Annotated in this window: 45 protein-coding genes and 3 pseudogenes (2 of these 48 only partly in view); 18 read left to right on the forward strand and 30 right to left on the reverse strand. The window is 70.7% G+C overall.

Annotated features, from left to right (window positions below; genetic code table 11):
• The 19 genes and pseudogenes from eboE to ACZ5WE_RS21350 all read right to left on the reverse strand — a co-directional run.
• On the reverse strand, positions 1–662 hold the 5' portion of the coding sequence (eboE, locus tag ACZ5WE_RS21260; RefSeq protein WP_467691217.1) for a metabolite traffic protein EboE. The gene continues 508 nt to the left of window position 1, outside the view; the window shows 662 of its 1,170 coding nt (coding positions 1–662); its start codon is at positions 660–662; its stop codon lies off the left edge, out of view.
• A gap of 3 nt (positions 663–665) precedes the next feature.
• Positions 666–1,514: a TatD family hydrolase gene (locus ACZ5WE_RS21265; RefSeq protein ID WP_467691219.1), complete on the reverse strand. Its 849-nt coding sequence runs from the start codon at positions 1,512–1,514 to the stop codon at positions 666–668.
• Positions 1,514–2,200 carry an EboA domain-containing protein gene (locus ACZ5WE_RS21270; RefSeq protein WP_467691220.1) on the reverse strand — a complete coding sequence of 229 codons (687 nt, stop codon included), beginning with the start codon at positions 2,198–2,200 and terminating at the stop codon, positions 1,514–1,516. Before ACZ5WE_RS21270 ends, ACZ5WE_RS21265 begins: the two co-directional genes overlap by 1 nt.
• Positions 2,197–3,141, reverse strand: a complete 945-nt coding sequence (locus ACZ5WE_RS21275) for a sugar phosphate isomerase/epimerase family protein (RefSeq protein ID WP_467691385.1) — start codon at positions 3,139–3,141, stop codon at positions 2,197–2,199. Before ACZ5WE_RS21275 ends, ACZ5WE_RS21270 begins: the two co-directional genes overlap by 4 nt.
• A gap of 50 nt (positions 3,142–3,191) precedes the next feature.
• A pseudogene (locus tag ACZ5WE_RS21280) lies at positions 3,192–3,428 on the reverse strand (hypothetical protein); the annotation flags it as partial.
• A 1,002-nt stretch (positions 3,429–4,430) separates the two neighbouring features.
• Positions 4,431–4,913: pseudogene (locus ACZ5WE_RS21285) on the reverse strand (UbiA family prenyltransferase); the annotation flags it as partial.
• Positions 4,914–4,987: 74 nt separating this feature from the next.
• A complete protein-coding gene (locus tag ACZ5WE_RS21290; RefSeq protein WP_467691386.1) occupies positions 4,988–6,100 on the reverse strand; it encodes an inositol-3-phosphate synthase in 1,113 nt (370 codons plus the stop codon).
• 193 nt (positions 6,101–6,293) lie between these two features.
• Positions 6,294–7,655 carry a ThuA domain-containing protein gene (locus tag ACZ5WE_RS21295; protein ID WP_467691221.1) on the reverse strand — a complete coding sequence of 454 codons (1,362 nt, stop codon included), beginning with the start codon at positions 7,653–7,655 and terminating at the stop codon, positions 6,294–6,296.
• An 18-nt stretch (positions 7,656–7,673) separates the two neighbouring features.
• Positions 7,674–10,163 (reverse strand): PQQ-dependent sugar dehydrogenase, encoded by a 2,490-nt coding sequence (locus ACZ5WE_RS21300; protein WP_467691222.1) that lies wholly within the window; start codon positions 10,161–10,163, stop codon positions 7,674–7,676.
• A gap of 215 nt (positions 10,164–10,378) precedes the next feature.
• Positions 10,379–11,380 (reverse strand): sugar phosphate isomerase/epimerase family protein, encoded by a 1,002-nt coding sequence (locus ACZ5WE_RS21305; protein ID WP_467691223.1) that lies wholly within the window; start codon positions 11,378–11,380, stop codon positions 10,379–10,381.
• 12 nt (positions 11,381–11,392) lie between these two features.
• Positions 11,393–12,610, reverse strand: a complete 1,218-nt coding sequence (locus ACZ5WE_RS21310) for a Gfo/Idh/MocA family protein (protein WP_467691225.1) — start codon at positions 12,608–12,610, stop codon at positions 11,393–11,395.
• A gap of 48 nt (positions 12,611–12,658) precedes the next feature.
• Positions 12,659–13,708 (reverse strand): substrate-binding domain-containing protein, encoded by a 1,050-nt coding sequence (locus tag ACZ5WE_RS21315; RefSeq protein WP_467691226.1) that lies wholly within the window; start codon positions 13,706–13,708, stop codon positions 12,659–12,661.
• A 35-nt stretch (positions 13,709–13,743) separates the two neighbouring features.
• The gene (locus tag ACZ5WE_RS21320) at positions 13,744–14,763 is read right to left on the reverse strand and encodes an ABC transporter permease (RefSeq protein WP_467691228.1); all 1,020 of its coding nucleotides are present in this window, start codon (positions 14,761–14,763) and stop codon (positions 13,744–13,746) included.
• Positions 14,760–16,277, reverse strand: coding sequence for a sugar ABC transporter ATP-binding protein (locus ACZ5WE_RS21325; RefSeq protein ID WP_467691229.1), 1,518 nt, complete (start codon positions 16,275–16,277; stop codon positions 14,760–14,762). The genes ACZ5WE_RS21320 and ACZ5WE_RS21325 overlap by 4 nt, the downstream gene beginning before the upstream one ends.
• A gap of 145 nt (positions 16,278–16,422) precedes the next feature.
• Positions 16,423–17,604 (reverse strand): ROK family transcriptional regulator, encoded by a 1,182-nt coding sequence (locus ACZ5WE_RS21330; protein WP_467691231.1) that lies wholly within the window; start codon positions 17,602–17,604, stop codon positions 16,423–16,425.
• 217 nt (positions 17,605–17,821) lie between these two features.
• Positions 17,822–18,502 carry a GntR family transcriptional regulator gene (locus tag ACZ5WE_RS21335; RefSeq protein ID WP_467691233.1) on the reverse strand — a complete coding sequence of 227 codons (681 nt, stop codon included), beginning with the start codon at positions 18,500–18,502 and terminating at the stop codon, positions 17,822–17,824.
• A gap of 111 nt (positions 18,503–18,613) precedes the next feature.
• Positions 18,614–19,561, reverse strand: a complete 948-nt coding sequence (locus ACZ5WE_RS21340) for a beta-ketoacyl-ACP synthase III (RefSeq protein ID WP_467691235.1) — start codon at positions 19,559–19,561, stop codon at positions 18,614–18,616.
• A 122-nt stretch (positions 19,562–19,683) separates the two neighbouring features.
• Entirely contained in the window at positions 19,684–19,827 is a 144-nt protein-coding gene (locus ACZ5WE_RS21345) for an MFS transporter small subunit (RefSeq protein ID WP_363312384.1), read from the reverse strand.
• Complete coding sequence (locus ACZ5WE_RS21350; RefSeq protein ID WP_467691237.1) at positions 19,796–21,130, reverse strand: OFA family MFS transporter; 1,335 nt, start codon at positions 21,128–21,130, stop codon at positions 19,796–19,798. Before ACZ5WE_RS21350 ends, ACZ5WE_RS21345 begins: the two co-directional genes overlap by 32 nt.
• Positions 21,131–21,333: 203 nt before the next feature.
• On the opposite strand from ACZ5WE_RS21350, the gene ACZ5WE_RS21355 reads away from it, so the two are divergent.
• Genes ACZ5WE_RS21355 through fdhD form a run of 5 tightly spaced genes read left to right on the forward strand, consistent with a single transcriptional unit; the run spans position 21,334 to position 28,086 of the window.
• Positions 21,334–22,311 carry a 2-dehydropantoate 2-reductase gene (locus tag ACZ5WE_RS21355; protein WP_467691239.1) on the forward strand — a complete coding sequence of 326 codons (978 nt, stop codon included), beginning with the start codon at positions 21,334–21,336 and terminating at the stop codon, positions 22,309–22,311.
• Positions 22,312–22,359: 48 nt separating this feature from the next.
• Positions 22,360–24,282, forward strand: a complete 1,923-nt coding sequence (locus ACZ5WE_RS21360) for a molybdopterin oxidoreductase family protein (protein ID WP_467691241.1) — start codon at positions 22,360–22,362, stop codon at positions 24,280–24,282.
• Positions 24,283–24,290: 8 nt separating this feature from the next.
• The gene (locus ACZ5WE_RS21365; protein WP_467691243.1) at positions 24,291–26,375 is read left to right on the forward strand and encodes an NADH-ubiquinone oxidoreductase-F iron-sulfur binding region domain-containing protein; all 2,085 of its coding nucleotides are present in this window, start codon (positions 24,291–24,293) and stop codon (positions 26,373–26,375) included.
• Entirely contained in the window at positions 26,372–27,232 is an 861-nt protein-coding gene (locus ACZ5WE_RS21370) for a 2Fe-2S iron-sulfur cluster-binding protein (protein WP_467691244.1), read from the forward strand. Before ACZ5WE_RS21365 ends, ACZ5WE_RS21370 begins: the two co-directional genes overlap by 4 nt.
• Positions 27,233–27,237: 5 nt before the next feature.
• Positions 27,238–28,086: a formate dehydrogenase accessory sulfurtransferase FdhD gene (fdhD, locus tag ACZ5WE_RS21375; RefSeq protein ID WP_467691246.1), complete on the forward strand. Its 849-nt coding sequence runs from the start codon at positions 27,238–27,240 to the stop codon at positions 28,084–28,086.
• Between the two features lie 97 nt (positions 28,087–28,183).
• On the opposite strand, the gene ACZ5WE_RS21380 is transcribed toward fdhD, so the two are convergent.
• Entirely contained in the window at positions 28,184–28,630 is a 447-nt protein-coding gene (locus ACZ5WE_RS21380) for a MarR family winged helix-turn-helix transcriptional regulator (RefSeq protein WP_467691248.1), read from the reverse strand.
• Positions 28,631–28,723: 93 nt separating this feature from the next.
• On the opposite strand from ACZ5WE_RS21380, the gene ACZ5WE_RS21385 reads away from it, so the two are divergent.
• From ACZ5WE_RS21385 to ACZ5WE_RS21395, 3 genes are all read left to right on the forward strand, one after another.
• The gene (locus tag ACZ5WE_RS21385) at positions 28,724–29,659 is read left to right on the forward strand and encodes a quinone oxidoreductase family protein (protein WP_467691249.1); all 936 of its coding nucleotides are present in this window, start codon (positions 28,724–28,726) and stop codon (positions 29,657–29,659) included.
• A gap of 134 nt (positions 29,660–29,793) precedes the next feature.
• Entirely contained in the window at positions 29,794–31,692 is a 1,899-nt protein-coding gene (locus ACZ5WE_RS21390) for an exo-alpha-sialidase (RefSeq protein WP_467691250.1), read from the forward strand.
• A 10-nt stretch (positions 31,693–31,702) separates the two neighbouring features.
• Positions 31,703–32,959 carry a DUF4185 domain-containing protein gene (locus ACZ5WE_RS21395; RefSeq protein WP_467691251.1) on the forward strand — a complete coding sequence of 419 codons (1,257 nt, stop codon included), beginning with the start codon at positions 31,703–31,705 and terminating at the stop codon, positions 32,957–32,959.
• On the opposite strand, the gene ACZ5WE_RS21400 is transcribed toward ACZ5WE_RS21395, so the two are convergent.
• Positions 32,895–33,908 carry a bile acid:sodium symporter family protein gene (locus ACZ5WE_RS21400; protein WP_467691388.1) on the reverse strand — a complete coding sequence of 338 codons (1,014 nt, stop codon included), beginning with the start codon at positions 33,906–33,908 and terminating at the stop codon, positions 32,895–32,897. The two genes, ACZ5WE_RS21395 and ACZ5WE_RS21400, sit on opposite strands and share 65 nt — an antisense overlap.
• 143 nt (positions 33,909–34,051) lie before the next feature.
• Here ACZ5WE_RS21400 and ACZ5WE_RS21405 point away from each other — a divergent pair, with 143 nt between their 5' ends.
• On the forward strand, positions 34,052–34,927 hold the full coding sequence (locus ACZ5WE_RS21405; RefSeq protein WP_467691252.1) for a LysR substrate-binding domain-containing protein: 876 nt from the start codon (positions 34,052–34,054) through the stop codon (positions 34,925–34,927).
• Between the two features lie 25 nt (positions 34,928–34,952).
• Here the strand turns inward: ACZ5WE_RS21405 and ACZ5WE_RS21410 are convergent, their stop codons facing one another.
• Positions 34,953–35,963, reverse strand: coding sequence for an Lrp/AsnC family transcriptional regulator (locus ACZ5WE_RS21410; RefSeq protein WP_467691254.1), 1,011 nt, complete (start codon positions 35,961–35,963; stop codon positions 34,953–34,955).
• A 111-nt stretch (positions 35,964–36,074) separates the two neighbouring features.
• On the opposite strand from ACZ5WE_RS21410, the gene ACZ5WE_RS21415 reads away from it, so the two are divergent.
• From ACZ5WE_RS21415 to ACZ5WE_RS21440, 6 genes are all read left to right on the forward strand, one after another.
• Entirely contained in the window at positions 36,075–37,568 is a 1,494-nt protein-coding gene (locus ACZ5WE_RS21415) for an MFS transporter (RefSeq protein WP_467691256.1), read from the forward strand.
• A gap of 204 nt (positions 37,569–37,772) precedes the next feature.
• Positions 37,773–39,596 (forward strand): AMP-dependent synthetase/ligase, encoded by a 1,824-nt coding sequence (locus ACZ5WE_RS21420; RefSeq protein WP_467691258.1) that lies wholly within the window; start codon positions 37,773–37,775, stop codon positions 39,594–39,596.
• Positions 39,597–39,756: 160 nt separating this feature from the next.
• A complete protein-coding gene (locus ACZ5WE_RS21425) occupies positions 39,757–41,019 on the forward strand; it encodes an ABC transporter substrate-binding protein (protein ID WP_467691259.1) in 1,263 nt (420 codons plus the stop codon).
• A 15-nt stretch (positions 41,020–41,034) separates the two neighbouring features.
• Entirely contained in the window at positions 41,035–43,863 is a 2,829-nt protein-coding gene (locus tag ACZ5WE_RS21430) for an ABC transporter permease subunit (RefSeq protein WP_467691261.1), read from the forward strand.
• Positions 43,860–44,636 (forward strand): ABC transporter ATP-binding protein, encoded by a 777-nt coding sequence (locus ACZ5WE_RS21435; RefSeq protein ID WP_467691263.1) that lies wholly within the window; start codon positions 43,860–43,862, stop codon positions 44,634–44,636. The genes ACZ5WE_RS21430 and ACZ5WE_RS21435 overlap by 4 nt, the downstream gene beginning before the upstream one ends.
• Before the next feature lie 207 nt (positions 44,637–44,843).
• Positions 44,844–45,677: an aldo/keto reductase gene (locus tag ACZ5WE_RS21440; protein WP_467691265.1), complete on the forward strand. Its 834-nt coding sequence runs from the start codon at positions 44,844–44,846 to the stop codon at positions 45,675–45,677.
• A 43-nt stretch (positions 45,678–45,720) separates the two neighbouring features.
• On the opposite strand, the gene ACZ5WE_RS21445 is transcribed toward ACZ5WE_RS21440, so the two are convergent.
• The 6 genes from ACZ5WE_RS21445 to ACZ5WE_RS21470 form a co-directional block, all read right to left on the reverse strand.
• Positions 45,721–50,094 (reverse strand): SAV_2336 N-terminal domain-related protein, encoded by a 4,374-nt coding sequence (locus ACZ5WE_RS21445; RefSeq protein ID WP_467691267.1) that lies wholly within the window; start codon positions 50,092–50,094, stop codon positions 45,721–45,723.
• On the reverse strand, positions 50,084–51,130 hold the full coding sequence (locus tag ACZ5WE_RS21450; protein ID WP_467691269.1) for an AAA family ATPase: 1,047 nt from the start codon (positions 51,128–51,130) through the stop codon (positions 50,084–50,086). The genes ACZ5WE_RS21445 and ACZ5WE_RS21450 overlap by 11 nt, the downstream gene beginning before the upstream one ends.
• 71 nt (positions 51,131–51,201) lie before the next feature.
• Positions 51,202–52,926, reverse strand: coding sequence for a VMAP-C domain-containing protein (locus ACZ5WE_RS21455; protein WP_467691271.1), 1,725 nt, complete (start codon positions 52,924–52,926; stop codon positions 51,202–51,204).
• Between the two features lie 25 nt (positions 52,927–52,951).
• Positions 52,952–53,290 carry a CU044_2847 family protein gene (locus ACZ5WE_RS21460; RefSeq protein ID WP_467691273.1) on the reverse strand — a complete coding sequence of 113 codons (339 nt, stop codon included), beginning with the start codon at positions 53,288–53,290 and terminating at the stop codon, positions 52,952–52,954.
• Between the two features lie 140 nt (positions 53,291–53,430).
• Positions 53,431–54,330 carry a class I SAM-dependent methyltransferase gene (locus tag ACZ5WE_RS21465; RefSeq protein ID WP_467691275.1) on the reverse strand — a complete coding sequence of 300 codons (900 nt, stop codon included), beginning with the start codon at positions 54,328–54,330 and terminating at the stop codon, positions 53,431–53,433.
• A 154-nt stretch (positions 54,331–54,484) separates the two neighbouring features.
• Positions 54,485–55,078: a helix-turn-helix transcriptional regulator gene (locus tag ACZ5WE_RS21470; protein ID WP_467691390.1), complete on the reverse strand. Its 594-nt coding sequence runs from the start codon at positions 55,076–55,078 to the stop codon at positions 54,485–54,487.
• Here ACZ5WE_RS21470 and ACZ5WE_RS21475 point away from each other — a divergent pair.
• Positions 55,047–55,361: pseudogene (locus ACZ5WE_RS21475) on the forward strand (hypothetical protein); the annotation flags it as partial. The gene ACZ5WE_RS21470 and the pseudogene ACZ5WE_RS21475 sit on opposite strands and share 32 nt — an antisense overlap.
• A gap of 13 nt (positions 55,362–55,374) precedes the next feature.
• Here the strand turns inward: ACZ5WE_RS21475 and ACZ5WE_RS21480 are convergent.
• Both ACZ5WE_RS21480 and ACZ5WE_RS21485 read right to left on the reverse strand, forming a co-directional pair.
• On the reverse strand, positions 55,375–56,130 hold the full coding sequence (locus tag ACZ5WE_RS21480; protein ID WP_467691277.1) for a class I SAM-dependent methyltransferase: 756 nt from the start codon (positions 56,128–56,130) through the stop codon (positions 55,375–55,377).
• Positions 56,131–56,136: 6 nt separating this feature from the next.
• A complete protein-coding gene (locus tag ACZ5WE_RS21485) occupies positions 56,137–56,442 on the reverse strand; it encodes a 4a-hydroxytetrahydrobiopterin dehydratase (protein ID WP_467691279.1) in 306 nt (101 codons plus the stop codon).
• A 132-nt stretch (positions 56,443–56,574) separates the two neighbouring features.
• Between ACZ5WE_RS21485 and ACZ5WE_RS21490 the strand changes: the two genes are divergently transcribed.
• On the forward strand, positions 56,575–57,405 hold the full coding sequence (locus tag ACZ5WE_RS21490; RefSeq protein WP_467691281.1) for a helix-turn-helix domain-containing protein: 831 nt from the start codon (positions 56,575–56,577) through the stop codon (positions 57,403–57,405).
• Between the two features lie 3 nt (positions 57,406–57,408).
• Positions 57,409–57,671, forward strand: the 5' portion of a protein-coding gene (locus ACZ5WE_RS21495) for a winged helix-turn-helix transcriptional regulator (RefSeq protein ID WP_467691283.1). The gene runs 145 nt beyond the window's last position; 263 of the gene's 408 nt are visible here — the first part of the coding sequence; it begins with the start codon at positions 57,409–57,411; the stop codon falls past the right edge of the window.

Consider the following 57,671-nt stretch of genomic DNA (forward strand, 5'->3'; position numbering starts at 1 on the left):
AAGGAGGTGGCGAGGTGGCAGGTGTCGACGCAGACACCGATGCGGTCGTGGCCGATCGCGGTGAGGGGGGCGATGGCGTCACCCGTGGTCTCCACGGTGCAGCCCGGTTCCGGCTCGAGGCCGATGCGGATCGACTTGCCGGTCAAGTCCGCGAGGGCGTCGAGGCGTTGGGCGAGCGCGGTGAGGGCGGCGCGGGCGGCCTCGGCGTGAGTGGCGTCGAAGGGGGTGCGCCAGGCGAGCGGAAGGGTGGAGATGGTGCCTTCGGTGACGTCGTCCGGGAGGAGGGCGGCAAGCAGACGAGCCAGGTCGGTCGTGTGGGAGAGTCGCTCGGGGTCGGTCCAGTCCGGCTTGTAGACGCGGTACTTCACCTCTTCGGCGCCGAACCCTTCATACGGGAAGCCGTTGAGGGTGACGACTTCGAGGCCGCGCCGGTCGAGTTCGGTGCGCAGGCCGCGCAGGGCAGCGGGGTCGGTGACCAGGGCGTGCGCGGCGTCCTTGGCGAGCCACAGACCGATACCGAGGCGGTCCCTGCCGAGTCGTTTGCGCACGGGTTCGCAGTGGTCGCGGAGTTGCGCGAGGACGCCGTCGAGGGTCTCGGCGGGGTGGACGTTGGTGCAGTACGCGAGGTGGACGACACTGCCGTCGGGGTGCCTGAAGCGCATGGCTCACGCCCCGCCGCGAAGGATGGAGTTGCCCTCATGGGTGGCGTCGGTGTCCGTGACATCGAGCGAGAGGCGGCCACTGAGTCCATAGAAGGCGACTGGGTTGCGCCACAGCACCAGGTCGACGTCGTCCTCGCTGAACCCTGACTCGAGCATGGCGTCGGCGACCTTGCGGGTCTTGAGCGGATCGCTCTTGCCCCAGTCGGCGGCCGAGTTGACCAGGACCCTCTCGGGCCCGTGGTCGCGCAGGATGGCCACCATCCGGTCCTCGTCCATCTTGGTGTCGGGATAGACGGAGAAGCCGAGCCAGCAGCCGCTGTCCTTGGCCTCCTTGACCGTGGTCTCGTTGAGATGGTCGATGAGGACCCGGTCCAGGGACAGCGCGGATTCCCGGATGACATCGATGGTGCGGCGCAGTCCTGCGAGCTTGTCGCGGTGCGGGGTGTGGACGAGCGCGGGCAGCTCGTGGTCGGCGGCGAGCTGGAGCTGGGCGGTGAGCGCGGCGTCCTCGGCGGGGGTCATGGAGTCATAGCCGATTTCACCGACGGCGACGACGTTGTCCTTGACGAGATACCGGGGCAGGGCGTCCAGGACCGGGGTGCAGCGGGGGTCGTTCGCCTCTTTGGGGTTGAGGGCGATGGTGCAGTGGTGGGCGATTCCGTACTGGGCCGCGCGGAAGGGCTCCCAGCCGAGGAGGGAGTCGAAGTAGTCGAAGAACGAGGCGGGTGAGGTGCGGGGCTGGCCCAGCCAGAACGCGGGCTCGACGACGGCGCGGACGCCCGCGGCGTACATGGCCTGGTAGTCGTCGGTGGTGCGGGACGTCATGTGGATGTGGGGGTCGAAGATGCGCATCAGGACTCCTGCTCCTCGCCGGTGGAAGGGGTCTCGGGGGCCATGGGCACCACTGCGGCCGCGGGGGCCGTAGGGGCGGTGGTCAGGGCCAGGACGCGGTGCAGATCGCTGGGGACGGGGCGACCGGCCGCGGCGCGTTCGCCGGCGTAGGCGTCGAGCATCCGGGCGAGCTCGGCGTCGGCACGGGCACGGCGGTCCAGGTCGGCGACGGCTTCCACGGGGACGCCGGTGAACAGGCACTTGAGCACCGCGTGGCGCCAGTCGTGCGGGGCGAGGTGCCGGGCGGCGTACGGCCCTACGGCGGCGGCGACGATCCGGGTGTCGTTGGTGCGCAGGGCGTCCTCGACCAGGGGCAGCGCCTCCGGGCCCTGGACCAGGTGGGGCAGGGCCCGCAGGACAGCGCGGCGCTCGGCCGCGGTGCCTTGTTCGTAGACGCGGGTGAGGGTGGCGGGGTCCGCGTCGGCCGCGTGCAGGAGCAGTACGCGGGCGGTGTCGGCGTGGTCCTGGCCACAGCGTCGACCGGCTTCGGCGAAGCGCAACTCCCAGATGGGGAGCTCGCTTTGCTCCGGTCGCCCGCGGTGGGCGGTGGCCTCCGCGGTGGCCTGGTCCAGCCAGGCGCGGGCGGCCCCACCGAGGGCGGCTTCGAGGCGGGTGCGGAGGTCGGCGATGACGGGGGCTTCGGTCACGGGGTTCCTCCTCCGGCCGGGGTGGGGAGTGGGGCTGTGCGGGCCGCTTCCGTCGCCGCCTTGTTCAGGAACTTGATGGAGTGGGAGGCGAGTTGGGGTCCCGCGTGGGAGTGGCGGGGCAGTTCGACGACGGTGAGGCCTTGGTAGCCGGTGTCGGCCAGGGCTTCGAGTACGGGCGGGAAGTCGATCTCTCCGTCCCCGAAAGGGAGGTGTTCGTGTATGCCGCGGCACATGTCCTCGATCTGGACGTGCCGTAGCCAGGGGGCGGCGGCGCGTACGCAGTCGGCGGGAGACTGCGGTTCGAGGCACTGGCAGTGGCCGATGTCGAGGGTGAGGCCGAGGAGCGGGGGGTCGCCCAGTTCGTGACGGAGCCGGTGGAAGTCGGCGAGTGTGGAGAGGAGGTGGCCGGGTTCGGGTTCGATGGCCAGGGGGATGCCGGCGCCGAGCGAGGCGTCCAGTACGGGGCCGAGGGCTTCGGCCAGGCGCTGCCAGGCGGCGGCCTCGGGGGTTCCTGCGGGGGCGATACCGCTGAAGCAGTGCACGGCGTGGGCGCCCAGGTCGGTGGCGACCTGCACGGCCCGGATCAGCAGACGGACCCGGGCGGCGCGCGCGTCCGGGTCGGGGTCCAGGAGCGAGGGGCCGTGTTTGCGGCGCGGGTCGAGCACGTAGCGGGCGCCGGTCTCGATCGTCACCGTCAGGCCGCGGGCTTCCAGGCTGCGGGCCACGTGGCGGGTGCGGGCGGCGAGGTCGGGGGCGAGGGGGTCGAGGTGCATGTGGTCGAGGGTGAGTCCGACGCCCGCGTAGCCGAGGTCGGCGAGGAGGCCCAGGGCGTCGTCAAGTCGGAGGTCGGTCAGGCCGTTGGTGCCGTATCCGAAGCGGAAGGGGGACGAATCTCCCGCCCCGGCGGGACTCAGGCTCCGTGCTGTTGCCTGCGTCTGCATCTGCGCCTGCGCCTGCGCCTGCGGGGTGTTCGTCCCGTGTGCCGTCTCCGTCATGTGACGCTCACCTTCCGGCCGAACTTGCGGGCCGCCGGGGCCAGGGCGGCGGTCAGGAGGGCGGGCCCCAGGGCTCCCGCACGGGCGGAGAGTGCGGCCTGGAGCGGGATCATGGCTCGGATGCCACCGCCCACGGCCCGCTGGGTGAGCTGGGGTGACGGGTTGAGCGTGGCGTGGAAGAGGGGGCGGGCAGCGGTGACCGCGTAGGTGGCTGCGAGCGCGGCCCGGACGGCACCGCGAGCTCCGGCCCGCCAGGCGGCACTGCTCGGGCTCCCCGTAGCGGAGCCCAGCACGCCGCCGGTGCGCAGGCCTCGGCCCGCCGCCCGGCCCACCAGGCGGACCCCCGCCCCCGGAGTGAAGCCCGGCAGGCCGCGGGTGGCTGCTCCGCCGCGACCTGCCGGGAGTTGAGAGGTTCCGGCGCTGGTACCCGTGCCGGTGCCGCCAGGGCCACCGGCAGCGCCACCGCTCCGGGCCAGCAGTTGCGCGAGCGCGGCTGTCGCGGCGAGTGCGCAGAGTGGGGCCGCCGTGGAACCGCCCTGCGCCTCGCGCCGCGAGACCGCGGTCACCGCGAGGGTATGGGCGCCCAGCACAAGGGCGTTGGGCACGGCAGCACGAAGCCGGAGAACGTGACCGAGTCCATGCCGGGGGCCGGGCGCATGGCCGGGGCCGGGAGCATGCCCGGGGCCCGGCGCATACCCGGGGCCCGGCGCATACCCGGGGCCCGGCGCATACCCGGGGCCCGGCGCATACCCGGGGCCCGGCGCATACCCGGATCCGAGAACGTGCCCAGAATCGAGAGCATGCTCGCCCCCAAGTGCGTCCCCACCCCCAAGACCACGCCCAGCCCCGAAACCACGCGCAGAGCCAGACGCCCACCCAGAACCAGGCGCCCGCCCAGATCCAAGCGCCCGCCCAGAACCAAGCTGCCCAGCACCAGACGCCCACCCGAAGCCAAGTGCCTCCCCCGACCCGCCGGGGCTCCCCAGCCCGGCGCGGCTCCCCGACCCACCGGGCCTCCCCAACCCACCAGGGCCCCCCAGACCGGCATCGTCGGGCCTCCCCAACCCACCGGGGCTCCCCAGACCAGCATCACCAGGCCTCCCCAACCCACCAGGACCCCCCAAACCGGCATCACCAGGCCTCCCCAACCCACCAGGACCCCCCAGACCAGCATCGCCAGGGCTCCCCCCACCCCCCGGGCCCGCCAGCCCACCAGGGCTCCCCAGGCCGACAGGCCTCGTGCCTGCTGACGTGGCCGCTGCACCCAGGAGCAAGTCGAGGGCGCGGGCCGTGGCCATGGCTGCCGGGCCCGCTGGGGTGTGTTTCAGGCCCAGGTCGTAGGCCCACACCGTGGCCGCCAAACCGCTCGCCACCGCCAGGGCGGGGCGGCCCGCGCCGGCGGCCAGGGCCAGGCCTCCTGCCGTCAGGGCCGCTGCCGCGCCCAGTGCGGCCGACGGGGCGATGCGGCCGGACGGCAACGGGCGGTGGGGGCGTTCGACCGCGTCCTCCGCCCGGTCCGCCCAGTCGTTGAGGGCCATGCCCGCCTCGTAGAGGGAGAGCGAGGCCGCGATGGCGAGGAGCGTGCGGCGGTTGGGACTCAGTCCTGTCGCCGCCGCGCCGGCGAGCGCGTCCCCGGGGACGGTGAACAGGGCGGAGACACGCAGCAGTTCGGCCCAGTCACGACCGGTGCCCAGGCGCAGGCCGCCGCGCGGAGCCACACGACCTGCACCAGCTCCCTGCCCCCGTACGGCGGCATCACCAACGCCCACCCCCCAGCCGCTCACGCGACCACTCACGCAGCCACCCCCCGCAGCCGCGACGCGAAGTCCACCAGCGCCTCGTACTGCTCGGCAAGGGCCGACGAAGAGCCGTCGTCCGGGTCCTTGAAGTAGAAGCCCAGCTCGCCCAGCGGGCCGGAGAGGCCGAGTTCGTGGGAGCGGGCCACCAATCTCGCCAAGTCCAGGATCAAGGGTGCGGCCAGGGCCGAGTCGCAGCCCTGCCAGGTCGTCTGCAGGACCATCCGCGCGCCGAGGAAGCCGTCGAACGCGATGTGGTCCCAGGCGGTCTTCCAGTCGCCGAGTGAGGGGACGTCGTCGATGTGGACCTCGCCCTCCGGGGCGGAGCCCAAGGTGTCCGCGAGCACCCGCTCCTTGCCCGCGTTCTTCGCCGCGGCGGCGGCCGGGTCCGCGAGGGCCGCGCCGTCACCGCCGCCCAGGAGGTTCGTGCCGGACCAGGCCCGGACGGCCAGCGCACGCTGCGCGAACATCGGGCCCAGGACCGAGCGCAGGAGCGTCTGGCCCGTCTTGCCGTCCCGCCCCGCGTAGGGGAGCCCGGACGAGGTGGCCAGGGAAGCGAGCACCGGGTGGTGCAGGCCCGCCGACGGGGTGAAGTTCACGTACGGGCAGCCGGCCCGCAGTGCCGCCGCCGCATAGAGGGAGCTGGCGGGCAGTCTCCCCTCGCCCTCCACCGGCAGCGGTTCCGTCGACGCCACGTTCACCACCACCGCACGGGCGAGCCCCCGGCGGCGTACGAAATCGCGGAGGTCGGCGGCGAAGGACTCGATCAGTTCCTCGTCCGTCCTGGTGTCCGAGTCCCCGCGGCGCGGCCCGCCCATGCGGATCTCCGCGTCCGCCGCGGCCAGTTCCGCGCCCACCGCCGACGGCACGCCGTGCGGGAGCACGCCCCCGGCGGCCAGCTGCTCCGCCCGCTTGGGCAGCGGGCACTCCATCACGTCGTGGCCGCCGAATACGAGCGACGACAACGTTGGCAGACCGCAGTCCGTGAAGGGGGGTGTCTCCGTGACCATGCCGGTCGGTGGGTGCAGACCGGCCGTCACCGCCGCGCACCCCGCGACAGCCGTCGTGGCGACCGATCCTCGCGCCCCGATGAGCCACACCCCGGTCAGCCCGCCACCCGAAGAACCGGATGAAGCGGATGAACCAGAAGAACCCGGAGAACCCGAAGAAGAAGAGTTGGACACGGCTGCCTCCTGTCGTGCACGCGGCGAACCCGCGGGGAGATGAGACGGCGGACGGGAAAAGACGGGCGGACGGGGAAAGACGGCGGGCGGAGGTCCGGCGTCCTCCGCCCGCCGCCGTCTAGCGGCCCACGCCGGAAGCGGTGCGGGCCGGCAGGTCCTTCACCCGGATGTCGCGGAAGGAGACCTGGTCATCGGTACCGTGGTTCTGGATGCCGATGTGACCGTCCTTCAGGCTCCTCGCCGGATCCGTGTTGGTGAAGTCGTTGATCTTCACTCCGTTGAGATAGATCCGAAGGCGTTCGCCCTCGACCCGGAGTTCGTACGTGTTCCACTCCCCCGCAGGATTCAGCGCCTTGTCGCGCTTCTTCAGGTCGGCGGACTTGAAGCCGTAGACGGAGCCCGTGGTCTTCTCCGGGACGTCGGTGGCATCGATCTGGATCTCATAGCCGTTGTCCACGGCCGACCAGGGGTCGTCGGAGGCCGGGAAGCCCACGAAGATCCCGGAGTTGTCGTCGCCGTCCATGCGCCAGTCCAGCTTGAGGGAGTAGGAGCCGAGCTCCTTCGCCCCGTACCAGAGCATGCCCATGCCACCGACGGTCGTCAGGGTCCCGTCCTGCTCGTTCAGCCCGAATGAGCCGGGGCCCGCCTGCTTCCAGGACTCCAGCGACTTCGCCGTACCGTCGAAGATCGGCGTGTAGCCCTTCTCCGGGCGGCAGTCGGCCTGCGCCGCACCCGTCGCCCAGCGGATTCCGCCGAGCAGATGCGTGCGGTACGCGGGATCGGCGAACGACTCCTTGGTGTGGCCGCCGCCCGTGTAGAAGGAGCGGCCTCCCTGGTAGTCCTGGCACCAGGCGATGGGGTGGTCGCCCGACATGGAGCCGCCCGAGTAGGACGACTCGTCGAGCGAGGCGAGGACGTGGGCGCGGTCCCGGGGGTTGGAGCGGTAGTTGTACCACTCGTCGGTCCGGTCCCAGATCCCCGGCAGATGCGCCGTGGACGGGTGCCCGTGGTCCTCGACCTGCACCTTCGCGGGCTGGATCGCGGGGTGCGACTGGAAGTAGGCGCCCGCGAGTCCGCCGTAGAAGGGCCAGTCGTACTCGGTGTCGGCGGCGGCGTGCACGCCCACGTACCCGCCGCCCTTCTTGATGTAGCCCTCGAACGCCGCCTGCTGTTCGCCGTCGAGGACGTCACCCGTCGTCGAGAGCCAGACCACGGCGTCGTACTGCGCGAGGTTCTTGGCCGTGAAGGCTCCGGCGTCCTCGGTGGCGTCGACGGCGAAGCCGTTCGCCGCGCCGAGTTCCTTGATGGCCGCGATGCCGTCGGGAATCGAGTCGTGGCGGAAGCCCGCGGTCTTGGAGAAGACCAGGACCTTCTCGCCCTCGTGCTTGCCGTCCGGCTTCGAGGCCGCAGGGCCCGATACACAGCCGATGAGCAAGGCGGCCGTAGCGGTGGCGATGGTGATGCGTGCGGATGCCCGCATGGTGGAGTGGCCCCTTCCTCAGCTCGTGGTGAACGTGAAGTCGTCGACCTCGTACAGGGCTCCGGTGCCCTTGCCCTTGAAGACGAGGAAGAGCGTCGTCGTCTTCTTGGGTGCCTTGCTGAGGGCGGCGCTCACGTCCTTGTACGTCTCCCAGCCGCCGGTCGGTGCGACCTTGGCCTTGCCCAGGAGGGTGCCCTTGGCCGATCCGCTGCGGACCTCCAGCGTGCCGCCCGCTCCGGCCGACGCGACGCGCGCGGTGAGCTTGGTGGCGTTGCCGAGGATGTAGGGCTTGAAGGAGATCCAGTCGCCGTTGTTGATCTCGCCGACCGTCTTTCCGCCGTGCGCCGGGGTGTGGTTCACCACGGAGACGCCCTTGGAGTCGTTGTAGTGCTCGCCCTGGCGGTGCTTGGGCTGGACGACGTTCTGGTCGTGGGTGGTCAGCGCGGGCTGGCCGTTCGCGCCCTTGTCGGTGTACTCGGCGTCGAAGACCCCGAAGATGTTGGCGTTCGGGTCGTGCTCGCCGTCCGCCGACGTCTGGAGGGTGCCTTCGCAGCCGTTGGCCGAGGTCACCGGGTGGCCGTGGCTGTCATGGCCGAGGATGTGGGTGACCTTGACCTTCGTGCAGTCGATCGGGCCGTCTTCCTTGTCGGTCACCTTGACCTTGAAGGGGATCTTGTCGCCGAAGGTGAACAACTGGCCGTCACCGGGGAGTTCCAGGGTCACCTTGGGCGCGGTGTTGCCGACGGTGACGTGCGCGCTGGCGGAGCCGGTGCGTCCGGTGGAGTCCTTGACGGTCACGGTCGCGGTGTAGACGCCGTTCTTCTTGTACGTGTACGAGGGGTTCTGCTGGGTCGACTTGCCGCCGTCACCGAAGTCCCAGGCGTAGGTCAGCGTTCCACCGTCCGCGTCGGTGGCCTTCGCGGTGAACTTGGTCTTGAGCGGGGCCTGGCCGCTGGTCACGGAGGCGCTCGCCTCGACGACCGGCGAGTGGCCGTCGGTGGCGTTCTCGATGCGGAAGAGTCCGGAGTTCTCGTCGCCGCCGAACCAGGCGGTGCCGTAGTCCAGGACGTACAGCGCACCGTCGGGGCCGAACTCCATGTCCATGATCTGCGTACCCGTCCACGGGAACGGGTTGATCTTCGAGACCGTGCCGTCCGCACCCTGCTCGATGCGCTTGATCCAGCGCCGCCCGAACTCGCCGGCGAAGAAGTCGCCGTCGTACGCCTCCGGGAACTTCACCGGGGAGGTGTTGGCCGCGTCGTAGCGGTAGACCGGGCCGCCCATCGGGGACTCGGAACCGGAGCCGAACTCCGGGACGGAGCCGCCGTCGTAGGGGATCCAGGCTTCCTGAGCGGCCGGCAGGTCGGCCAGGCCGGTGTTGTGCACGGAATCGTTCTTCGGCGCGGCGCAGTCGAAGGCGGCACCGGAGGTCTGCGTGGCGAAGTCGTAGTCGATGTACGCGTCGTTCTTGCCGGTGCAGTACGGCCAGCCGAAGTTGCCCGGCTTGGTCACGCGGGCGAACTCGACCTGGCCCGCGGGTCCGCGCTCGGGGTCGGCGGCGCCCGCGTCGGGGCCGTAGTCACCGACGTACACCGTGCCGGTGGGCTTGTCGACGCTCATGCGGAAGGGGTTGCGGAAGCCCATCGCGTAGATCTCGGGGCGGGTCTTGTCCGTGCCCGGCGCGAACAGGTTGCCGTCAGGGACGGTGTACGTGCCGTCGTCGGCGACCTTGATGCGCAGGATCTTTCCGCGCAGGTCGTTGCTGTTGCCCGCGCTGCGCCGGGCGTCGAAGGCGGGGTTGCGGTCCGCGCGCTCGTCGATGGGGGTGAAGCCGTCCGAGGCGAAGGGGTTGGAGTCGTCGCCCGTCGAGAGGTAGAGGTTGCCGTCCTTGTCGAAGTCGATGTCGCCGCCGACGTGGCAGCAGATGCCGCGGCTCGCGGGGACGTCGAGGACCTTCTTCTCGCTGGCGTTGTCGAGGGTGCCGTCGGCTTTCAGGACGAAGCGGGAGAGGCGGTTGACGCCGTCGAACTTCTTGAAGTCCTCGGCCGTGCCGGTCTCCGGGGCGTCGCCCGCCGGGGTGTCGAGCGGGGGCGCGTAGTAGAGGTAGATCGCGCGGTTCTCGCTGAACTTCGGGTCCAGGCCCACGCCTTGGAGGCCCTCTTCGTCATGCGTGTAGACCGGTATCTTGCCCGCGATCTTGGTGTTGCCCGCCGCGTCCGTGAGGCGGAGCGTGCCGTCGCGGGAGGTGTGCAGGACCGAGCGGTCGGGCAGGACGGCGAGTGTCATGGGCTCGCCCGTCTCGGGTTCACCCTTGGCGAGGGTGACTTGCTGGAAGTCCTCGGCCGCCGGGGCCGCCGCGTCCTTGGCGGCCTGCTCCTGGGCGGCGCGGACGGCCTCCGGGTCGGCGGCGTTCGCGGTGGGGGCGGTGAGGCTGAGGGTGGCACCGGCCAGCAGGGTGCCGGTGAAGAGCGCGAGGGTCTTGCGGAGTCTGAGGCGTTTCCTGTGCACGGGGGTTCCTCCGGGAGGGGGGCGGTCGTACGCGGGTGTGGTGCGAGGGCGCCGGGCGCCGGGGTGCGCCGTCACCCCGGGAAGGTTCATGTCCTGTACACATCAGGGACGGTAGCCACGTTTGTCTTGGACGGAAAGCCCTTGCACAGCAATGAAGTTCAGCTTCTTCCTTGGCCAGGACAAAGTGGCTCCGCGCGACTGCCGTTCGTGACGGCTCAGTTCCCGCCGAACGCCGCGTCGAACGAGGCCGTGGGCGCCTCGAAGTCGTACGCCTTCAGGCGCTTCAGCGCCTCCGGCGCCCCTTGGAGGCGGTCCATTCCCGCGTCCTCCCACTCGACGGAGATGGGGCCCTCGTACGCGATCGACCCCAGCATCCGGAACACGTCCTCCCAGGGGACGTCCCCATGGCCCGCCGACACGAAGTCCCAGCCGCGCCGCGGGTCGCCCCACGGCAGGTGTGAGCCGAGGCGTCCGTTGCGGCCGTCCAGGCGGCGCCGCGCCTCCTTGCAGTCGACGTGGTAGATCCGGTCCCGGAAGTCGTAGAGGAAACCGACCGGGTCCAGGTCCTGCCACACGAAGTGCGAGGGGTCGAAGTTCAGACCGAAGGCCGTGCGGTGGTCAACCGCCTGCAGGGCGCGCTGCGTTGTCCAGTAGTCGTACGCGATCTCCGAGGGATGCACCTCGTGGGCGAAGCGCACGCCCTGCACGTCGAAGACGTCGAGGATCGGGTTCCAGCGCTCGGCGAAGTCGTCGTAGCCGCGCTCGATCATCGCCTCAGGCGCGGGCGGGAACATCGCGACCAGATGCCAGATCGCCGAACCCGTGAAGCCGACGACCGTGTCGACGCCGAAGGCGGCCGCCGCGCGGGCCGTGTCCTCCATCTCGCGGGCGGCACGCTGCCGGACGCCCTCCGCTTCCCCGTCGCCCCAGATGCGGGAGGGCAGGATCGCCTGATGCCGCTCGTCGATGATCGCGTCGCAGACGGCCTGCCCGACCAGGTGGTTGGAGATGGCCCAGCACTTGAGGCCGTACTTGTCGAGGAGCTGACGGCGCGAGTCCAGGTAGGAACTGTCGCTCAGCGCCCTGTCGACCTCGAAGTGGTCGCCCCAGCAGGCGAGTTCGAGACCGTCGTAGCCGAAGTCGCGGGCGAGGCGGCAGACCTCCTCCAGCGGCAGATCGGCCCACTGGCCGGTGAAGAGCGTGAAGTCGCGGGGCATGGACAGGCCTCCTCAGACCGTGAAGGGGGTGGAAGCTATCGGGGTGTAGACCGAGTTCTTCGCCGCGCTCTCCTCCACCGCGGCGAGCACCCGCTGCACCGAAAGGCCCGCGGCGAAGGACGGTTCGGGCTGCTCGCCCGTGGCGATGGCGTGCAGCAGGTCGCGGGCCTGGTGCACGAACGTGTGCTCGTAGCCGAGCCCGTGCCCCGGCGGCCACCAGGCCTCCAGGTAGGGGTGACCGGGCTCGGTCACCAGGATGCGGCGGAAGCCCGACGACGTGGCGGGCTCCGTGTGATCGTGGAAGGAGAGCTCGTTCAGACGCTCCAGGTCGAAGGCCAACGAGCCGTCCGACCCGTTGAGTTCGACTTTCAGCGCGTTCTTGCGGCCCGCCGCGAAGCGGGTCGCCTCGAAGGAGGCGAGCGCGCCCGTCGGGAAGCGGCCGGTGAAGACCGCCGCGTCGTCCACCGTGACCTGGCCGGTCGCGGTGCCGCCCTCCGCGGTGAGCCCGCTCGAAGCCCCGTCGAGCAGCGGCCGCTCCCGTACGAACGTCTCGGTCAGCGCCGACACCCCCGCCACCGGCTCCCCCACCAGATACTGCGCGAGGTCCACGATGTGCGCGCCCAGGTCGCCGAGCGCGCCCGAGCCCGCGCGTTCCTTTCGCAGCCGCCACGTCAGCGGGAAACCCGGGTCGACCAGCCAGTCCTGGAGGTACGTGAGCCGGACGTGCCGCAGGGTACCGAGGCGCCCGTCCGCGACCATCTGCCGGGCGAGCGCCAGGGCGGGAACGCGGCGGTAGTTGAAGCCGACCATCGCCACCTGCCCCCGGGCGCGCGCCCGTTCGGCGGCCTCGACCATCGCCTCGGCCTCTTCGACGGTGTTGGCCAGGGGCTTCTCGCAGAGCACGTGCTTGCCCGCTTCGAGCGCGGCGATCGCGATCTCCGCGTGGCTGTCGCCGGGGGTGCAGATGTCGATGAGGTCGACGTCGTCACGGGCCACGAGAGTGCGCCAGTCGGTCTCGGCGCCCGCCCACCCGAGGCGGTCCGCGGCGGCGCGCACGGCGGCGCCGTCGCGTCCGCAGACCGCCGTGAGGACCGGCCTCACCGGCAGGTCGAAGACGCGTCCGACGGTGCGCCAGCCCTGGGAGTGGGCGGCGCCCATGAAGGCGTATCCGACCATGCCCACCCCCAACGGCCGCTTACCGGTCTCAGCCTCGTGTTCCGTCTCACGCATGCGGTACTCCTCCTCGTAAACGCTCGGTGGGGGGTGCGGACGCGCGCATCACTTGAAGCCGGTGGACATGTACTTGCTGATGTTCTCCTTGTCGACCACAGCCGAGTAGAGCGTGATGAAGGCCGGGATCTCGAACTCGGCCATCCCGCTGACACCCTTGCTCTGGCCGAGCGCGCGGGCCAGGTCGATCGCGGACGCGGCCATCGACGGCGGGTAGAGGACGGTGGCCTTGAGCACGCTGTCGTCGGACTCGATGGCCTGCATCGCGGAGAGCGCGCCCGCGCCGCCGACCATCAGGAAGTCGTCGCGGCCCGCCTGCTTGATGGCGCGCAGGGCGCCCACGCCCTGGTCGTCGTCGTGGTTCCACAGGGCGTCGAAGTTCTTCTGGGCCTGCAGGAGCTGGGCCATCTTCGACTGTCCCGACTCGACGGTGAACTCGGCGGCCTGCCGGGCGACCTTCTCGATGTTCGAGTAGTTCTTCAGGGCGTCGTCGAAACCCTTCGTGCGCTGCTTGGTGAGCTCCAGGTTGTCGAGTCCCGCCAGTTCGATGACCTTGGCGTTCTTCTTGTCCTTGAGCTTCTCGCCGATGTAGTGGCCCGCGCTGAGGCCCATGCCGTAGTTGTCGCCGCCGATCCAGCAGCGGTAGGCCTGCGGCGATGCGAAGACCCGGTCGAGGTTGACGACGGGGATGCCCGCGCGCATGGCCTTCAGGCCGACCTGAGTGAGCGCCTTGCCATCGGCCGGCAGGATCACCAGGACGTCGACCTTCTTGTTGATCAGCGTCTCGACCTGGCCGATCTGGGCGGCGGTGTCGTTCGAACCCTCGGTGGACTCCAGCGTGACGTCCGAGTACTTCTTCGCCCGCTCCTTGGCGTTGTCGTTGATCGCGTTCAGCCAGCCGTGGTCGGCCTGCGGGCCCGCGAAGCCGATGGTGACCTTCTTGCCGGGCTTGTCGTCGGCGACCGCCTGGCTCTTGTCGTCCGAGTCGTCGTCCTTCGACTCGTTGCTGGTGCACCCCGTGACGAGTGCGCCGGTCGACAGGGCGGCGGCTCCGAAGAGCAGTCCTCTGCGGCTCGCGAATGGGGATGTCTCTGGCATGGCGGTGAACCCTTCGGGTCTGCGGGTCTGCGGGGTCAGGTATGGGAGGACGTACGTCGCTGGACGAGCACCGCGGCGACGATGATCGCCCCCTTGGCGATCTGCTGGACGTCGCTCTGGAGGTTGTTCAGCGCGAAGATGTTCTGGATCGTCATGAAGATCAGTACGCCGAGCACGGAGCCGGTGATGGTGCCCCGGCCGCCGCTGAGCAGGGTGCCGCCGATGATCGCGGCGGCGATGGCGTCGAGCTCGTAGAGGTTGCCGTTGGTGTTCTGGCCCGACCCGGAGAGGATGATCAGCAGGAAGGCCGCGATGCCGCAGCAGAGGCCGGAGAGCAGGTAGAGATAGAGGCGCTGCCTGCGTACGTCGATGCCGGCGAGGCGTGCCGCTTCCGCGTTGCCGCCGACCGCGACCGAGCGCCGTCCGAAGGTGGTGCGGTTCAGGAGCAGCCAGCCGACGACGGTGACGGCCGCGAAGACCAGCACGAGCGGCGGGATGCCGAGGATGTAGGAGTCGCGCTCGCCGAGCTTCAACACGCCGTCCACGGTGACCATCTGCGTCTTGCCGTCGGTGATCTGCAGGGCGAGTCCGCGGCCCGCGGCCAGCATCGCGAGCGTCGCGATGAACGGCACCATCGCGCCGTACGCGATGAGCATTCCGTTGACGAGGCCGCAGGCCATGCCGACGATCACCGCGGTGAACAGGATGCCCGCGAAGCCGTACTCCTGGGTGGCGACCGTCGTCGCCCACACGGAGGCGAGGGCGACGATCGCGCCGACCGACAGGTCGATGCCGCCGGAGATGATCACGAAGGTCATGCCCACCGTGACGACACCGATGACCGACGCCTGGGTGAGGATCAGCTGGACGTTGTCGGTGTCCAGGAACGAGTCGGGCTGGGTGATGCCGCCGATCAGGACCAAGGCGGCGAGCACGCCGAGAAGGGACAGCGTCCGCACGTCGACACGTGCGGTGAGTGTCCGCAACGGGCCTGCACTGTCCGCCGGTTGACTCTTCGATGTGGCGGGCCGTGGCGGCGATGCGGGCTGCGTCATGACGCCGGGCTCCCTTCGAGTACGAGGTCGAGTACGCGGTGTTCGTCGAGGTCACGGGCGGGCGCCGTATGGACGACGCGGCCCTCGCGGAGAACCAGGACACGGTCGGCGAGGCCCAGGACTTCGGGCACCTCGCTGGAGACGAGCAGGACGGCGAGGCCGTCGTCGGCGAGCCTGCGGATCACGGCGTACAGCTCGGCGCGGGCGCCGACGTCCACGCCACGGGTCGGCTCGTCGAGCAGCAGGACGCGGCAGCCACGGAGCAGCCAGCGGGCCAGGACGGCCTTCTGCTGGTTGCCGCCGGAGAGCGTGCGCACGGGAGCGGAGGGGTTGTCGGGCCGCAGGGACAGCTCGCGGGTGGCGGCCTGCGCGGCCTTCCTCTCGGCTCCCCGGTCGAGCCAACCGCCGCGCGAGAAGCGGGACATGGTGGAGACCGACACATTGTTGGTGACGGACTCCAGCATCAGCAGGGCCTGCGCCTTGCGCTCCTCGGGGGCGAGCCCGAGACCCGCCCGGACGGCGGCGCGGACACTCCCGGGCCTCAACGGCTGTCCGTCCACCGTGACGTGACCGGAGGTCGGCTTGCGCGCGCCGTAGATGGTCTCCAGGATCTCGGAGCGCCCGGAGCCGACGAGCCCGGCGAGGCCGACGATCTCGCCGGGGCGCAGTTCGAGGTCGATGGGTTCGAACTCCCCCTCGCGCGCAAGGCCCTTCGCCTTCAACACCACTTCGGTGAGCGGTGGTTCGGTGGGCCGGTCCGGGAAGACGTACTCGACGTTGCGGCCCGTCATCAGGGCGACGACCTCGCGGGTCGGGGTCTCCTTCGCGGGGAGTCCGCCCGCCACCGCGCGGCCGTCCTTGAGGACGGTGACGCGGTCGCCGATGCGGCGGATCTCCTCGAGGCGGTGGGAGATGTAGACGACGGCGACACCCTCCGCCGTGAGGTCGCCGACGATGCGGAAGAGGTTGTCGACCTCGTCCGGGTCGAGGGCGGCCGACGGCTCGTCCATGACGATGAGGCGCACTTCGTGGGAGAGCGCACGGGCCATGGACACGATCTGCTGCTGGGCGGCGGAGAGAGCACCGACGAGCGTGCCCGGATCGATCTCACTGTGCCCAAGTCGCTGCAGGAGAGCGGCAGTTGACGCCCTGGCCTCGCGTCCCTTCACGACGAAACCGGCCGCCGTCGGCTCATGCCCGAGGTGGACGTTCTCGGCGACGGACAGACCCTCCACCAGGTCGAGCTCCTGATAGATGGTGGCGATGCCGAGGCGCATGGCGGCGATGGGCGACTTGAGCGTGGTGCGCTCGCCTCGCCAGGTGATCTCGCCCCCGCCGGGCTGGTGGGCCCCGGCGAGGACCTTGATGAGCGTGGACTTTCCGGCGCCGTTCTGGCCGAGGAGGCAGTGCACTTCGCCGGCCAGGACCTGGAGGTCGACGCCGTCGAGGGCGCGGACGCCGGGGAACGACTTGGTGATGCCGGACATGGTGAGCAGCGGTGGTTCTGGTGCCATGACGGTTCCCTTGGGCGGGTGCGGCCGACGAATTCGGGCAGGGCAGAGCAGGGCGCTGTGCTGGGTGAGGTGTACTCAAGAGGTCGTACGGGTCGTACGGTCGTACGGGGTCGTACGGAGGTGACGCAGGGGTCGTACGTACCGGTCAGGCCGGCGAGAACAGGTGGTCGCTGATGAGCCGGGCGCCGCCGATGACTCCGGCGGTCGGACCCAACTCGCCCAGAACGATGGGGAGATTGCCGGTCGCCAGAGGCAGCGACTGGCGGTAGACCTGGGTGCGGATGGCGGCGAGCAGCGTATGGCCGAGGCCGGTCACACCGCCGCCGATCACCACGAGGCCCGGGTTGAAGAAGCTGACGAGGCCCGCGATGACCTGGCCGGTGCGGTTGCCGCCGGCCCGGATGAGGTCGAGCGCGGTGGAATCCCCCGCGGCGGCTGCCGCCGAGACGTCGACCGCGCTGAGCTTCCCGGCGGCTTCCAGGCGGGTCGCGAGTTCCTGGGAGAGCCCGGAGCCGACGGCTTCCTCCGCGTCGCGGGCGAGTGCCGCGCCGCTGAAGTAGGCCTCCAGGCAGCCCTTGTTGCCGCAGGCGCAGGGCCGCCCGTCCGGTTCGACCTGGATGTGGCCGATGTCGCCGGCGCTGCCGGTCACTCCTCGGTAGACCTCACCGCCGACGACGATCCCGCAGCCGATGCCCGTGCCGATCTTGACGCAGAGGAAGTCGCCCACGGAGCGTGCGACGCCCGCGTGCTGCTCCCCCATCGCCATCAGGTTCACGTCGTTGTCGACCATGACGGGGCAGCCCAGATCCTGGCTGATGGCCTCCCGCACCGGGAAGCCATCCCACCCCGGCATGATCGGCGGGGCGACCGGGACACCTTCGGGAAAGCGGACGGGACCCGGAACGCCGATCCCGGCACCGTCGAACCCTTCCGCGAGCCCGGAGGCCTTCAACTTGGCGGCCATGGCGAGCACTTGCTCGAACACGGCGACGGGCCCTTCGCGCACGTCCATGGGCTGGTTGATGTGGCCGAGTACCTCCAGCTCGGCATTGGTCACCGCTACGTCGACCGAGGTCGCGCCGATGTCCACGCCGAGGAAGCGGAGGGCGGGGGCCAGGCGGATGTTGTGGGAGCGGCGACCGCCGCGCGAGGCGGCGAGTCCGTCGGCGACCACGAGTCCGGTCTCCAGGAGCCGGTCCACCTCGACGGCCAGCTTCGACCGCGAGAGGTCGACCTGATCGCCCAGCTGAGCACGGGAGTTGGGCCCTCCGTCACGCAGCAGCCGCAGCAGTCGCGCCTGGTGCGCATTGGCGGGTCGAGCCGTCATACGTCTCACGCGCCCCTCCCCGCCTCAGTGGGCAACTCATGTCGTCCAACTCATCCCGCCGCGGCGGATTTTCGCCGTCGCGTCGGGCTTTCGAGGGGAACGTAGCAGCGCCTGCCGGGAGTGGGAAGAAGTTGCGCAGGAATTACCCATGACTTTCTCCAGTCACAGGACAAAGGCGGGGACAGGTGTGTCCGACGAATGACCCCCGGAGACAGCGTCAGGCGTCGCGCTCGCGTCGGTGGTAGGTCTCCCGCGTGTGCTCCGTGTGCGCGCGCATGACTTCGGTGGCCCGGCCCTCGTCGCGCTCGGCGATCGCCGCGATGAGCTGACGGTGCTCGATCCAGGACTGCTTGCCGCGCTGACGGGCCACCGGCGTGTAGTACCAGCGCACGCGGCGGTCCACCTGCCCGGCGAGTTCGGCGAGGACGACATTGCCGGCGAGCTCCATGACCTTGGCGTGGAAGGCCGCGTTCGTGGCCACCACCAGGTCCACCTCGCCGTCCGCGACGGCCTTCTCGCCCTTGGCGCACAGCTCTTCCAGGGCGGTGATCCCGGCGGTGCCCGCGTTGGCGGCGGCCAGCCGGGCGGCCTCCGCCTCCAGGAGCGTGCGGACCGTGAGCAGTTGGTCCGCCTCCTCTTCGGTGGGCTCGTGCACGAACGCGCCCTGCGCGGGCCGCAGATCGACCCAGCCCTCGGTGTTCAACCGCTGCAGGGCCTCGCGCACCGGCTGCCGCGACACCCCGAGATGCCCGGCCAGTTCGCTCTCCACGAGGTGCTGGCCCGGCTGCAGCGCGCGGGTCGTGATGAGCTCGAGCAGCGCTTCGTACACCCGCTCGCGGAGCGGACCGGGCCGTTCGAGCTTGGGCACCGCCCCCTGCGGCAGTCCTGTGGACAACATCGCGGTCCCCTCCTCGACGATTGCCTTTTGTCTACAGTCTACTGAGCACAATGGCCAGCACCAGGGGGAGTCGGTCCCGTCACACCACGCGGGGAAGGTGGTGGGGCCGTACTACGGGCAGCGGATGACCTGGCCCGCGTACGACAGGTTCCCGCCGAAGCCGAAGAGCAGCACCGGATCACCGTGGTTGATCTCGCCGCGCTCCACCAGCTTGGACAGGGCGAGCGGGATGCTGCCCGCCGAGGTGTTGCCGGAGTTCACCACATCGCGGGCGACGACCGCGTTGACCGCTCCGATCCGCTCGGCGAGCGGCTCGATGATGCGCAGGTTGGCCTGGTGCAGGACGACCGCCGCCAGATCCTCCGGCGTGAGACCGGCCTTCTCGCAGGCCTTGCGGGCCAGCGGCGGCAGCTGCGTCGTAGCCCACCGGTAGACGCTCTGGCCCTCCTGCGCGAACCGCGGGGGCGTGCCCTCGATCCGTACGGCGTTGCCCATCTCGGGGACCGAGCCCCAGAGCACGGGACCGATGCCGGGCTCCTCGCCGGGACCGCACGCCTCGACGACGGCCGCGCCGGCGCCGTCCCCGACCAGGACGCACGTGGTGCGGTCCGTCCAGTCGGCCACCTCGGACATCTTGTCCGCGCCGATCACCAGGGCGCGGGTGGCGGCCCCGGCCCGCACGGCGTGGTCGGCGGTGGCGAGCGCGTGCGTGAAGCCCGCGCAGACCACGTTCACGTCCATGGCGGCGGGCGAGGGGAGGCCGAGACGTGCCGCCACCCGGGCCGCCATGTTCGGCGAGCGGTCGATCGCGGTGGAGGTGGCGACCAGGACGAGGTCTATGGCGTCGGGGGCGAGGCCCGCGGCGGCGACGGCCTTGGCCCCGGCCTGCGCGGCGAGCTCGTCGACCGGCTCATCGGGTCCGGCGATGTGGCGGGTGCGGATGCCCACGCGGGAGCGGATCCACTCGTCGCTGGTGTCGACCATGCCCGCCAGGTCCTCGTTGGTGAGGATCTTGGCGGGCTGATAGTGGCCGACGGCGGCGATGCGTGAGCCGTGCATGAACGGGTCCCCCTTGTTGCCGGAGATGCGGGACCCTCCAGTCTGCTCAGCGACTCACCAGTAACAGGACGCGTAAAGCGACAGGAATCGGGCGTGGTGTTTGGCCACTTCTCATCATGGTGTCACCCGGTGAAGAGCTGGGTGGCCTTGTGGACGAGTTCATACACCCCATATCCGAGCGGAACCCCCACCCAGAGCCAGGCCGCGACGATCAGCGCCCTGCGGCGGGGCGGACTACTGGGCGGCGTGCTGGTCGGCGCCGTCATGGGCGGCCTCCCTCGGGGCGGGGATGTGGTGGCGGGCGTGGACGGGGCGGACGAACTCGTTCGCCACGAAGCCGACGATCAGCAGTCCGATCATGATCGTGAGGGAGAGGCCGTAGAGCCCCGCCCCGCGCTTGCCCGCCTCTTCCTGGTGGTCGGCGACCCAGTTGACGATCAGCGGACCGAGCACACCGGCCGTCGACCAGGCGGTCAGCAGGCGGCCGTGGATCGCACCCACCTGATAGGTCCCGAAGAGGTCCTTCAGATACGCGGGGATCGTCGCGAAGCCGCCTCCGTAGAAGGAGAGGATCACCAGCGCGCAGACGATGAAGAGCGGTTTCGATGTGTCCCCGAACTGCGCGATCAGCAGATACATCAGCGCGCCGACGCCCAGGTAGACGCGGTAGACGTTCTTGCGGCCGATCAGGTCGGACGTCGATGACCAGCCGATACGTCCGGCCATGTTCGCGGCGGAGAGCAGGGCGACGAAGCCGGCCGCGGCGGCGGCCGAGACCGGCGTGGAGGTGTCGGAGAAGAAGTCGGTGATCATCGGCGCCGCCTTCTCCAGGATGCCGATGCCGGCGGTCACGTTCATGCAGAGCACGATCCACAGACACCAGAACTGGGGCGTGCGCACGGCGGCCCGCGCGGACACCTGCGGCCCGTCAAGGGCGCCGGGAACACCGGGCTTGCGCGCACCCTCCGTGCGGGGCACCCGTACCAGGAGCACGCCGAGCGCCATGAAGAGGGCGTACGTGAGGCCGTGCACGAGGAAGGCGAGCGCGATGCCGTCGGTGTCGGCGCCGAAGGAGTCCAGCATCTGCGCGGACCACGGGGACGCGATGAGTGCGCCGCCGCCGAAGCCCATGATCGCGATGCCCGTCGCCATGCCGGGGCGATCCGGGAACCACTTGATCAGGGTCGATACGGGCGAGATGTAGCCGATGCCGAGGCCGATGCCGCCGACGAAGCCGTAGCCGAAGACGATCAGCCAGTACTGGCTGATCGCCGCGCCGAGGGCGGCTGTCAGGAAGCCGGACGAGAAGCAGACAAGGGCGACCGTCATCGCCCAGCGCGGACCGTTGCGCTCCACGAGCGTGCCGCCGAAGGCGGCCGAGAGGCCGAGCATCACGATGCCGAGCTGGAAGGGGAGCGCGCTCTGCGTGCCGCTGAGGTGGAGCGCCGATTCCAGCGGGGGCTTGAAGACGCTCCAGGCGTAGGCCTGGCCGATGGAGAGGTGGACGGACAACGCGGCGGGCGGAACGAGCCAGCGGCTCCATCCGGGAGGTGCGACGGGGGGCCTCATGATCCAGAACAGTAGGAATCAAGCGGGGAGTTGGGAAGAGGCCGAACCGATTCCGTCGACGGTATGCAATCTGCCGCGCGACCCCTTGCTGGGCCAACTTCCATACTGTAGACAATATTCCATCGACAGTAATGGCATGCGATGTCGATCCTTCTTGACCCTGAGCCTTCTTCGGATCCCTCAACCGAACGGAGCGCGCCACCGTGAAAGTCGCAGTCCTCGGCGCCGGTGCGATCGGCGCCTACGTCGGAGCCGCGCTGCACCGCGCCGGTGCCGACGTCCATCTCGTCGCCCGTGGACCGCATTTGGCGGCCATGAGGCAGCACGGAGTACGTGTCCACAGCCCTCGCGGCGACTTCACCGCGCGGGCCCACGCCACCGACGACCCGGCCGACATCGGCCCCGTCGACTTCGTCTTCCTGGGCCTGAAGGCCAACTCGTACGCGGCGTGCGGGCCGCTGATCGAGACGCTTCTGCACGACAAGACGGCGGTGATAGCCGCCCAGAACGGCATCCCCTGGTGGTACTTCCACCGGCACGGCGGCCCGCACGACGGCCACCGCGTCAGCAGCGTGGACCCCGAGGGCGCGGTCAGTGCGGTGATCGCGCCCGAGCGGGCCATCGGCTGCGTGGTGTACGCGGCGACCGAGCTCGAAGGGCCGGGAGTCGTACGGCACTTGGAAGGTACCCGGTTCTCCGTCGGGGAGCCCGACCGATCGCGCTCCGAGCGCTGCCTCGCCTTCAGCGAGGCCATGCAGGCGGGCGGCCTGAAGTGCCCCGTCGAGCCCGAACTTCGCGGCGACATCTGGATCAAGCTGCTGGGCAACATCTCCTTCAACCCGATCAGCGCGCTCGCCCGCGCCACGATGCGCGAGATGTGCCTGCACGGCGGCACGCGCCGCGTCATCGAGATCATGATGAACGAGACGCTCGCCGTCGCGGCGGCACTCGGCTGCCGCCCCGACATCTCCGTCGAGCGGCGCCTGGCAGGCGCCGAGCGCGTCGGCGACCACCGCACCTCCACACTCCAGGACCTGGAGCGCGGCAAACCGCTTGAACTCGACGTGCTGCTCGCGGCCGTCGTCGAACTCGCGGAGATCACCGGGGTTCCGGTGCCGACGCTCCGCACCGTCCACGCCATCTCGGATCTGCTGGCCGACCGTATGAGGAGCGCGGCATGAGCGAGAACATGAGGAGCGCGCCGTGAACGAGAACACATGGAGCGCGCCATGAGCAGGAAACAGGACCGGGTGCCCAAGACGTACACCCGCCTCACCCACCCCCTCGTACGCGACGCGCGCGACGAGCCGCTGCGCCGGGCCACCTGGGAGGAAGCCCTGACCCGGACGGCGGCGGGCCTCCAGGCCGCACGCGGGGCGTTCGGAATGTTCTCCTGCGCCCGCGCGACCAACGAAATGAACTACGTGGCACAGAAGTTCGCCCGCGTGGTGATGGGCACGAACAACGTCGACTCCTGCAACCGCACCTGCCACGCGCCCAGCGTCGCGGGCCTCTCCGCGGCCTTCGGCTCGGGCGGCGGCACCTCGTCCTACGAGGAGGTCGAGCACACCGACCTGATCGTGATGTGGGGCTCCAACGCCCGCTTCGCGCACCCGATCTTCTTCCAGCACGTCCTGAAGGGGATCAGGAACGGCGCCCGTATGTACGCCGTCGACCCGCGCCGCACCAAGACCGCCGAGTGGGCGGAGAGCTGGCTCGGGCTGAACGTCGGCACGGACATCCCGATGGCGCACGCGATCGGCCGCGAGATCATCCACGCGGGCCTGGCCAACCGGGCGTTCATCGAGCGGGCGACGTCGGGCTTCGAGGAGTACGCGGCCCTGGTCGAGCCGTGGACACTTACGCTCGCCGAGAAGGTGACGGGCGTACCGGCCGCCGCCATCAAGGAGTTGGCGCACGCCTACGCGCGCGCCGAGCGGGCGCAGCTGTGCTGGACGCTCGGCATCACCGAGCACCACAACGGTACGGACAACGTCCGCGCCCTGATCAACCTCTCGCTCCTGTCCGGTCACGTGGGGCGCTACGGCTCGGGCCTGCAGCCCCTGCGCGGGCAGAACAACGTGCAGGGCGGCGGCGACATGGGCGCGATCCCCAACCGCCTGCCCGGCTTCCAGGACATCCTCGACCCGGATTCGCGGATGAAGTTCGAGACGGCGTGGGACACGGTCATCGAGCCGCGCTACGGGCTGAACCTGACGGAGATGTTCGAGGCGATGGAGGGGGGTTCGCTCAAGGCCGTCTACTGCATCGGTGAGAACCCCGCGCAGTCGGAGGCGGACAGCGAGCAGGCGATGCGGCGGATGCGGGCCCTGGACTTCTTCGTGGTCCAGGACATCTTCCTGACCAAGACCGCCGAGTTGGCCGATGTCGTCCTTCCGGCGACCGCCGCCTGGGCGGAGACCGACGGCACGACGACCAACAGCGAGCGGCGCGTGCAGCGGGTGCGCAAGGCCGTGCGGCCGCCCGGTGAGGCGCGCGAGGACATCGACATCCTCTGCGACCTCGCCGAACGACTCGGCCACGACTGGAAGTACGCGGACGCGCAGGCGGTCTGGGACGAGCTGCGGGCGGTGTCGCCCGACCACTGGGGCATGACGTACGACCGTCTGGAGTCGCTGCAGGGCATCCAGTGGCCGTGCCCCTCGGAGGAACGCGTCGAACCGACGTACCTGCACGGCCGGTTGTGGGACGCGGACCCGGCACGACGCGGCGTACTGGCGCCCTTCGGGCTCGTCGCGCACGATCCGCCGGTCGACCTCACCGACGACTCCTACCCGATCCGGCTGACGACGGGGCGGCGGCTCGACTCCTACAACACCGGGGTGCAGAGCGGGAGTTTCGCCTCGCCGCTGCGGCGCGGCGAGTACGTCGAGCTGTGCCCGGAGGACGCGGAGCGGTACGGGGTCGTGGTCGGCGAGGAGGTCCGGGTGTCGTCTCGGCGCGGCTCGGTGACGGCGCCGGTGTGGGTCGACCCCGGGCTCCGCCCCGGTCTGGCCTTCATGACCATGCACTTTCCCGACGAGGTCGACACCAACCAGCTCACGATCGAGGCCAATTGCCCGATCGCGGGCACAGCGGAGTTCAAGGCGTCGGCCATACGTATCGACAAGCTGGCCGTGCCGGCGACGTGAGGTGACGTATGGATCTGCACTTCGGTGACAGCAAGCCGACGGACGAGGAGCGAGCGGCCGTCGACGCGGTGCTCGGGCCGCCCGAGTCGGCGTGGGAGGGGGCCGATGACCGCAGCGACGTGGACTTGCGGTGGGCTCGGGGTGGCCGTGCGGCGCGGGAGCGGCGGGATGAGCTGTTGCCGGGGCTGCACGCGCTCAACGACCGTGTGGGGTGGGTGAGCGAGGGGGGCCTCGACTACCTCTGCCGGCGGTTGATGGTGCCGCCGGCGGAGGGGTACGGGGTGGCCACGTTCTACTCCATGTTCTCGGTGCGGCCCCGTCCCGGGACGGTGGTGCGGGTGTGCACGGACCTCGCATGCGGGGCCTCGCTCTGCGGGGAGGTGGAGGCGCGGCTCGCCCCGGAGTCCGGGGTCACTGTCGAGCGAAGCCCCTGCCTGGGCTTGTGCGAGCGGGCTCCCGCTGCGTTGGTGGTGCGGGCCGGTTCGCCTGCGGCGCATTCCTCCCCCACCCCGCCCCTTCCCGAAAACCCGCTGGCGCGGGGGCCTGGGGTGACAGCAAATCGCCTTGACGGCTCGTCCTCAAACGCCGGACGGGCTGAAAGACCACGGCCGGGCGAGGGGGCCTCAGCCCGTCCGGCGTTTGAGGACGAACTCGGCGGAGCCGGTGATCAACGGCAACCAAGGCCCCCGCGCCAGAGCGGCCCCGCGGCGGAGCCGCAAATGTCACAGCCGGGAAGGGGCGGGGTTGGGGAGAAGACCTACGTCACCGCAACCGTCGCCCCCGCCACACCCGAGACCCTCACCCAAGCCGCCCTCACCCCGGAGACCGCCCCTGCCGAGCCCCCGGCGGAACTCGCCGTCCCCCAAGCAGGCCAAGAAGGCCTCCTGCTGCTCAGCAGAATCGGCACCGTGGACCCGTCGTCCCTGGACGACTACCGCGCCCACGGCGGCTACACCGCCCTCCGCACCGCCTTCGCCATGGGTCCCGCCGCCGTCATCCGCGAAGTCACGGACTCCGGCCTCCTCGGCCGAGGCGGTGCCGCCTTCCCCACGGGAAGAAAGTGGCAGGCCACCGCCTCGCAGCCGGACCACCCCCACTACCTCGTCTGCAACGCGGACGAATCCGAGCCCGGCACCTTCAAGGACCGGGTGATCATGGAGGGCGACCCGTACTCGCTCATCGAGTCGATGACCATCGCGGGGTACGCGACGGGCGCCCACCTCGGCTACCTCTATCTCCGCGGCGAGTATCCCCGCGCCCTTGAGCGGCTCACCCACGCCATCACGGAGGCACGCGCGCGTGGCCTTCTCGGGGACGACGTCCTCGGGCAGGGGTACGCCTTCGACATCGAGATCAGGCGCGGCGCCGGCGCCTACATCTGCGGTGAGGAGACCGCCCTCTTCAATTCCATCGAGGGGTACAGAGGAGAGCCACGGTCCAAGCCGCCCTTCCCCGTGGAGAAGGGTCTCTTCGGCAAACCCACCGCCGAGAACAACGTCGAGACCCTCGTCAACGTCCTCCCCATCCTCACCATGGGCGCGCAGGCCTACGCCGCCATCGGTACGGAGAAGTCCACCGGGCCCAAGCTCTTCTGCGTCTCCGGCAGCGTCGAACGCCCCGGTATCTACGAGCTCCCCTTCGGCGCCACCCTCGGCGAGCTCCTCACCCTCTCCGGGAAGCCGGACAACCTCCGCGCGGTCCTCCTGGGCGGCGCGGCCGGAGGCTTCGTACGGCCCGACGAGCTCGACATCCCGCTCACCTTCGAGGGGACGAGGGAGGCGGGCAGCACGCTCGGCTCCGGCGTCGTGCTCGTCCTGGACGACACCGTGCCGCTGCCCCGCGTCCTGCTCCGTATCGCCGAGTTCTTCCGCGACGAGTCCTGCGGTCAGTGCGTGCCCTGCCGGGTCGGCACCGTCCGGCAGGAGGAGGCCCTGCACCGCATCGTCGAGCGGACGGGGGCGGAGGCCGCGGGTGACATCGCGCTCCTGCGCGAGGTGGGGCGGACCATGCGGGACGCCTCGATCTGCGGGCTCGGCCAGACCGCGTGGAACGCCGTGGAATCCGCCATCGACCGCCTGGGGGCGTACAAGTGAGTGCCGTACCGCTGGGAATCCCGCGCCGTCTCGTCGAGTTCACGCTTGACGGGCAGGACGCCAGAGTGCCCGAGGGGTCGACCATCCTGGATGCCTGCCGGGCCGCGGGCAAGGATGTCCCGACCCTCTGCGAGGGCGACACCCTCACCCCGAAGAACGCCTGCCGAGTGTGTGTCGTCGAGGTCGAGGGCGCCCGGACCCTCGCCCCGGCCTGCTCGCGCCGTGCCGAGCCGGGTATGAGCGTCCTCACGGACACCGAGCGGACCCGGCACAGCCGGAAGGTGGTGCTCGAACTCCTCGCCTCGTCCGTCGACCTGTCGACCACACCGAAGGTCGCGGGCTGGCTGAAGGAGTACGAGGCCGAGCCCGACCGTTTCGGTCCGGACGCCGCGCGGCTCAACGAGGAGCCCAGGGTCGACAACGACCTGTACGTCCGCGACTACGACAAGTGCATCCTCTGCTACAAGTGCGTCGACGCCTGTGGTGATCAATGGCAGAACACGTTCGCCATCTCCGTGGTGGGCCGTGGCTTCGACGCCAGGATCGCCGTCGAGCACGACGGGCCGCTGACCGACTCCGCGTGCGTGTACTGCGGGAACTGCATCGAGGTCTGCCCGACCGGGGCGCTGAGCTTCAAGTCCGAGTTCGACATGCGGGCCGCCGGGACCTGGGACGAGGAGCGGCAGACCGAGACGACGACGGTGTGCGCGTACTGCGGAGTCGGCTGCAACCTGACCCTGCACGTGCAGGACAATGACATCGTGAAGGTCACCTCGCCGCACGACAATCCGGTGACCCACGGCAACCTCTGCATCAAGGGCCGTTTCGGCTACCAGCACGTACAGAACCGGGACTGATCGACATGGGACGAGTCACGGAGCGCCGTCGCGTCATCCGCATCAGGGACGGGGCCGTCACCGAGCGCCCCGACACCCTCGTCGCGGAGGAACCGCTGGAGATCCGGCTCAACGGAAAGCCCCTGGCCATCACCATGCGCACGCCCGGTGACGACTTCGCGCTCGCGGCGGGCTTCCTGGTGAGCGAGGGGGTGCTCGGCTCCGCGGACGAGCTCCAGTCCATCGTCTACTGCGCCGGGGCCACGGCCGACGGCGTGAACACGTACAACGTGGTCGACGTGAAGACCGCTCCCGGACTCGCCCTGCCCGACATCACCCTCGAACGCAACGTCTACACCACGTCGTCCTGCGGCCTGTGCGGCAAGGCGAGTCTGGACGCGGTCCGCACGACGGCTCGGTTCCCGATCGCCGACACTCCCCCGGTCCGGCTCGAAACGGAGCTCCTCGCGTGCCTCCCCGACCGGCTGCGCGCGGCGCAGCGCGTCTTCGACCGGACCGGGGGCCTGCACGCGGCGGCGCTCTTCTCGGAGGACGGTGAACTCCTCGACATACGGGAGGACGTGGGCCGCCACAACGCGGTCGACAAGCTCGTCGGACGTGCCCTCCAGGAGGGCAGGCTGCCCCTGTCGCGGGCGGTGCTCCTGGTCTCCGGACGTGCCTCGTTCGAGCTGGCCCAGAAGGCGGTGATGGCGGGCATTCCGGTGCTCGCCGCCGTCTCCGCGCCGTCGTCACTCGCCGTCGATCTGGCCGCCGAGACGGGCCTGACGCTGGTCGGCTTCCTGCGCGGCTCCTCCATGAACGTGTACGCGGGCGAGCACCGGATCGCCATGCGGGCCGCGGCCTCCCAGGGCTGACCGGCCGCTCCCCGCTGCACGGCGGCGGGGCCCCGACCGGCGGGGAGCGCCCCCTGCGCCGTCGGGGTCCCCGTCCCGCCGTGCCATGGCGCCCTCGCTATGCCCCCTCGGTGCCCGAGATCCGAGTGAGCAGGCCCAGGAACTGCCCCCGCTCGGCGGCCGAAAGAGGCGCCAGGAGCGCGTCGTTGGCCAGCCGCGCCACCTCGGCACAGCGGTCGAGGGTCCGCTCGCCGTCCTCCGTGATCGTGATCGCGTTCTTGCGGCGGTCGGCGGGGTCGGGCGTGCGCACGACGAACCCGGCGTCCTGCAGCTCATTGATGACGCCGACCAGGTCCTTGGGGTCGAGCGAAATGCTGCGGCCGAGTGCCGCCTGCGCGACAGGACCCTGATCGGCGACGGCGGAGAGCACCACGTGGTGCCACATCTTCATTCCCTCACCCGACAGGGCTTCGGCGACGAGGCCCCGGCCCCGGGCCGCCGCGCGGCCGAGCAGCCAACTGGGGAGGGTGCGGATACCGCTGGGTGCGGGCGGGGTCGTGGGCATGGGGCGAGCCTATCCGAGAATCATTGGACTTCCCAACGAAAACACGCGTACCGTTGGCGCCCCCAATGAATTACCTCTGTGTCTGGAGTGTGCATGCGTCGCGTTCGGTACGAACACAGTGGCGGCCCCGAGGTCCTCTTCACGGAGGACGTGCCGGTTCCCGTGCCGGGGCCCGGCGAGCTCCTCGTGCGTGTCGCCGCGGCAGGGGTCACGCTCCCCGTCGTACGGAAGGTCCGTGAGCCCCGCGAGCCGATCCCGCTCGGCGGGGAGATCGCCGGAGAGGTGGTGTCCACCGGCGATGGCGTGAGCGGGTACGCGCCGGGCGACCGCGTCACGGGGCTCTGCTTCGGCCACGGCTACGCCGAGTTCGCGCTCCTGAACACCGCGATGGCGTCGCCCGTCCCGGACGGGGCGAGTGCCGTCGACGCGGTCACCCTCGTCCGCAGCGGACTCGTCGCGTACGGCGCGCTCGACTCCGCCCGCCCGGCGCCGGGTGAGGCCGCGCTGGTCACGGCGGCGGCCAGTGGAGTCGGACATCTCGCCCTGCAACTGGCAAGGCTGAGGGGCGCTTCGCGGGTCGTGGGAGCCGTGTCGGCGGGCGGAGCCGGTTGCGGCAAGGCGGACTTCCTGCGCTCGCTCGGCGCCGACGAGGTCATCACGTACGACGAAGAGAAGTGGGGCGAGCCCGTCGACTACGTCCTCGACGCGGTCGGCGGCGAGCTGCTCACGCCCGCGGTGCGGGCACTCGCGCCGCACGGGCGGCTCGTCGCCTACAGCTCGGGCGGCGGCACCGTCCAGGCGTACGACCTGCTCGTGGGCGCGAAGTCGGTCATCGGCTTCCAGATGGCGCTCATCGCGCGCGGGAGGCCCAGGGTGTACGAGACGTGGCGACGAGAGCTGTGGCGGCTCTTCGCGACGGGCGAGCTTCGCCCCGCCGTGCACGCCGAGTTCGCACTCGAGGACGCGGCGAAGGCGCATGCGGTGATCGAGGCGCGGGGCAATCTCGGGAAAGTCATATTGATTCCCTGAGCCTGACCAGGCCGCGCCCATTCGTGCCACGCACGCTTCTTGTGGGGTGTCGAAGCATCCAACTAGCGTCTGAGGCGCGAACGTTGGACGTGGGATGTCAGGATGTCAAGTCACCTCGAAGGGTGGGCCGCGTCATGCCATCAGCTCTCCGTTTACGCCTCAGATCCCTCCGCACCACCACGGCCGCCTTGACCGTCGTCGCCGTCGGGGCCCTGCTCCCGGGGCCCTCGGCGCAGGTGGCGCCGGACGCCCGTTCGGCGGAGTTCGAACAACAGGTGCTCTTCAAGGCCTCGCAGGACCCCGGGTATGCCTGCTACCGCATTCCCGCCGTGGTGAAGACCGTCAAGGGCACGCTCCTCGCCTTCGCCGAGGGGCGGGTGAACGACTGCAGTGACGCGGGCGACATAGACATCGTCCTCAAGCGGTCGCACGACGGCGGCCGCACCTGGAGTCCGCTGCAGATCGTGAACGAGGGCGCGGGCGACACGCACGGCAACCCCGCGCCGCTCGTGGACCGCAGGACCGGCCGCATCCTCCTTGCGGAGACATACAACACCGGCCGCACGGACGGCGGGAACTGCGCCGTCCCCTGCGACCGCACCCCGCACCTCCAGTACAGCGACGACGACGGACGCAGCTGGTCGGCGCCGCGTGACCTGAGCGACCAGATCCTGCCGAAGGACTGGAACTCCTGGTACGCCACCGGGCCCGTGCACGGCCTCCAGCTGACCCGCGGCCGGCACGCTGGGCGGCTTGTCTTCACCGTCAACACCGAGACATGGAACGGCAGTCGGGTCACCGCGAACCACGCGGCCCTGATCGTCAGCGACGACGGCGGCGACAACTGGAGGATCGGCGCCAAGGATTCGTACCCGATACCGGCCGACGGCACGTTCCGGCAGAAGCCGTCGGAGATGACCATCACGCAACGGCCGGACGGCGCGGTCTACGTCAGCGGGCGCGAGCAGGACGGCACCGACCTCGGGCATCGCACCCACACGGTCAGCCGCGACGGGGGTGACTCCTTCGTCGCGCCGTTCAAGGCCATTCCCGATCTCTACACGCCCCAAGTACAGGGCTCCACGCTCCAGTTCGGCAAGCGGATGCTGCTCGCCTGCCCGGGTGACCCCGACCGCCGCCGCACGATGCAGATCCGCTCGTCCTACGACGGCGGCCGCACCTGGGACAGCGTCGACCGCGGCACGACGGTCACCACGGACTGGTCCGGCTACTCGGACATGGTGCGGGCCGACGGCGCACACGTGGGCCTGATGTACGAGGGCGGAGCGGTCGACGCACGCGACGAGATCCGCTTCGCGCGCTTCACCGAGGACTGGCTGCAGCCGCGCCGGGGCCCGGATCCGACAACCGGCGACCGCGCGCCGCGCGCGAAGGCGGCTGCCGTGCTCGGCGGGGCGTCCACCACCGACGGGCGGTTCGGCAAGGCCGTCGCCTTCGACGGCTCGAATGATGCCGTACGTCTGCCCTATCGCGATCAACTCCCGCTCGGCGCAAAGGACTTCACGGCCTCGTTGTGGTTCCGGTACTCCGCGACCAGTGGTGAACAGCCGCTGCTCTGGATGGGCGGCATCGGCACCAACCAGCCGCAGGTGTGGCTGCGCGGCGAGCCCGCGAGCAACCGTGTCACGGGCCTGATCACCACGCGTGAGGGCTCCTCTCCTCCCAGGTCCGCCTCCGTGCGCACCACGGGTGCCTACAACGACGGCCAGTGGCACCACATCGCACTGCGTCGCGGCGGCGGACAGCTGACGCTGTCCGTCGACGGCACGCGGATCACCACCGCCGACGTCCCGGGCACGGTCTCCCGCACCTCCGGGTACGGCTTCCACGTCGGTCAACGAGTCGACAGTCGCGCCCACTTCAACGGATCCATCGATGAAGTGCGAGTCTTTGACCGCGCGTTGAGCGACGCCGAGCTGGCCTCGCTCGGTACTGACGGCGCGACCAAGGCCCCTGTGACGCGGGACACCGTCGCATGGCTCCCCATGGACCGCATCCGCGGGAGCAACTAACGTCCCGCACGTGTCCGCCGACCAAGGTCCATGCCGAGGCTGGGGCGCGCGCAGGACCTGGATCGTCCTGCTGCTCGCCCTGGCCTGCGCGGCCGTGCTGCTCACCGCCCTCCCGGACGACCGGGAGGGCGGCGACGCATGTGAGGCGCGCACCGTCTCGTCCTGGACCGCCGACGACAAGGTCACCGGGGCCTTCGCCCGCTACGGCGACGACACGGCCCGGGCGGACGACTGGACCGGCGGCGACGGCACGCATTCGGTGCGGCTGCCGGACGGGCGTCTCCTTTGGCTGTTCTCCGACACCTTCCTCGGCCAGGTGCACGCCCCGCCCAACCCGGTGGGCCAGCCGCACACCTGGCGCGACGCGACCGCGCCCATGGTGCGCAACTCGGCCGTGGTGATGTCGCGTTCGGGCACCCTGCAGCGCACCCTGCCCGCCCCGCTCTTCCCCGACCCCGCACCGCAGCAGTGGCGCTGGCCGGTCGCCGCGAAGGTGGAGCCCCGCTCCCCCGGCTCGTCCGACAAGGTCGTACGCGTCCTGCTGTGGACCCGCGCCACCGGCTCGGGCCCGTGGATCTACGGGGTGCCGACCGCCACCGAGGTCGCCACGCTCTCCCTGCCCGGTCTGCGTGTCGAGGGCATCGTCAAGGTCTCCGACCAGAGCGCCGTGCGGGACCTCGACAAGCGTGTCCTGTACGGCACGACGACGGTCGACGACGGCGACTGGACGTACGTCTTCGGCGGCAACGACGGCAAGGCGGTCGCGCGCCCCGCCTCGCACGCCTATGTGGCACGCGTCCCCAAGGGCAGGCTGGCGGAGCCCGGCGCGTGGCGGTACTGGGACGGCGGGGACTGGACGGATTCGGGGAAACCGCGGGCTGTGCTCGGCGACGGCCAACGCAAGGGTGTGGGCAGCGCGTTCACCGTGGTGCGCGTGAAAGGGACGTACGTCCTGTTCACGATGGCCGCGGGGACCGAGGGCCTGACCACCGTGACCTCCTACTGGGCGTGCTCGCCCACCGGCCCCTGGCACGGCCCCGCGAAGGGCTTCGCGCCGCCCCTGCCGAAGGACGGCTCCACCGAGCAGGACATGGCCGCGTACAACCCCCAGGCGCATCCCGCGCTCAGCGAGAACGGGCGGCTGTTGCTCAGTTACGACGTCAACTGGCTGGACGCGGCGCCCGCGAGCGCGCAGGCGAACGTCAGCCGGAACGTGTCCCTGTACCGACCGCGGTTCGTGTCCGTTCGGCTGGCGACGGCTCAGTGATGAAGTCCTCGGGGTCGCGCGAGCGCCGCTTGGCGATCACCGCACAGACCATCAGCTGCATCTGGTGGAAGAGCATCAGGGGCAGCACGGCGAGCGAGGCGTGGGCACCGAACAGGACGCTCGCCATGGGCAGTCCGGCCGCGAGGGACTTCTTCGACCCGGCGAACTGGATGGCGATGCGGTCCCCGCGGCCGAAGCCCATCTTCCTGGCCCCGTACCAGGTGAGGGCGAGCATCACGGCGAGCAGTACCGCCTCCACGCCGAGCAGCGCCCCGAGCCGCAGCGGCGTCACCTGGTGCCAGATGCCCTGCACCATGCCCTCGCTGAACGCGGTGTAGACGACGAGCAGGATCGAGCCGCGGTCGACAAGGCTCAGCACCTTCTTGTTCCGAGCGATGAAGCGGCCGATCCACCGGCGCAGGAACTGGCCTGCGAGGAACGGCACGAGGAGTTGGAGCACGATCTTCAGGACCGAGTCCGCGGAGAACCCGCCCCCGCTGTTGCCGAGCAGGGCGGCGGCGAGCAGCGGTGTGAGGACGATGCCCGCGAGTGAGGAGAAGGAGCCCGCGCAGATCGCCGCGGGGACGTTGCCGCGCGCCATGGAGGTGAAGGCGATCGACGACTGGATCGTGGAGGGCACGAGCGTCAGGAAGAGGAACCCGCTGTAGAGGGCGGGCGTCAGGACGTAGGGAACGAGCCCCTTGGCCGCGAGTCCGAGCAGCGGGAAGAGAAGGAACGTACAGGCGAGGACGGTGACATGAAGCCGCCAGTGCTTGAGCCCGTCCAGTGCCTCACGGGTGGAGAGCCGTGCTCCGTAGAGGAAGAACAGGAGCGCCACGGCCCCGGTCGACGCCCCGCCCGCGATGTCGGCGCCCATGCCGCGCGCGGGCAGCAACGCGGCGATACCTACTGTGCCGAGCAACGCCAGGATGTAGGGGTCGATCGGCATCCAGGTGGGCCAGCTCGGGCGTTTCACTTCGCTCCATCGGTTCGGTTCATGTCGTGCCCTCTCGATGATCCTCCTGATCACCGCGATCGGGAATCCCGGATACCGCTCTGACTGTCATCACGTTCCGCGATAACCTCGTGACCATGTACGACCCCGCTCAGCTCCGTACGTTCCTCGCGGTGGCCCAGACGTTGAGCTTCACCCAGGCCGCCCGGCGCCTGGGCCTGCGCCAGTCCACGGTGAGCCAGCACGTGCGCCGCCTGGAGGACGCCACCGGGCGTCAGCTCTTCGCTCGCGACACGCACTCCGTGGAGCTGACCGAGGAGGGCGAGGCGATGCTCGGCTTCGCGCGGCGGATCCTGGAGGTGCACGAGCAGGCGACGGCGTTCTTCACCGGGACGCGGCTCGGCGGACGGCTGCGGTTCGGGGCGTCGGAGGACTTCGTCCTGACCCGGCTCACCGACATCCTGGAGTCGTTCCGGCACGACCACCCCGACGTCGATCTGGAGCTGACGGTCGAGCTGTCCGGCACACTGCACGAGAAGCTGGACGCGGGCAAGCTCGATCTGGTCCTGGCCAAGCGGCGCCCGGAGGACCCGCGCGGCGAGCTGGTCTGGCACGACGAGCTGGTGTGGATCGGCGCCGAACGGCTGCGCCTGGACCCCGAGAAGCCGGTGCCGCTCATCGTGTTCCCGCCGCCCGGCATCTCCCGCGCGCTGGCCCTTGAGGCCCTGGAGCGCCGGGGCCGTGCCTGGCGGATCGCCTGCACGAGCGGCAGCCTGAACGGCCTCGTGGCCGCCGCGCGCGCGGGACTCGGCGTGATGGCGCACTCCCACGGCCTGATTCCGCCGGGTCTGGTCCGCGTACCGGAGCGCGCGGGCCTCCCGGAGCTCGGGGCGGTCGACTTCGTACTCCTGCACGGGGAGCGGCGGGCCTCGGCGCAGGACGCGGCGGACGCGCTCGCGGCCTCGATCCTGGCGGGCGGCGACCGGCTGCACCGGCGGCGTCAGCGGGGATAGGACCCACCTGCGGGGGCAGGGCCGGTCACCGGGGTTGGGGCCGGTACGTGAGCTGCTTGACGCGGCGCATGAAGGGAGCCGTCTCGACGTGCTGGACGCCGTCGAGCTGCCCCAGCTTCCCGCTGAGGTAGGCGTAGAGCGCGGGGGTGTCCCGGGTCACGGCCGTCGCCATGATGTTGGAGGGGCCCGCCACGGCGGTGGCGTAGGCGATCTCGGTGTGGGACGCGAGGGCCTTGCCCACCGAGTCCATGGCCCACGGAGCCGTGGTGATCCAGAGCATCGCCCCGACGTGCAGGCCGATGAGGTCGTTGGAGTACTCATGGTCGATGTAGATCGCGCCGGAGGCGAGCAGCGCGCCGAGGCGGCGCTTGACGGCCGACTCCGAACGCCCGGTCGCCCGCTGGAGTTCCGGGTAGGTCGCACGGCCGTCCTGTTCGAGCGCGGCGACGAGCGGCTCGTCCTCCGGTTCGATCCGCTGGGGCCCGTCGGTGCGGACGGCGGACGCGGGCTGCGCGGGTCGCAGGGCCGCGATCTGCTCCTCGTCCAGCGGCCCGTGCTTCATCAGCCAGCCGTCCGGACCGCCGAAGAAGCGGTGCAGCATCTGCTGGGCGCGGATGTCGACGATGTGCGGGGTGCGCGGGAGCTTGGCGAGGAGCAGCTCGTCCTGGTCGGTGCGGGTACGTGGCCGAGTGCAGCAGACGACCTCGGTGCCGCCGGCGGTGAGGCCGATCCATGCGGTGTCGTGGCGGCGTGCCAGGGCGGTGGCGATGGCGTCGGCGCCGTCGGGGGCGCAGCGCAGGCGCAGCATCCACTGGTCCTGGCCGAGCTTCTCGTGGTCCCGGACGGCGACGATCCGCAGGCTGCCGTCGGAAACCAGTCTGCGGTAGCGGCGGGCGACGGTCTGGTCGGAGACGCCGAGGACGGCGGCGATCTTGCTGAAGGACGCGCGGCCGTCGATCTCCAGCGCCTGGAGGAGCCTGGCGTCGAACGAGTCGCGCATGCCCGACGTGGGGGATTCCATTCCTGCACTGCCCATCGGTGTCGAATTCCTTCGATCTTTCGTGAGTGATGACTTGGATCGTCCGGGCGGACTCCATCGTACGAGGCACGCACACGCGTCGTACCAATCGCACGAGGAGAAATGAAGATGCGTACATGGGGGCCGCTCACAGCGGTATGCCTGGGGACGTTCATGCTGCTGCTCGACGTGACCATCGTGGTCGTGGCACTGCCGGACATGGCGAAGGCGCTGAACGCCTCGCTGAGTGATCTGCAATGGGTGATCGACGGCTACGCCCTCGCGCTCGCCGCGCTGTTGCTCGGGGTCGGCGCGGCGGCGGACGTGCTCGGCCGGCGGCGGCTCAACGTGGTGGGCACCGCGCTCTTCGCGCTCGCCTCGCTCGGCTGCGGGCTCGCCACGAACGCGGAGGTCCTGGTGGCCGCCCGCGCGCTGCAGGGGCTCGGCGCCGCCGCGATGTTCGCGACGACGCTGCCGCTGCTCGGCGCGGCCTACCAGGGGCGCGACCGGTCGGTCGCGCTCGGCGTCTGGGGCGCGGTCAGCGGGGCCGCGGCGGCCCTTGGGCCGATCGTCGGCGGGCTGCTCGCCGAGGGGCCCGGCTGGCGGTGGATCTTCTTCGTGAACCTGCCGGTGAGCGTCGCCTCGATGTGGCTGACCCTGCGCGTGGTGCCGGAGTCCAAGGGCCTTGCGGGACGTCGGGTCGACTGGGCGGGCACGGTGACGTTCGCGCTGTTCGCGGGCGCGCTGACGTACGGGGTGGTGCGGGCCGGTGCGGAGGGCTGGACTTCGGCGCCCACCGTGGCGACCCTCGCGGTCGCGGTGCTCTCGCTCGCCGCCTTCGTCGCCGTCGAACGCCGCGTCGCGCACCCGCTGCTTGACCTGAGGCTCCTGCGGATGCCCGCCTTCACGGGCGTACTGGTCGGTGCGATCGGCTACAACGCCGCCGCCTTCGGCCTGATGCCCTATCTCTCGATCTGGCTGCAGACCGTGCTCGGCATGAGCCCGGTGGCCGGCAGCCTCGTCATGCTGCCGCTGGCCGCGACCTCGTTCGTCGTGGCCGCGATCGGCGGGCGGCTGCTGCACGGGGTGCCCGCGCGCCTGACCATCGGCGTGGGCCTGCTCCTGATCGGCGCGGGCGGGGTCGCCCTCGCGGTGCTCGACGCCGCCTCGTCCTGGGGCTCGCTCGTCCCCGGGCTCACGCTCGCGGGCATCGGCACCGGCCTGGTCTCGCCCGCCCTCGGCGGCGCGGCCCTCGCGGCGGTGCCGCCGGCGAACGCGGGGACGGCGGGCGGCGCGGTCAACACGTTCCGGCAGCTCGGGTACGCGGTCGGGGTGGCCGCCTTCGGCACCGTGCTGACCTCGCGGATGCAGGACTCGCTCGGCCATGACGCGGCTCACACCGTCGCGGGGGGCGGTGCGTCTGCCATGCATGGCACGCTTTCCGATCATGCGGTGCGGGCGGCGTTCGCCTCCGGCCTGAACGCGGCGGCGGTCGTCGCGGGCGTGGTGGGTCTGGTGGCGGGAGTGGCGGTTCTGGTCATGGTGCGGTCCACGCGCACCGCACCGGAAGGGAAGGTTCCGGCACCCGCCGAGCGCGTCCTCGAAGGACAGCCACAGCCGTAACCGCTGCGTACAGATTCGGTGGAGATTACGCCACCGAAACTTACTCAACCGTAAGTATTCTGTCCCGCCTCTCCCCTTGTGGCCGCATTTAACCGGCTGACCAGCGTGGATGGTACGTACCGAGGGGTCGGTCACCCCTCTCCCGCCCGGCAGCGCGGTGGGGTACCGTCACCGGCGCTGTGCGGAGCGCCACAAGGAGCATCATTGCGCGAGTTCACGAACCCTCCGTTGGCGTCGGCGCCGCTGGTGGGCGGCCTTGCCGACGTCGTGTTCGACCATGCCCTTGAGGATCCGCTCCACGTCGCCTTCGGCCGCAAGACCGACGGCGAGTGGCGCGACGTCACATCCGCGGAGTTCCGCGACCAGGTGATAGCGCTCGCCAGGGGCCTGCTCGCCCAGGGCGTGCGCTTCGGTGACCGCGTCGCCATCATGTGCCGCACCCGCTACGAGTGGACGCTCTTCGACTACGCGCTCTGGACGGTCGGCGCCCAGGTGGTGCCCATCTACCCCACGTCCTCCGCCGAGCAGGTCTTCTGGATGCTGCACGACGCGCAGGTGTCGGCCGCCATGGTCGAGCACGAGGACCACGCGATGACGATCGGCTCGGTGATCGACCGGCTGCCGCAGCTGCGCAGGCTGTGGCAGCTGGACGCCGACGCCGTGGACGAACTGAACCGTGCGGGCCAGGACGTCGACGACGAGGTGGTCAACCGCCACCGCCGCGCCGTCACCCCCGACTCGATCGCCACGATCATCTACACCTCGGGCACGACGGGCCGCCCCAAGGGCTGTCTGATCTCCCACGCCAACTTCATGTTCGAGGCGGAGACCGTCATCCAGCGCTGGGAGCCGGTCTTCCACTCCCGGCGGGGCGACGAGGCGACGACGCTGCTCTTCCTGCCGCTCGCGCACGTCTTCGGGCGCATGGTGCAGGTCGCGGCGGTCCGCGGCCGGGTCAAGCTCGGCCACCAGCCGAGCCTGAACGCGGCGGCGCTCATCCCGGACCTGGCGGCGTTCCGCCCGTCCTTCATCCTGGCCGTGCCGTACATCTTCGAGAAGGTCTTCAACGCGGCACGGCGCAAGGCGGAGAAGGACGGCAAGACAGGGCCTTTCGACAAGGCCGTGGAGTGCGCCGTGCGGTACGCGGACGCGATGGAGGCCAAGGCCTTCGGCACCGGCCCCGGGCCTTCGGCGGCCCTGCGCATGCAGCACTCGCTCTTCGAGAAGCTCGTCTACGCGAAGGTGCGCGACGCCATGGGCGGCCGTGTGCGCCACGCGATGTCCGGCGGCTCCGGGATGGACCGACGCCTCGGCCTGTTCTTCTCGGGCGCGGGCGTCGAGATCTACGAGGGGTACGGCCTGACGGAGTCGACGGCCGCCGCGACCGCCAACCCGCCCGAGCGCACCCGCTACGGCACGGTCGGCCAGGCCATCCCCGGCACCACCGTGTACATCGCGGAGGACGGCGAGGTGTGGCTGAACGGCCGCAACGTCTTCCAGGGGTACCTCAACGACCCCAAGGCCACCGACGCGACCCTGCACGAGGGCTGGCTCGCCACCGGGGACCTGGGCGCACTCGACGAGGACGGCTACCTCACGATCACCGGGCGCAAGAAGGAGATCCTGGTGACGTCCGGCGGCAAGAGCGTCTCGCCGGGGCAGTTGGAGGAGCGGGTGCGCGACCATCCGCTGGTCGCGCAGTGCATCGTGGTGGGCAACGACCGCCCGTACATCGCGGCGCTCGTCACGCTGGACGGCGAGGCCGTCGAGCACTGGCTGACCATGCGCCGCAAGCCGCCGATGTCGCCGACGGACCTGGTGCGCGACCCGGATCTGGAGACCGAGGTGCGGCGGGCCGTGGTGGCCGCCAACACCCTTGTCTCGCAGGCCGAGTCGATCCGTACGTTCCGGATACTGGCGCACCAGTTCTCCGAGGAGCACGGGTTGCTCACGCCCTCGCTGAAGCTCAAGCGCAAGGCGATCGAGACTGCTTACTCGGCCGAGGTCGAGGCCTTGTACCGCGCTTGACTTGGGGTGCTTCAAGGCCGCCGCTTCGCGGCGGATCTCTCCCGCCCACCCACTCGGAACCCCGCATCTGACGGGCCATCATTTAATGGCGCGGTGGTTATTGACGGTTCATCAGGCCCCGCACAGAATCAGCCCCACTTCGACTTCAGGGGGCTGACCCGTGTCGCGATCGATCCGCACCATCACCGCCACCGTGGCCGCACTGCTGCTCGCCACCGCCTGCAACTCCGCCTCCAACAGCAGCGATGCGAGCGGCGGCGACAAGGCCGGCGGTTCCGTACGCGGTGTGAGCGCCGACTCCATCAAGGTCGGCGGCATCGTCTCCATGACGACCGCGAGCGGTTACAGCAAGAAGGACACCGACCTCGGCGCCAAGGCCCGCTTCGAGCGCGCGAACGCCGAAGGCGGCGTACACGGACGGAAGATCGACTACCTGGGCGCCGAGGACGACGGCCAGGACCCCGGCAAGAATCTCGCGGCGGCACGCAAACTCGTCCAGCAGGAGAAGGTGTTCGCCATCGCGCCGATGAGCTCGGTCACCTTCTCCGGCGCCGACTTCCTCCAGAAGCAGAAGGTCCCGACGTTCGGCTGGGGCACCATCCCGCCCTTCTGCGGCCCGAGTTACATGTACGGGTTCGGCGGCTGCATGGTCCCGATGCCGGGCGGCACCATCACCCAGAGCTGGCCCGAGGGCCTGAAGAAGGTGACGGACGGCTCGAAGGGCAAGTCCGTGGCCATCCTCGCCAACGACAACGACGCGGGCACCTTCGCCATCCGCACCTACAAACAGAGCTTCGCTGCGGCCGGTTACAAGGTCACGTACGCCAAGTCGACCGTGCCCGCGACCTCCGTGCCGAGCGACTGGTCGGCGTACACCAAGGAGATCCTGCGCTCCGACGGCGGCAAGGCGCCGGACGTCGTCGTCTCCGTGATGCAGACGCCGTACAACATCGGCCTGTTCACGGCCGTCAAGCGCTCCGGCTTCAAGGGTGTGATCACGGACCCGACCGACTACGACCCCGGCCTGCTTGCCAAGAGCGCGACGAAGAAGGCGCTCGACGGCGTGCACATCCTGCTGTCCTTCCAGCCGTTCGAGCAGAACACCGCCGCGATGAAGCAGTTCAAGGCGGACATCAGGAAGGCGGCGGGCGAGGACGTCCCGCTCAACATGCACATGATGACCGGCTATATGTCGGCGGATCTCTTCCTCTCGATCGCCGAGAAGGCGGGCAGGGACCTGACCGTCGACTCCTTCCAGCAGGCGGCGAACGGCTTCTCCGACAAGGACACGATGGTCGGCGACCGCAGCCTGCCCAAGGGGCAGAAGGAGTCGTTCGGCTGCGGCGCCCTCGTGCAGCTGAAGGGCGGGAAGTACTCGGTGTCGTCGCCCTTCACGTGCTACGAACCCATCCCCTTCAAGTAGAGGGGCAGGCCACTCGTGTCCGACCTGCTGGGATTCGTGCTGAGCGGTCTCGTCTCCGGCGCCCTGTACGCGCTGCTCGCGACGGGTCTCGTCCTTTCCTACTCCGCCTCCGGTCTCTTCAACTTCGCGCACGGCGCGACCGCCTACCTCTGCGCGCTCACCTTCTACGAACTCCACTCCGGCCTCGGCTGGCCCGCCGTACCGACGGCCCTCCTTCTCGTCTGCGTCGTGGCGCCCGCGCTCGGCTGGGGCCTCGACCGGATGATGTTCCGCAAGCTGGCGAGAGTGGGCGAGACCGCGCAGATCGTGGCGACGATCGGGCTGCTCGTCGCGCTGCCCGCGCTCGGCCTGTGGGCGGTGGAGCTCCTGGAGGATGCGGGGGCGTCCGTCAAGCCGGCCGAGAACCAGTTCGGGCTGCCGGGCGTGGGACCGAGCCCCGCCAGGAACTGGCAGCTCATGGACGGCGTCGGCATCGACTCCGACCAGTTGATCACGTGGGTCGCGACGGCGGTGGTCGCGATCGGCCTGTGGATCCTGATGCGGCACACGCCGCTCGGGCTGCGGCTGCGGGCCGTGGTGGACAACCGCTCGCTCGTGGAGCTGCGGGGCATGAGCGCGGACCGGCTCTCGTCGGTGGCGTGGATGCTGTCGTCGGGGCTCGCGGGGCTCGCGGGTGTGCTGGCCACTCCCCTGCTCGGTCTTTCCTCGCACGACTTCACCCTGTTCCTGTTCGTGTCGGCCACGGCCGCGGTGCTCGGGCGCTTCATGTCGATCCCGCTGGCGTTCGCGGGCGGGCTGGGACTGGGCGTGCTGCAGAACCTGGTCGCCGGGTACGCCGACTTCGCGGAGAAGATCACCGGGTTCCGTACGGCGGTGCCGTTCCTCATCCTCTTCGCCGGGCTGCTCCTCATGACACGCCGGCAGCGGACAGCGGGCACGGCTGCGGTGGACGCGCCGCCGATCGACTATCTCGCCGGGAAGTCGTGGCCGCGCAGGTGGGGGCCGTGGGCGGTGGGGGCTGCGCTGCTCGCCCTGTCGTTCTACACGGTCACCACACCCTTCTGGAGCGGCATCCTCGCGCAGGGCCTGGCGATCTCCCTGGTCTTCATCTCCTTCACCGTGGTGACGGGCCTTGGCGCGATGGTGTCCCTGGCGCAGGCGACGTTCGTGACGGGCGCGGCGCTCGTGGCGGGCCTGTTGATGAGCCACGGGTGGCCGTTCATCGCGGCGGCGCTGGTGGGGACGTGCGGGGCGGCGGTGCTCGGCGCGCTTGTCGCGCTGCCCGCGCTGCGCCTCGGCGGCCGGTCGCTGGCGCTCGCCACGCTCGCCCTGGCCTTCCTGGCCGATCAAGTCCTCTTCCAGATGGGGTGGTTGAGGAACGGCGACACCGGGTGGGAGATACCACGCGCCGTCTTCGGCCCGGTCGACCTGAGCGACGACCGTGCGATGGGCGTGGCGATGGTCGTCCTCGTGGCGGTGGCCGTGGCGGCGTTGAGTGCGCTGCGGGGGTCGGCGACGGGGCGGGCGATGCTGGCGGTGCGGTCCGCTCCGGCGGCGGCGATGGCCTCCGGGGTCTCGGTGGTGCGGACGAAGCTGCTGCTTTTCACGTTGTCGGCGGGGCTCGCCGGGTTCGGTGGCGTGATGTACGCGTCGTTCAACACCCGGATCACCGCCACGGACTTCACCGCGATGACGGGGCTCGTGTGGCTCGCGGTGGTGGTGGCCGCGGGGGTGCGCAGGCCGCAGTTCGCGGTGGTGGCGGGCCTGGTCTTCGCCATCGTGCCGCACTTGGTCGCCGACTACGTGACGGAGTCCGTGCAGCTGCCGGTGATTCTGTTCGGGTTGGCGGGGTTGGCGTTGGCCAATGATCCGGATGGGTACTGCGCTGCGGTTTCGGTGCGGTTGCATCGCAGGCGCGTGGCGGAGGTTCCAGCCCGTCCGGCGTTCGAGGACGAACTCGGCGGAGCCGGTGATCGACGGCCACCGCGGATGCACGCTCAGCAGGTGGCGGGGTCTCCAGCCCGTCCGGCGTCCGAGGACGAGGCCGAAGGCCGATGCGGGGGCCCGGGGGCGCAGCCCACGGTTTCGGGAAGGGGCGGGCTCGGGGAAGAGAACCCTCCCTCCCTCGCCCTGCGTGACGTCCGCGCCGGATACGACGGCGCCCCCGTCCTCCATGGCGTGACCCTCACCGTCCACCCCGGCGAGATCGTCGCCCTGCTCGGCCCCAACGGTGCGGGCAAGTCGACGACATGCCGGGTCGCGGCAGGGCTGATCGCCCCCACCGGGGGGCAGATCCGCGTCGCCGGCGCGGACGCCACCCGCAGCGGCCCCGTCCACCGTTCCCGAGCGGGAGTCGTCCTCGCCCCCGAAGGCCGCGGCATCTTCCCCTCCCTCACCATCGAGGAGAATCTCGCCCTGCACCTCCCCGAGGGGCACGCCCGCGAAGCCGTCTACGACCGCTTCCCCGGCCTCGCCGCACGGCGAAAGGTCACCGCGGGGTCGCTCTCCGGAGGAGAACAGCAGATGCTCGCTCTCGCACCCCTCCTCCAGCGCCCGCCCAGCGTGCTGATCGCGGACGAGCCGTCCCTCGGTCTCGCCCCCCGCGTGGTCGACGAGGTCTTCCGGCTCCTCGCCGAACTCCGGGACGCCGGAACAGGGTTGCTCCTCGTGGAGGAAAAAGCCGCCGAGGTCCTCGGCATCGCCGACACCGTCGCCTACCTCGCACAGGGCCGGGTCTCCTGGTGCGGCCCGCGCTCAGCGGTCAGGGCGGACCAGCTGACCGAGGCCTACCTGGGCATCGCCGCGCAGGACGAGGACCGCACCGAAGGAGTGGGCAGGCCATGAGCGACCGCGTCCTCGAGGCCTCCGGCATCGGCGTCCGCTTCGGCGGGATCCACGCCCTCACCGGCGTGGACCTGAGCCTGCGCCCCGGCGAGGTGTGCGGCCTCATCGGCCCCAACGGCGCCGGAAAGACCACCCTGTTCGACGTCGTCTCCGGCATCCGCCGCCCCGACCGGGGGCGCGTCCTGCTCGACGGGGTCGACGTCACCCGCCGCTCGCCCGTCTGGCGTGCCCGCCACGGCATGCGCCGCACCTTCCAGCGCCAGCAGCTCTTCGGGCAGCTCACGGTCGCCGACAATCTGCTCGTCGCGCAGGAGTGGCGCGGCGGCGGTGGCGGGTTCGCCGCCGATCTCCTTGCGGCGCCCACCCGGCGTACGCAGGAGAAGGACAGACGGGCTCGTGCCTCAACCGTGCTGCGCGAGTGCGGACTTGAGGCTCTGTCCGAGGAGTACGCGGGCGCTCTGCCTGTCGGCCGGGCCCGCATGGTGGAACTGGCACGCGCGGTGGCGGACCCGCCCACAGTGCTGCTCCTGGACGAGCCCGCCTCCGGGATGACGGCCGACGAGCGAGGCCAGCTGTCGGCCGTCATCCGGCACCTCGCCGACGAGGAGAACTGCGCCGTGCTCCTGGTGGAGCACAACGTCGCCTTCGTGATGGAACTCTGCGCCCGCGTGGTGGTCCTCGACCTCGGCGCTGTCCTGGCCGAGGGCACGGCGGCCGAGGTGCGCGCGGACCCGAGGGTGCGGGACGCGTACCTCGGGACCACCGCGGCGTAGCGGGGTATTCGACCGTCGTTCACATGAGTGTTCGATGTTCAGCGATGTGCCCTAGAGTCGATGCATGACGGAACGCGATCAATGGTGCGGACCGAGAATCGCCCGGAAGATCGCCCGGTCCTCACCCGGGAGTGGCCAAGGAATGCAGCACCGCATCTGATCGTTGACCATGGGAGTACCACCCGACGACTTAAGGATCGAAAGCTCGTGAGCAAGGTCCCCCCGATCATCCTGAACAATGGCGTCAAGATGCCGCAGCTCGGTTTCGGCGTCTGGCAGGTCCCGGACGCCGAGGCCGAGTCCGCCGTCGCGACGGCGCTGGAGGCCGGGTACCGCAGTATCGACACCGCGGCCGTCTACGGCAACGAAGAGGGCACCGGCAAGGCCATCGCCGCTTCGGGCATCGCCCGCGATGAGCTCTTCGTCACGACGAAGCTCTGGAACACCGACCAGGGCTACGACGCGACGCTCCGCGCCTTCGACGCGTCCCTGGAGAAGCTCGGCCTCGACCACGTGGACCTGTATCTGATCCACTGGCCGCTGCCCTCGAAGGGCCTCGCCGTGGACACGTACAAGGCCTTCGAGAAGATCCAGGCCGACGGCCGCGCCAGGTCCATCGGTGTCTCGAACTTCCTGCCCGAGCACCTGGAGCAGCTGCTGGCCGAGACGTCGGTCATCCCGGCGGTCAACCAGATCGAGCTCCACCCGCACCTCCAGCAGCGCGCCTCCCGCGCGTTCCACGCGGAACAGGGCATCGCCACGGAGGCCTGGTCCCCGCTCGGTCAGGGCAAGGGCCTCCTCGAGGTCCCGGCGATCGTCGCGATCGCCCAGAAGCACGGCCGCACGCCGGCCCAGGTCGTCCTGCGCTGGCACGTCCAACTGGGCAACGTGGTGATCCCCAAGTCCGTGACACCGTCCCGGATCAAGGAGAACATCGACGTCTTCGGCTTCGAACTCGACCCCGAGGACATGGCCGCGATCAGCGCGCTGAACGAGGACCGGCGACTTGGGCCGGATCCGGCGACGTTCGACGTGGTCTGAGCTTTCCTTGTCACTTTCCTTGTGAGAGGCCCTGGCCCGGTCTTCAGGAGCCGAGCTCCTGCCACTGGGCCAGGGTCTCGTGCGCCGCGGCTGTTTCCGCGGCGTCCTCGCCGAGTTCGCGGGCAAAGCCCTCGGCGGCCCGGCTCAGTTGGCTGATGGCGCCCTCCATGTCACCGTCAGCGGCGAGGGCACGTGCGAGGTGTGATCTGGCCTCGTGGGTCCGGAGATGGTCCTCGCCCAGTGAGCTTTTCAGGGAAGCCAGTGCCGCTTGTTGCAGCACGATCGCCGCTTCCGGCTCTCCGGCCCGCCGGTAGGCCTCCGCGAGTTGCTGGCGTGTTCGCAGGGTTCCCGGGTGCACGTCGCCGAGACTGGTCACGCGTTCGTCCAGTGTCGTTTCCAGCAGGGTGATCGCGCGCCGCGCTTCTCCGACGTCCAGCAGCGCTTCGGCCAGGTCGCTGTACGTCCTACGGGTCTCGACATGCGCCTCCCCCAGGACGCTGATCCGTTTGGCCAGCGTCCGTTCGTACAACGCGATCGCCTTCTCCCTGATCCCACCGCGCCGGTAGGTCTCCGCCAGCGCCGCCGCCGCACGGAGAGTCTCCGGGTGCTCGTGGCCCAGGGCCTCACCTCTGGTGGACAGGGCCTCCTCGTACAGCTGAATCGCGCGCTCCGGGTTCTCGTCCAGCACACAGGCCCGGGCCAGTTGATTTTTCAGACGCAGTGTTTGCGGATGCACTTCCCCCAGCGCTTCGGTGCTGTGCGGCAGCGCCTCCTCGTACAGCTCCACCGCCTGACGCAGAGCGCCTTCGCGTTCGTACACCCCGGCCAAGGCCGCCAGAGCCGTGAGCGTGCGCGGATGTCCCTCCCCCAGGACTTCCCGGAGGCCGGCCACCACCTGCACGAGCTCGTCCACCGCCCCCAACGTGTCCCCCACTCTGTCGAGCGCGAGAGCCAGCTCCCCGCGGACGGTGAACGTGGCCGGGGCCGAGTCGCCCCAGGTCCGCTGGTGAGCGGTCAGCGCTTCCTGGTATGCGGCCACCGCACGGTCCCACGCTTCGTCCGCCAGGTAGGCACCCGCGAGCCGTGCCAGCACCGGAGGGGTCGCCGGATGGTCCGCGCCCAGGCTCCGGACCGCGAGGGCGCGGGTGGCCTCCAGCTCCCTGATCGCCCGTCTCGTCGCTCCAGTCGCCAGGTACGCGCCGGCGAGTTCCGCTCGCAGCGCGAGCCTCTCGGGGTCGTCCTCCGCCACCCCCGCCCTGTCCATCGCGGCCCGTACCTCCCGGTACCGTTCAAGACCCCGCGCCGTGTCACCCGATGACACATACGCTCCGGCAAGCCATGTCGTGGCGCGGCGTGCCAGAGGATCTTCCGCTCCCAGGATTCTGCGCAGGGACTCCGACGCTCTCCGCAGGAAGTTCAGGGCTTGTTCCAACTGGCCTTGCGCCATGAGGAAGTGTGCGGTCGCCGCCAGCAGAGAGCCGAATTCCACGTCGTCGTCCTCGGGCGAGTCATGGTCGGCGAACGCCTCGATGTGCGGGAGGAGAGCACGCCAGCGGGGCCAGAGCGCCGGATCGTCCGCATCGCGGGGGAGCGCTTGCTTGAGCCATCGCGTCGCCACCTGACGGGCCGCCCGAATCTCATGCTCGTCGCGTCCGCCCTGGTGGCCGGAATCCCAGACGCGGGCGATGGAAGCGGTGAGACGAGGCACACTGACCGTCCCGGCCCGGGACTCGACCAGACCCAGGCTCGTCAGAATTTCCATCGCGTCCGCGACCTGTGACGGTGTGAAATGGAACCGGGTCATCAGGTCCAGAAGGTCCGCGGGTATGGGTTCGGAGCCGTACCAGGCCAGGATCTGCATGAGTTTCCTCGACGCCGGATCGTTGACGGCTCGCAGGCGTTGCCTGAGGCTGTCGACGATGCTGAGCGACTGCGGTCCCTCGCCCTCGGCCTCCCCCGGCTCGTCCTGTCGCACAGCGATCATGGCGTGGTACGCATCGATGGAAATGCCTGATCCCGCGATGTAGGCGGCTGCCTGCGCCACTGCCAGCGGAAAGCGCCCGAGCTCTTCGCACAAGAGCTCCACCTCCCCAGGGTCCCCGTCCGCCCTCTGGTTGAACATCGCGACAGCTTCGGCCAGTTCGGGCACTTCGAGCGCCATGGGCGAGGCGGTCCTCTCCCAGCCAGTGCTCAGGCGGCTGGTGATCAGGACGATCCCGTTCGTACCCAGGCGGGACAGGAGAACGCGTACGTCCTCGGGGTTCTCCACGCCGTCGAAGACGAGGACCCAGTCCTCGTGCGAGGTCAGCCACTGCAGGGCCCACTCCCAGCGCCCTTCCCCCGCCAGGAAGTCCGGCACCGAGGGCTGCAGGGCGCGGGTGAGGCCGGAGAGACCCTTCACGATCGAAGCGGGCGAGTCCGCGCGCACCCACCACACCGGCCCCATGCTGCCGGCCCGTGCCACCCCCGCCGCCCACTCCGCCGCCAGACAGGTCTTGCCCCCGCCCGCCGCCCCGTGGAGGGCAATCCGGCGGGGCACCGAGAACTCTGGTCGCACGGTGAACAGAGCCCGGTCCAGGCGCTCCAGCACGTCTCTTCTGCCGACGAACTGATCCAGTGCCACCACGTTCGTCAGGCCGGACGGGCTCGCAACGGTCGCGGGCGGGTCGAAGCCGCCGAGCGGGGACGGCGATCGGACCGGGGAGCTCCCACGATCGGTGTCGTACGGATCCGGCACCGCCCCGCCGGCGGCGCTCCCCTCGCCCACCGGCCGCTCAGCCACCCGGATCGCCCGGCCCCGCAGCAGCCCCAACGCCTCCTCGCTCACCATCGCGAAGGGCCGGCCCGCGTCCCCGAGCGCCCGGCCCCCTGTCCCCTCCGGCACCGGCACGACCGCCCTGAAGGCGCGGGTCATCGAACCGGCTCTGGTCTCGATCTCCGCGCCGAGCCGGTCCAGCAGCTCGGCGACCGCGAGTGACTCGGGGCGGGGCAGGGTTTCCAACAGGGCACGTCTCGCACCCGGTACGAAGTCGTACAGGCCCCGCTCCGAATCGACAGGCTCGAGGAGGCCGCTCAGGAGAACCTCGGCGAGGTCGCTGGGCCGCGAGCCCGGCGTGACCCGCTGCTGGATCAGCCGCATCACCGGCAGCGCGGGCACCGACAGAGCGACATGCGCCGCCAGGTCCACCGCCGTGGGCGACGCCGCTGCCTGAAAGCGCAGGAGCCGCTCGGTGATCGTCAAGCCCCCCTCTGCCACAAGGGGTTGACCGTGGGGTGGCCGCGCCACGCTCACGTACGTCACCGCCGTGTCCCGGTGGTAATCGCCGGACGCGGTCACCAGGCCCGCCCAGTCGGCCAGCCACTCGGGAGCCAGCTCAAGGACGGGCACGGGGACCGCGTCCGCTGCGGGGCTTCCCGCCCGGCCGTCGTGCGGGGTGAAACGCAGCGCGGTGTTGGGGGCACCTGCCCGCGAGGCGATCGCCCTGCCGGGGATCGCGGGGGCCGCCGTGCGGCGCCAGAGACGTTCGGGCAGGGGCTGCAGAATGGCGGTGGGCCCCCGCTCGGCCCACAGTCGCAGGGCAGGGGCCATGCGCCCGCCCCACCAGTGCGGTCCCGAGCAGTCGCTGAGCACCAGGGTCACCTGGCGGCCCGTCGGGTCCACCATGGCAGCCGGGGCCACCGCTGGGCCCGCGGGCGAGGAGCGGACGCAGACGCCCGGGCCGAGGTCGGCCAGGTGCCGGAGCCGCACGTCCCGGAATGCGCCGGTGCGCTGCATCGCCTCGCGCAGCTCACGGGCGAGTGGACGCCACACCTCCATCGCGGGGCCCGTGTCGATGACGAGGGCCAGGCTCAGGAGGCGGTCGGTGGCGGGCACCATGACCGGGGCCAAGGGACGCAGGCCGGCGTGGAGTGCGGCACGCTCGGCCGTCGCATCCTCGTCCAGGATGCGGCGGCGCCGGTCGGGCACACGCTGCTTGAGCGGCCGCAGGGCGCGCTGGATCTCCAGTTCGTGGCGCAGGGCATGGGGAGCCGGGACCAAGATGTCCTCGGCGTCGGCGCCGGGCTGCGGAAGGCCGCGCGGGAGGTGCAGGGCGGCTCGGTGTGTGTCACTGCCGCCTTCTTCGGTGCCGGACGCGTCATCCACCGTGCCGGTGTGGTCGCCGACGGCCGCGGCGGCGCCCGGGGGAAGCTCGCTGCCTGCCACGCCACCGGCCCTGTTCTCCGGTGGTCCGACTCCCACTCCGTCACCCCAGCCGCGCCCCGGCCCCTGACGATCTCGGCTGTCCCCCGCTCCCCCTGTCTCGCCCTGAGGCAGACGCTCAGCGAGCCACAGCATCTCCGCGAGCTCCAGCGGAGTGACGTGCGGCCCCAGGGTGTCCAGGAGGCCCCGCAGCTTTCCCAGACGCTCAGTCTCCATCGGAGCGCGTCGCCTCGCTGCTCAGGAACGGCATCACCTGGTCCGCCAACTGCCGTACCGATTCGGGAGGTTCACTGAACGAAGCGTGATGGCACATGTAGATGGCGTTGAGGAGCTGGTCGTTCGCGAGCAGCCCGCCGCTGCGCCGCTCGAAGAAGCGGTCGATGATGTCCTGCGCGCCCGCCGGCAGCTCGCCCTCGCTCTCGACCACGGGACCGAGGTGCTCGCGGACGATCGCGGTCAGCTCCGCCACACTCGCGGGCTGCTTCAGATCCACGGTCACACAGCGTCGCAGAAAGGCCGGCGGGAATTCCCGCTCGCCGTTGCTCGTCATGACGACGAGAGGGAAGGCGCGGCAGCTGACCGTGCCGTCGCGGACCTCCACGCGGTCGGTCGTGCTGTCGGCCGTCATCACTCTGGCCGTCGGGGCCGCGCGCCGCGCCAGCTCGACGATCTCGTACGCCCCCTTCTCGAAGATGGTGAGGAGGTCGTTGGGCAGATCGATGTCACTCTTGTCGATCTCGTCGATGAGCAGGACGCGAGGACGCCCGTACGGGAGCAGTGCCGTGCCCAGGGGGCCCAGCCGCAGATAGTCCCCGATGTCGTCGACCACGGAGCCGTTGCCGTCCTCGCGACGGGCGCGCTCCGCGGCGTACAAGCGCGTGAGTGGGTCGTACTCGTACAGGCCGTCGCGGAGCGTGACTCGGCTGGTGATCGGCCAGTGCAGGACGTTTCCAAGCCCGAGCTCATGTGCCACCGCGTAGGCGAGGGAGGACTTGCCGGTGCCGGGCGCACCTGTCACCAGGAGCGGCCTGCGCAGATAGAGCGCGGCGTTGACCTGGCGGACCGCGTCCTCGCTGGGGCGGTAGCTGACGGCGGCGTGCGGGTTGCCGGAGTCGCCGGGCGGGGTGGGCAGGGCCGGGCCGCCGGTGAAGGTGCGCCAGGGGGGCGGGGTCGGCAGGCGGTCGATGCCGTCGTGCGGGATCCGGCTCCCGGAGTAGATGCGCCAGTTCGACGTCTCGGCGATGTCAGGCACCCTTCACGCTCCCCGTGCTTCCAGTGCTTCCTGCGCTGCCGGTGCTCACTGTTCTCCTCATGCTCGTGTGCTCACTGTTCGCCCCGTGTTCCCATCGCCAGCGGTGGGTCGGGCTTGCGCTCCGGGTCGTCCCAGAAGAGTGTCAGCCGGTGCCCGCAGTGATCGACGTCCCCTTTGTCCGGGGAGCGGGCCTCTTTGCGCAGCCTCATGACCTCGAACGGCAGCCGGTCGGGGTCAAGGACCGCCACCGCTTCCGTCAGCCGGTCGAGAAACTTCTCGGGGGCGCAGTGAGTGTGGCCGTCCGCGCCGCAGTCGTGCCGTCTCCACAGCATGATCGGAACACCGGTGTCCAGGGCTGCCGAGAGCCAGTCCCCCATCGGCGTCGCGGCGTACGCGAGGGCGCAGACGTCGTCGTCCGCGTCCAACCAGTCGTGGAACTCGTCGTATCCGTACGGCAGTCCGCACTCCACCCGCCGGGGCCGGGTCTCGCCGCGGGCCCGCACCGTTTCCCAGCGCCTGCGGGTCAGGCGGGAGACCGTGAGCGGCTTGAGGCGGTCCATGTGCCGGACCACCACGGGCACTGTGCGCATGGGGCGGGGGCGTGCCGCCCCCGGCTCATGAATCTGCCACTCCTCGAAGGGCTCGCTCATCAGCCGCTCCGGCACCACGAACTCCAGCATCCAGTCGCATTCGTGCACCCTGCCGATGTGTTCGGCGAGCATCGCCTCGACCTTCGCGCGGAGTTGGCTCGGGCGGATCCTCACGGGCCCCGACGAGCCGACCTGCACGCCGTCGATCACCGTGCACACCGTGAGGTCGAGGCCGGCGCCACGGGTCATCGATTCCGCGCGGAACATGACCGAGCCGACGGGCACGGGCGACTGCCGCGCGGCCTTCCCGTCATACGCCTTGTCGTCCTGATGCTCGGGCATCCAGCGCCGCAGCCACGCTCCGATGTCCACCTCCGGCAGCCGCGCACCGAGCTCGCGCAGCAGCGGCAGCAGACGGTCCTCACCGGTCAGTACCTCACCCACGTATCGAATGACGTGCCAGACCGACCGAAAGCCGGGCAGCGGGTGGTACCAGGTCGGGAAAGCACGCCGCACCAGCAGCTCAAGGGCGTCGGCGTCGAGGCGCACCCCCTCGAACAGGGCCCGCAGTTCGCGGCGCGGCTCGCCCGGCAGCCACCAGTCCAGGGGCAGGAAGTCGTCCAGGCCTTCCCAGTGGCGCCGAATGGTGTCGACGGGCAGCATCCGGCCGATATAACCCTCCTGATCGCCACCGAGCACGGCATCGGTGACGATGCCGACGACCATGCCGGACTCCGGGTCGTAGACCGCTGCGCCGCTGAACCCCTCGTCCAGGCGCCGCAGATGCGCCTGCCCGACATCGACCTCAAGCCACTCCTGGCCGAGGAGCCGGTCCGCGCTGGTGGTCAGTGTGACGTGCGTGCCGTCCTGCTCGTGTCCGAACGGAAAGCCCAGAGCGCGCAGTTCGTGGGCGGCACGTCCCGGCCGCGGGCGCAGCATGTCGAGCGGGGCGAACGCGCAGGGCGCCACCCGCAGCGCATGGGCGAGTTCGAGCACCGCTATGTCACCGCGGTCCCCGAGGCGCCGCCAGTCGCCGGCCCACACCACCTTGGCGGCCAACGCATCGGTGACACCGGGCAGCGTGACGGAGACTGCGGCGAGCCCCTCGACGACATGGGCACAGGTGATCAGGCGCTTGCCGTCGACCAGTACGCCTGCCCCTCTGGGGGCGCCGTCGACCGTGCCGATGCGGGCACGCCAGTGCATGCCGTGCATTATCCGCCTCGCACCGTCATTGTTCGCCCGGCTCGTCGCGCCGGGACCAGGTCAGCTTGACGGTCAAGTGCCCCTCGGCGGCGGTCTTGGCGATGACCGCACCCGCGACGGCGCTCAGCTTCACCCCGAATTCCAGCTCGATCCCGTCGGGGTCGAGCGCCTGGTCACGGAACGTCCGCAACGCGGACATCGCCGCACCCCGCACATTGCCGAGCGCCGCCCCGAAGTGCCCCTCGACATCATGGATCTCGCTACCGTCACTTCTGCGCGACACCGATCTGAAGCCCGGGTCCCTGGAGTCCACTTCCACGACGACAGGGCCTTCGTCGGAGTCCCATCGCATCAGCTCGCTCAAACCCGGCTCCCCTCCACAGTCTGATCAACGTCGCCTAAAAGGTAACGTCAACCGCCCTCCGGGAGATCGGTGTTGGGCAGATACACCAGGAGATCAGCGTGCTCGCCTGCCCGTTGCCCCCCCCCTCGCCGCCATGCGGCTCAGCCCTTGACCCCCACATGCACCGTCTGCGCCGACAACAGGAACACGTCGGGCCTGTGATGCAGGCTCTGTGCGTCGTTCGCGTCCAGGAGGCGGTCGACGGTGGCCAGGTCGTCGGGGTCGATCTTGCCCTCGTGCATCTCGCGGCGGCGGGAGAGCTCCGACACGAGGTGGGCGCGGGCGGTGTCGGAGAGGGGGGCCGGCAGGTCGAGGAGGAACGTGCGGGTGCCCACGTGGCGCAGGCCCGCCTCGGTGAGGAGCGTGGGCCAGTCCTCCGTGACCGCCTTCGCTCCCGGCAGCTCCGCCCGCATCCGCGCGAACCACGTCTCGTCCGCCAGGTCGAAGCGCGTCTGGAGGCCCGGTCGGCCGAAGCCGATGTCGCGGGGCAGGCTGCGCTGGTTCAGGCCGCCCTCCAGGAGCGCGATCGCGCCGCCCGGCGCCATGCGGTCCGCGAGTGCGGCCAGCGCCGCCTCCTGGTCGCCGACGTGGTGCAGGGCCCTGCCGATCCAGAGGAGGTCGGCGTGCGGCAACTCGCTGATTCCCTCGGGGAGTTCCGCCCGGAGCGTGCTGACCCTGTCCGTCAGGCCCTCCCGGGCCGCCCGCTCGCGTGCGCGCTCCAGGAGCGGCTCCGCCGGGTCCACCGCGATCAGCTCGGCCTTGGGGAAGATCTCGGCGAGAAGGAAGGAGATGCTGCCCGATCCGCTGCCCACGTCCGCGATCAGCTTCGGCTCCCGCTGCCACTCGCGCAGCCACGCGGCGATCTCGCGGTTCTGCGGGGCGGCGAGCTCCGCGTTCCGCTCCAGCATCGGGCCCATGGTGTCCCAGCTGATGTCCTCGTGGTGGTGGCCGTGGTCGTGGTCGTGCCCGTGGTCGTGCCCGTGGTCGTGGTCGTGAGCCATCGAATGCCGCCGCCTTCGTGTCGCGGGAGGGTGGGGTCGTAGCCGCCGGTGGACGTGTCCCCGGGGTCGTGTCCAGCGTGCGCCGATGCCTTCCTCTGTGGCCAGTCGCCTTGCGGTTTCGGCAAAATGGAATGGCCGTCTCGGTCAGGGTCGGTCAGGAGTAGCGCCTGCACAGCCGCTGAGCCGTGGACGCCAGGGCCGCTCGGAGTTCCGGGGGCGCCAGCACCTCGATGTCCGCCCCCAGACGCAGGAACTCGTCATGGGCGTGGCCGACGGACTCGATGGGCAGCACGGCCCTGATCCAGCCGTCACCGTCGGGTTCGGCGCGGCCCGTCGCCTCGGCGGCGCGGGCCGCGGGACCCGCCAGGCGGAGCACCGCGCGGGGGGCCAGGCGCACAACCGCCTCGCCCTGGTGGAGCCCTGCGTGGAAGGCCTCCTGGTACGACGCCCAGTACGCCGCCAGGTCGAAGTCCGCGGGAATGGTGAACTGCCCCTCGGTGACCTCCAGTTCGAGGATCTGGTCGGCCCGGTACGTGCGCGGCGGGGCGTCGGGTTCCGTCGGCGCCGCGATCACGTACCAGCGGCCCGCCTTGAGCACCAGGCCGTACGGGCGCAGGCCGCGCTCCACTTCGGTGGGGGCTTTCCAGCGGCGGTAGCGGACGTGCAGGACCCGGCTGTTCCAGACCGCGTCGGCGACCGCGGTCAGATGCGGTACGTCGTTCGTCGTGCTGCACCGCGGCGGGGACAGCGGTGCCTACCTCAACGCGTACAGCTGGGTGTGGGACAACGTCCTGCACTGCCGCGTCGCCGTCGCGGGCCAGCCGGCGCTCGGCTGTCCCGACCGGGACCCCACGCACTTCACGCTCCTCGACCGGCCGCTGATCGGCTGTGTCTGGGAGCTGCCGCCTCTGCTGCACGAACGCGACGCCTGGGTACGGCACTTGCTCGCACCCGAGCTCCCCCGCCTGCCCGATCTCGACGCCTACATCGCCGACATCCTGCCCGACGGCACCACGGGAGACCACCGCTGAGGTGGGCTGCGGTTCACGCGACGGGCGGCCTCGGGGGCGGCATCCGGAACGACCTGAGCGTGAACCGCGGGTCGGGGCGCGGCACTTCCTGCTCGGGGAGGGCGGCGAGCCCCTCCGCGAGCCGTGCCGCCAGGGGGCCGTCGGGCGGGACGCGGGTGAACCAGCCCCGGTGGAGGTCGTCGATCGTGGAGCGGGGCGTGCGGCCCTGCCCGTGCCCCTGGAACCGAGCCCCGCCGGCCGGTGCCAGGCCCCGCGCGGCCGCGTACGCCTCGACCGCTTGGCCGCGGTCGACCGCGGGGCGCACCGGGCGCGGGGCGAGCACGGCGTCGATGTCGCTGCCCACGTCGTGCGCGGCCGCCTTGTCGACGGTCGTGACGAACACGCCGCCGGGCCGCAGCACCCGGGCGCACTCGGTGACGACCGCCGCGGCTTCCTCGGCGCCGGAGAGCAGATGGAGCAGCCACACCGCGCACACCGCGTCGAACGAGGCGTCGGGAAAGGGGAGTCGGCGGCTGTCGCCCAGGACGACGGCGCCCGGCAGCCGCCCCGACGCCATGCGCGCCATGTTGGGCGCCGAGTCCACACCGGTCACCCGCAGGCCCGCCCCGGCGAGGCGTCGGGTGACCAGGCCCGTGCCGCAGGCGACGTCCAGGAGGGTGCCGGCGTCCGGCGGCAGCAGGCCGAGGACCGCGGCGGCAGCGGCGTCGGCGCGCGGCTCACCGCCGCGCGACGCGTCATAGCGGTCCGCTTCCTTGCCGTAGTCCAGCATCCGCGCTCAGACCGCCCCGTGCCCGACCGCCAGCTCTTCGACCCGGCCGGCCAGTTCGAAGTCGAGCGCGGTGAGGGCGCCGCCCGCGCTGTGCGTGTGCACGGACAGGGAGACGGTGTTGTAGCCGAGCGTCAGGTCGGAGTGGTGGTCGAGATCGTCCTGGATCTGCGCGATGTGCACGACCATCGCGGTCGCCGCGAAGTGCGAGGCGAGCTGGAAGGAGCGGGTGATCCGGTCGCCCTGGAGCGACCAGCCGGGCAGCTCCGCGAGCCGCTCCTCGACGTCCTTCTGTGACAGCGGTTCGACTGGCATGACCGCGCCCCTTCCCGTCTGCGTGACGTGCACATGGCGTACGCATGCGCCTCTGTCCCTCAGCCTGCCACACCACCTCCGGCGAGGCCCTGATCAGGGCGGCGGACGGGAGCGTTGGATTACTGTCCGGGTATGACAACTGCCGTTTCCACCATGGAAAGTACCGGCATCGGCCCGCTTCTGCGCGGCTGGCGCGAGCGGCGCAAGGTGAGCCAGCTGGAGCTGGCGCTGCGCGCCGACTCCTCGGCACGCCACATCAGCTTCATCGAGACCGGCAGGTCACGCCCGAGCGAGGAGATCGTGCTGCGCCTCGCCGAGCACCTCGACGTGCCCGTGCGGGACCGCAACTCCCTGCTCCTGGCGGCCGGTTACGCGCCCCGCTTCCGGGAGACCCCGATGAACGACCCCTCGATGGACGCTCTGCGGGAGGGCCTGGAGCAGCTCCTGCGCGGCTACGAGCCCTATCCCGCCCTGGTCGTCGACGCGACGTACGACGTGATCGCCGCGAACAGCGGCATCGCGATGATCATCGACGGCATCCCCGAGCACCTTCTGCGGGCGCCGCTGAACGCCATGCGGCTCACGCTCCACCCGGAGGGCCTCGCCCCCAGGATCCGCAATCTGCGCGAGTGGCGGGGGCATCTGCTGCACCAGATGGAGCGGCAGATCGCGCTGCAGCGGTCGGACGCGCTGCGAGCGGTGTACGAGGAGGTGGCGGCCTATCCGGTGGCGGATCCCGGCGTCGATGTCGTCGATGCCGTCGATGCCGACGGAACGCGGAGCGGCGTGCCCTACTTCGCGCTGCCCCTGCGCATCGAGCACGACGGGCAGCTGCTGTCCTTCATCTCGTCGATCGCGACCTTCAACACTCCCATGGACGTGACGGTCGCCGAGCTGGCCATCGAGACGCTCCTCCCGGCCGATCCGGCGACGGTCAAGTACCTGCAGTCGGCGGGGTCGTAGCCCATGGGGACCCAGCAGATCAGCGGCGGGCCCGACGACGCGGACCTGACGCGCGCCGACTCGCTGGCCCGCGAGATCTTCTCCGGCGTGGCCAACAAGTGGGCGCTGCTGATCATCAACGCGCTTGCCGACCGGACGCTGCGCTTCACCGAGCTGCGAACCGCGGTGGACGGCATCAGCCACAAAATGCTCACCCAGACCCTGCGCGGCCTCGAGCGCGACGGCGTCGTGCACCGCACGGTGTACGCCACCGTGCCGCCGCGCGT

It is taken from the genome of Streptomyces sp. NPDC033180 (genome assembly GCF_055577645.1).

Excerpts from the sequence above, each read along its gene's own strand:
- ACZ5WE_RS21265 (WP_467691219.1), bottom strand. The coding sequence starts at position 1,514 with ATGCGCATCTTCGACCCCCACATCCACATGACGTCCCGCACCACCGAC.
- ACZ5WE_RS21275 (WP_467691385.1), bottom strand. The coding sequence starts at position 3,141 with ATGCAGACGCAGGCAACAGCACGGAGCCTGAGTCCCGCCGGGGCGGGA.
- ACZ5WE_RS21295 (WP_467691221.1), bottom strand. The coding sequence starts at position 7,655 with ATGCGGGCATCCGCACGCATCACCATCGCCACCGCTACGGCCGCCTTG.
- ACZ5WE_RS21305 (WP_467691223.1), bottom strand. The coding sequence starts at position 11,380 with ATGCCCCGCGACTTCACGCTCTTCACCGGCCAGTGGGCCGATCTGCCG.
- ACZ5WE_RS21310 (WP_467691225.1), bottom strand. The coding sequence starts at position 12,610 with ATGCGTGAGACGGAACACGAGGCTGAGACCGGTAAGCGGCCGTTGGGG.
- ACZ5WE_RS21315 (WP_467691226.1), bottom strand. The coding sequence starts at position 13,708 with ATGCCAGAGACATCCCCATTCGCGAGCCGCAGAGGACTGCTCTTCGGA.
- ACZ5WE_RS21320 (WP_467691228.1), bottom strand. The coding sequence starts at position 14,763 with ATGACGCAGCCCGCATCGCCGCCACGGCCCGCCACATCGAAGAGTCAA.
- ACZ5WE_RS21325 (WP_467691229.1), bottom strand. The coding sequence starts at position 16,277 with ATGGCACCAGAACCACCGCTGCTCACCATGTCCGGCATCACCAAGTCG.
- ACZ5WE_RS21330 (WP_467691231.1), bottom strand. The coding sequence starts at position 17,604 with ATGACGGCTCGACCCGCCAATGCGCACCAGGCGCGACTGCTGCGGCTG.
- ACZ5WE_RS21335 (WP_467691233.1), bottom strand. The coding sequence starts at position 18,502 with ATGTTGTCCACAGGACTGCCGCAGGGGGCGGTGCCCAAGCTCGAACGG.
- ACZ5WE_RS21340 (WP_467691235.1), bottom strand. The coding sequence starts at position 19,561 with ATGCACGGCTCACGCATCGCCGCCGTCGGCCACTATCAGCCCGCCAAG.
- ACZ5WE_RS21345 (WP_363312384.1), bottom strand. The coding sequence starts at position 19,827 with ATGACGGCGCCGACCAGCACGCCGCCCAGTAGTCCGCCCCGCCGCAGG.
- ACZ5WE_RS21350 (WP_467691237.1), bottom strand. The coding sequence starts at position 21,130 with ATGAGGCCCCCCGTCGCACCTCCCGGATGGAGCCGCTGGCTCGTTCCG.
- ACZ5WE_RS21360 (WP_467691241.1), top strand. The coding sequence starts at position 22,360 with ATGAGCAGGAAACAGGACCGGGTGCCCAAGACGTACACCCGCCTCACC.
- ACZ5WE_RS21365 (WP_467691243.1), top strand. The coding sequence starts at position 24,291 with ATGGATCTGCACTTCGGTGACAGCAAGCCGACGGACGAGGAGCGAGCG.
- fdhD (WP_467691246.1), top strand. The coding sequence starts at position 27,238 with ATGGGACGAGTCACGGAGCGCCGTCGCGTCATCCGCATCAGGGACGGG.
- ACZ5WE_RS21380 (WP_467691248.1), bottom strand. The coding sequence starts at position 28,630 with ATGCCCACGACCCCGCCCGCACCCAGCGGTATCCGCACCCTCCCCAGT.
- ACZ5WE_RS21385 (WP_467691249.1), top strand. The coding sequence starts at position 28,724 with ATGCGTCGCGTTCGGTACGAACACAGTGGCGGCCCCGAGGTCCTCTTC.
- ACZ5WE_RS21390 (WP_467691250.1), top strand. The coding sequence starts at position 29,794 with ATGCCATCAGCTCTCCGTTTACGCCTCAGATCCCTCCGCACCACCACG.
- ACZ5WE_RS21400 (WP_467691388.1), bottom strand. The coding sequence starts at position 33,908 with ATGCCGATCGACCCCTACATCCTGGCGTTGCTCGGCACAGTAGGTATC.
- ACZ5WE_RS21405 (WP_467691252.1), top strand. The coding sequence starts at position 34,052 with ATGTACGACCCCGCTCAGCTCCGTACGTTCCTCGCGGTGGCCCAGACG.
- ACZ5WE_RS21410 (WP_467691254.1), bottom strand. The coding sequence starts at position 35,963 with ATGGGCAGTGCAGGAATGGAATCCCCCACGTCGGGCATGCGCGACTCG.
- ACZ5WE_RS21415 (WP_467691256.1), top strand. The coding sequence starts at position 36,075 with ATGCGTACATGGGGGCCGCTCACAGCGGTATGCCTGGGGACGTTCATG.
- ACZ5WE_RS21435 (WP_467691263.1), top strand. The coding sequence starts at position 43,860 with ATGAGCGACCGCGTCCTCGAGGCCTCCGGCATCGGCGTCCGCTTCGGC.
- ACZ5WE_RS21445 (WP_467691267.1), bottom strand. The coding sequence starts at position 50,094 with ATGGAGACTGAGCGTCTGGGAAAGCTGCGGGGCCTCCTGGACACCCTG.
- ACZ5WE_RS21455 (WP_467691271.1), bottom strand. The coding sequence starts at position 52,926 with ATGCACTGGCGTGCCCGCATCGGCACGGTCGACGGCGCCCCCAGAGGG.
- ACZ5WE_RS21465 (WP_467691275.1), bottom strand. The coding sequence starts at position 54,330 with ATGGCTCACGACCACGACCACGGGCACGACCACGGGCACGACCACGAC.
- ACZ5WE_RS21480 (WP_467691277.1), bottom strand. The coding sequence starts at position 56,130 with ATGCTGGACTACGGCAAGGAAGCGGACCGCTATGACGCGTCGCGCGGC.
- ACZ5WE_RS21485 (WP_467691279.1), bottom strand. The coding sequence starts at position 56,442 with ATGCCAGTCGAACCGCTGTCACAGAAGGACGTCGAGGAGCGGCTCGCG.
- ACZ5WE_RS21490 (WP_467691281.1), top strand. The coding sequence starts at position 56,575 with ATGACAACTGCCGTTTCCACCATGGAAAGTACCGGCATCGGCCCGCTT.